Origin of the sequence: Bacillus sp. BS1807G30 (assembly GCF_040047675.1) — a bacterium.
In the GTDB taxonomy this organism is placed as follows: domain Bacteria; phylum Bacillota; class Bacilli; order Bacillales; family Bacillaceae; genus Bacillus; species Bacillus altitudinis.
On the sequence record NZ_CP157353.1, the window covers coordinates 807,401 to 863,455 of the forward strand.

Here is a 56,055-nt window from a genome sequence, read left to right on the forward strand (position 1 = left end):
GCATTTACGAACGAAACTGTCTCGCGGAGGAAAGGAGGAAGAGGCATGACTCAGTGTAAACATCAAGTCATTGATTACTTTAACGGGCATTTACAAGGAGAAGAAAAGGCGCAGTTTGAAGAGCACATCAAACATTGCTCGGATTGCAAAGAAGAGCTTGAAGAACTGACATCGCTCATGTCTGATATTCCGTTTCTAGCAGAGGACGAAACGCCTCCCGCAGGGATGAAAGACCGCATTTTATCCAGGGTATTTGAAGAAGAGATACGAGAGACAACAATCGCTGCAACATCGAACCCGCCTCAAGATCTCAAAATAGTTCGTGATGCAAATGAGATGAAACCGCCAATGAAGAAAAAAAATCAATGGCTTTTGCCTCTCGTTGCCGCACTGCTTCTCATTTCTGCAGCTGGGAACGTGTATTTCTTAACAAATGGAACAGATCAAGCAGAAGAATCTATCAAAGTTGTTGCGACAAAATCACTGGCATCTGCCGAATCAGCAAAAACAACGGGTGCTTTTTCAGTGATTGAGCATCACGGCAAAAAAGAGCTTGTCGTGAGTGCCGACGGATTAAAAGATCAGCTTGATTCATCAGCTGTTTATCAAGTATGGCTCATTAAAGGAGATCAGCCTGTTCCGGCCGGTGCCTTTAAAACAGATAGCAAAGGGGAGGGCACCGTCACCTATGCGTTATCTGAAAAAGAAGCAAACGAATCATGGGATACTGTGGCTGTCACCCTTGAACCAAAAAAGGATAACAAGCTTCCGCAAGGCCCTGTCGTACTGAGTGCTGCATTTTAAGTTTGATTCATGAAGGATGCCTTTTTCAGGGCATCCTTTTTTGATAGGCAGAAGGAACCTTATGACAAATGAGACGTACTACATATAGAGGTGAGACACATGCAGCGATACATAGAAAAACAACTATTTCTCTTATCAGCTAGACACGCATTTACCGCATTTTATTTTTTGGTGATCCCATTCATTATAAAAGACCTTTTTGAATCAACTCCTTTATTTATGGTCATGATCGCTCTTTTTATCATTCATCATCTAGTGACAAGTATCGTATGGTTTTATAAATCGAGAAATATTCGAAAGCGTCAATCAGGTGACCTAACCAAATGGGGACATCTCGTTGTCCAGATCGTGCAGAGGCTCGAACAGCTCATGATGCTCGGTTTTGTGATGTTATTGATCAGTGGATGGATGCAGGGAGACATTGTGACGCTATCATTCACAATTTTTCTGTTCATCGTCGTTTTCTTGCAGCACATTCAGTTTTATTATGTTCAGTACTTTTTTAAATCGAGCGGCTGGTTCACCTATGTCCTCTCTTTACAAAAGGCTCGTCCTTCTTACATCGTGAGGGAACGAAAGGCTTTGAAGAAATCCTAAATGTGCAATCGCTTGCTGACTGATCCATCAGTATCAGAAATGTATGATAAAATGTGGAAAAGAAGCATGGAGAAAGGGAGTGCGAGCGAGTGAAAGCAGTTGGATTATTTGAGTATTTGCCAATTGAGCATAAACAAAGCCTGATCGATCAGGAGGTGGCAAAGCCCAAAGCAGCTGGCAGGGATATTTTGGTGAAAGTAGAGGCTGTGTCGGTGAATCCAGTGGATACAAAGGTGAGGTCACCGAAGAATCAGAAGGAAGAAGAACTGAAAATTCTTGGCTACGATGCAAGCGGTACGGTGGTGGAAGTAGGCGAAGCGTGTACGTTGTTTCAGCCGGGTGACCACGTCTATTACGCAGGAGATATCACGCGACAAGGCTCAAATAGTGAATACCAGCTTGTGGATGAGAGAATTGTGGCGAAAAAGCCTGCAAATCTCTCTTTTGCCGAAGCAGCTGCCATGCCTCTTACAACAATTACGGCATATGAAGCGCTATTCGACCGAATGCATATGAAGCGGAATGCAGAAGGCTCGACCCTGCTGATCATCGGTGGTGCAGGCGGAGTGGGCTCCATTGCCATTCAACTCGCCAAATTAGCGAAAGCAACTGTGATCGCCACTGCTTCAAGACCTGAAACAAATGAATGGTGTCTCTCATTAGGGGCTGATCATATCATTGACCATCACGAGCCGCTCTTAGCGCAGCTTCAGGAAAAAGGGATTGGCGAAGTGGATTACATTTTATGCTTAAATGATACAGATGGTCATTTCAAAGGCATGGCAGAAGCGATTAAACCTCAAGGTACGATCTGTACCATTGTTGAAAATCAGCACCATATAGACATTCAATTACTCAAAAATAAAAGTGTTGCATTTGTATGGGAATTCATGTTCACACGGCCGATGTACAAAACCTCGGATATGATGAAGCAGCACGAGCTTTTAAAAGAAGCGAGTACATTATTTGAAGAGAAAAAGTTAAAACATACATTAACAAAGGTGCTCAGCCCCATCAATGCCACCAATTTGAAGCAGGCACATCAAACACTTGAGCAAGGGAAGATGATAGGTAAATTTGTTCTAGAAGGATTTTAAGGAGGGGCAGCAAATGACGACGTCATTACAATATCCGATTGGCTTATATGAACGGGTGGACCAACAAACGAAAAAGCAGCTGGAGGCATGGATTGATGAGCTGGCACTCATTCCTCAAAAGTATGAAGAGGCAGTTGTTCCATTGACAGATGATCAGCTGGATACCCCATACCGGCCAGGTGGATGGACTGTTCGTCAGCTCATTCACCACGTAGCGGACAGCCATCTGAACGCTTACTTGCGATTTAAGCTTGCGCTGACAGAAGAAACACCGCACATACGTCCATATGATCAGGAGGCATTTGCTTCACTTCCTGACAGTAAGGGGCCTATCAGCCTATCACTGCCGTTAATCAGCAGTCTGCATCGCCGATGGGTCACATTACTTCGCGAGATGACAGAGGAAGATTTCAACGCTGCATATTACCATCCAGCCGATCAACAAACGGTGTCCTTATATGATGCAACAGGAATGTACGTCTGGCATTCACAGCATCATCTTGCCCATATCACGGAATTAATCAAAAGAAATCAGTGGAAGTAAAGGAGTCAACACACATGTCTAGTAGAAGAATTGTTGGCGCTATGTTTATCTGCATGGCGGCATTGTTTTATATAGCGAAATACGTTTTGTTTGAGATTCGTTATGGTGGAAATGTAGGCGCAGAAAGAACGATCGAGGAACTGGAAGATATACTCCCAGGCGGTACGTGGATCAGCATCATTTTTCTCATTATCGGTTTAGGTTATCTCTTGTGGGATGACCGGGAAGTCATTCGTCAATATCTTTTCACCCCAGATAAACAAGGAAAAGAAGAATGAAAAAAGACGGACCTCAAGTGACCGTCTTTTTTCATTTTTTAGCCACGTTCGGGACGAAGTGCTTTTTCTAAAATCGCTAGACCTTCATTGACTTTTTCTTTTTCCTCGTCATTGAGCCGTTGCAGGGAATTTTTAATTTTTTCATGCCCTTTTTGATAAATACTTCTGAAAATATTTTTCGCTTCCTCTGTCAATTCTACGACAATTATTCGACGGTCACGCTCAGAATGCTTTCGTTCCACAAAGTTCGATTGTTCTAACCGATCAAGCAGCCCTGTCATATTGGACAAAGAAGCCCCCATTTTTTCAGCAATTTCGGACACCTTAAGAGAGCCATGGTTATTGAGCAGCATGAGTACTTTCATTTGAGGCATACTCATATCAAGCTTCATCCATTCAGAAACATCTCCAAGTCCTGCAGCAGTGAGCACTTTCATATACAGCACCCATGTCTTTTTTTCCTCAGGAGATAGGATTTCCTCTTTTAGTACGGTGGTGTCATGAATATTATATTCCACGCTTGTTCACTTCCTTTAAGCGGCTCTTTTCTTTATATTACTGATTTTTACTTCTAATTGAAAGTATCATGAAGCTTTTGAATGTTAAACTGCATGAATTAAGTGGTATTTGTTGTATAATAATGGTCAGTTGAAATTAATGAAGCAACTTAGAAAGTTGGGAAAAACATGTGGAACAAAAAAACGGGTATGACGATCTTAAAAATGCTGTTTCCGATCGTGATCATCCTTGTCTTAATTTTTGTCGCCAAGCAGGAGCTGAGCGGCCTTTCCATTAAAAAGACGTTTTATATTATTGACAGCTTGAATCGAATGGACTTGTTTATTCTTGTCTTTCTTGGACTTGTCGCTGTTTTATCCATGTCCTTATATGATTTTATTTTAAGAAAAAGCCTAGATATGCCCATCAGCGGCTGGAAAACGATCCGTATTTCTTGGATCGCCAACTCCTTTAATAGTGTACTTGGATTCGGTGGTTTATCAGGAGCAGGGCTTAGAACGCTTCTATACAAGGAATACATAACAGATACGAAAAAACTGCTGAAAGGTATAGCCCTTTTAACATCCTCTGTTCTGCTGGGCTTATCTATTTTCAGTGATTTGATTTTAGTTAGGGTCCTGCCAGTTGAAAGTATTATTAGTCAGGAGCCGTGGTTATGGGCATTTGTCATTATTTTTGCTTGTATTGTGCCCATTTACATCATCATGGCGTCCATTCGAAAAAGCTCGATTGAGAGCGGTGAAAACGGACTGAAGCACCCGATCTATGCTTATATTGGTGCATCGTTTTTAGAGTGGCTGGCAGCTGGTCTTGTCATGTACATGGCTGTTGTCTCTATGGGGATGAACGTTGATGTCCGTATTGTATTAGGCGTCTTTGCGATTGCGTCAATCGGCGGTTTAATCAGTATGGTTCCGGGCGGATTTGGTTCGTTTGATCTGATCTTTTTACTCAGTATGCAATACATTGGGTTTGATAAAGAGATGGTGCTGACAGCGCTTGTATTGTACCGCTTCGTTTACTCCATTTTCCCGTTTATTCTTGGACTTTGTCTAGCGGCATACGATTTAACTGGAACAACACTCAGGCGTCTTGAAGGCAATCCGAGAATGGCGCCTGCTATTGAAACAACGAACGTCTTAATTGTTTTGCACCGAGCTCTGCTCATCCGTCTATTGTACGGATCTTTGTCCATTTTAACGTTTGGAAGCGGTTTGCTCATTATGGCTTCCGTTGTGCTTCCTGTTGATCGTTTAGGTGTGATTACAACCATTCCACGCTTTTTGTTATCAGGATTTAATGGTCTTTCTTTAATGTTCGGGATCATTTTAATGATTTTGTCCATTGAAGTGTATAAAAGAACGAAACGGTCTTATCTATTGACAATGATTGCCTTAGCAGGCGGCTTTGTGTTTACTTTACTAAAAGGGTTTAACCTGAGTTTGATCTTTATATTGCCGGTCATCATGGTGGTATTTTTCTCGCTTCGAAATCAATTTGTGAAGCAGCAGGCGCCTTATTCTTTGAATCAGTTTGTGGCCGCCGCCGCCGGATATTTACTCGTGTTGTTTAACTATAATGTCATTGGGAACTTCATTTGGATGAAAATTGGCCATTTCCTAAGCAAGGACTATTTGGTTCATAATGAACGGCATATCACGATGACCAGTATGATTGCTTTAATTGGCGTCCCTCTTTTCTTTTTCATTAGTAAATTGATTTTTAATAAAAAAGCAGTTCCAATCGGTGAAGAAGCCGATGAAGAAAAGTTAAAAACATTTCTCGAAGAAAAGGGAGGAAATGCTCTAAGTCATTTAGGTTTTTTGGGAGACAAAAAGCTGTTTTTCTCAAGTGATGGAGAGGCGATGCTTCAGTTTGGCCGGATTGGCCGCTGCGTTATTGTGCTTGGAGATCCTTCTGGCCGTAAAGCCTCTTATCCGCTTGTACTGGAAGAATTTTTGGAGCAGACAGAAAAAGCAGGCTATCGTGTCGCTTTTTATCAAGTAGAGCGCGAAGGAATGGCGCTTTATCATGACCTAGGTTTTCACTTCTTTAAGCTTGGGGAAGAAGCCATGGTCGATTTAGAAACGTTCTCTTTGTCAGGAAAGAAAAAATCAAACTTACGGGCTGTCGCAAATAAATTTGAACGAGAAGGCTATACGTTTGAAATGCTGGAGCCGCCCTTTTCAGAGGAATTGATCTCAACCTTAAAACAAATCTCTGACAGCTGGCTGGGCAAGAAAAAAGAAAAAGGATTTTCATTAGGCTATTTCAATGAAGACTACATTCAAAAAGCACCGATTGCGATTTTAAAGGATGAACAAGGACAGATCATATCTTTTGTGTCCTTAATGCCGATGTACCAAAAAGGAGAGATATCCATCGACCTCATGCGTCATATGCATGATGCACCGAACGGGATGATGGATGCGCTGTTTATCCACCTCTTCCAATGGGCGAAAGAACAAGGCTACACATCCTTTAACATGGGAATGGCGCCATTATCGAATGTAGGCACGTTCCATCAGTCCTTTCTGACAGAACGTTTGGCGAGTGTCATCTTCAATAACGTCAGATATATGTATAGTTTCAGCGGCTTACGGTCGTTTAAACAGAAATATAAACCAGAATGGCGCGGAAAATATTTAGCGTATAAAAAGAATACATCACTGCCTGTCACAATGGTGCTCGTCACTAAGCTGATAGGAATGGACCCAAATCGAAAACGGCGTCCATAAGTCCAAAGAACCTTTACCTTTCACTAGGTGAAGGTTTTTTTAGACAAAAGAATAGCAAAAGTGGTAAAGTTGAAGGGTAAGGGGGATGTTCACATGACACTAAATGAATGGTTTACAAAGGGATTAGCTGAACGTACATATGTACACAACATGGAGAAAAATCGTGAAAACTTACTCACGGTGTACAACCAGTACGCAATTCATCAAAAGGAAAAAGAGCTGCTTCAAAAACTTCAAAAGAAAAAACTGAGAGCGCTTGTGATCACGGCAGATTGGTGCGGCGATGCGATGGTCAATGTACCTATTTTCATGCGTATTGCAAATGAAGCACTGATTGATGCGCGCTATTTCATTCGGGACGAGCATCTAGACCTGATGGATCAGTATTTAACGAACGGGACCGCAAGATCGATTCCGATTATCGTCATCATTGATCAGGACGGGAAAGAAGTGGGGAAATGGGGACCTCGCTCAGCAGAAGCTCAGCGCTTTGTCGACGAGAAAAAGCCGGATAAAGATGCACCCGATTTTGAGGAAGCATTTAAAGTGTTTGCGAAAGAAGCCGCACATCACTATACGACAGATCGTTACTTATGGAAAGATATTGAGAAAGAAATAGTAGAAGTTTTGGCAAAAATATAAACCAAAAGACTACTTCGCCGCAATGGGAAGTAGTCTTTTTTTATCTTGTTTTTGCGTTTCACCTACAAAACACCGCATAAAGATGTAGAAAAACCGCAGAATTCTATCAAATACCGCAGAAAACCGCAAAGCATCACGATTTTCCCAACCACTTTTAGTTGAAAAACCTCATATATGCCATGAAAACAGCTATTTTGCCCTTATCTAAAGGCTCATATAACGCACGTCGGATGGCTTTTTCCCAATACAAGAGGCCCAGCAACTATAGTAATCTAGTTGTAATCTCCTTTGAACGAACTAAAAAAAAATAAATGAAGGAAAAGGGCTGGCGATCAATTTATGAAAAAAATCATCTATCTCGATCAAGAAAAAAAGAAGCTCGCTGAATCAAAGAAAAGAGAACAGCGTTCCATCAAATCACTCAGACTGCTTGTGTTTTATGACGGACAAAGTCCTTCATGTGCAAAAGCGATTGACCTGTTGAAATCACTCGATTGGAAAAACCGAATTCACTTTGAATCATTTAGACACTCACAGCTGCTGAGACTGAATAAAATTAGTGAAGAGAAGGCAGAGAAACGAATCGTGTCTATTTCCTTAGCGAAAAATCAAAAAAACTCAGGGATTTATACTTGGCTGAGAATGGCTTGTCACATCCCTGCATTATGGGGAACGGTCCCATTCATTGTACTCAGCATTTGGCTTGGCTTTGGGCAGCATGCTTACGATTATTTTGCGAGAAAACGGTACATTCATTCTGTCGAACAAGTCACCCGTCCCGATACAGATCAACAAAAAACCATCTAATCATAGAAAAAGCATGACCTTCGATCGGCAGAAGGTCATGCTTTTTTATAATACGGGATATATGATGCTAAGTGATCAAGCAGCTTCGTTGTGTAAGACATATATGCACGCTTATCAAGCTCAGAAGCCGCATAGGAAAGCAAGGTTCTAAGAGCAAACAAGTACTCATTGTGGAGCTGATTGTGTTCAAAGTAAGGAATCGCTGCTTCTACTAAATAAGTTTTCAAATCATGAGGATTCTCTTCAATCATCAATTTATAGATTTTAATCATATATAAACAGTTTGGTTGAATACGAGGCTGTTTGAGCAGCTCGTGTATGTATGGAAGCGCCTTTTTGCGATCATATTCCGCATACAATGTCGCGATTTCATAGAGCGTTTCACAGTAACGATCTTCTATCTGTTCTTGATTAAAATAATTGAGTGAATCTAGTAAATAAGGCACAGCGGATGAGAAATCGCCTTGGCGTTTTAAGAGAACCCCGTAATAAAAATAAGCTGTCATCTTAATATAAGCATCAGGGTGAAGCGACGTGTGTAAAATCACTTCTTTTAAATATCTTTTAGCTGTTTGAAAGGCCTTTAATTCCAGTGAGATGACCCCATGAATGAGTGTACAATGAATGACCCGCTTGAAATTATTTTTTTGTCTATACAAATCCATTGCTTGATGTGTGGCCTCAAGCGCATCACCGAGATGCCCCATGGCTCCAAGTGCTTTTGCATAGTGATAATACAGGTCGCTCTGTTCAACAGAAGCGTAAGAAAAGCAGCTTTCAAGTCTTTTCAATCCTTCTTCGAGCTGACCGATTTTAATAAGATGGATGCCATCTAGATATTCAAACGTTTCTTTTTCTGTGTCAATAAAGGTTTTTTCAAACTTCTTAAGCACGCGGTGCGTTTTTAAGGCAAGCTGCTGTTTTTCTGTTAATAAATAAAATTGAAATAAGGACAAATGATACTGAATCCCTAAATCTAGCGAAAAGAACTGTTCCTCGTGATGAATGATCATTTCTGCATTTTGCTCTGCTTGATCGAGCGCATAGAAATACATGTTCATTTGAAACTCATCGAGCAATGACAGCAGATGACGCGCCTTTTGCGACAGCGTTTCTTGACTAATTCCAAGCCGTTCAAGCAAAAGATTGATCGTATCTTGATTGGCCTCTTTTGAGCCATTTTCAATTTTACTTAAATGAGAGACAGAACAAATTCCTTCTGCCAACTCCGATTGGGTCATATTTTGTTTATAACGATAGAGTTTGATGATTTGCCCAATATTGATTTTCATTCCATCCAGAAGCCTCCCTTCCAATCATGGGTTGAAAGCTTTTTGAAAAAATAGCCACATGAGACAAAGTGGAAATACCTGAAATCATTTCATCATCTTGGCTTTTTTCTCAAAATTTGTTTAAAACGTAATATGATTGTAACATTACTTGAAAAAGTCAAACAACTTTTTAGCAGAGAGGTGAGGTCCTATTTGCAAACAACACATGATCATGTTTATAATGTGAATGAGAATCAATTTCAATTAAGGTTGATTGAAAGGATGACATATATGCCAGAAACAAAACAACAAACAGAAGCGTTAACGGTTCGAGACGCTGTCAGATATAGACGATCGATTCGAAAATTTAAAGAAACGCCGGTGAGCATTGAGCAGCTTCAGCCATTATTAGAGGATGCAGTCTATGCACCCAATCATAAAATCACGGAACCTTGGCGTTTTTTATATGCAGTGACGGATGAAGCAAAAGAGGTATTTGTTGAGCGGTTCATTGCTTTCTTTAAACGCAACAACCCAGACGCAAAAGAAGAAAAGATCAATCAGTACAGAGATTATTTTTCTAAAGTACCAGCACTTTTACTTGTTGTTCTAAAAGAAGACGAAAACCCAGTTGTGAGAAATGATGATTTTGCCGCTGTGAGTGCGCTCATTCAAAACTTCCAGCTGCTGGCTTGGGATCAAGGAATCGGTATGGTATGGAAGAGCGGCCGTATTTTATACGACAAAGGGTTTCAACAGGATATGGGATTAAAGGAAAACGAGCGCTTTGCCGCAATTCTTCACATTGGTTATCCAGAAGAGGTGCCTGAGGAAAAGTCACGTCAGAAGGCATCAAGCCTGCTAACTGAAATCAAATAAAAACAGACCTTTTGATAAGGTCTGTTTCTTTTTACTTATTGTTTTTTGGCACGCTGATCGGCTGCTTTCATACGTGCCATCGCTTTTACGTCATTCGGATCTGCAAGTTCTTTGGAAAATTCAACATATTCGCCATCCGTCTCTTGTGCCGCAAGCTGGTGGTTGGATTTTTTGTGTTGGTCTTTTTTCAAAGCTTTTCCCTCCTTTACAAGATCACTTTAGTTATGTGCTTGTAAAAGAGGAATATCCGTTTTATTTGTTTCTTTTTTCTGCTGCTCTTTCCGCTTTTTTGAATTCCTGCTGATACAGAACTTCCTGGGTTTTCTTCAGTTTTGAAGTCGGCTGGTGTTCTTTTTTCTTCATCAAAATCGCCCCCTCATCTCATTTTTAATAGGATGGGTGTTTTTGACAACATTTATTCCTCTGAATGCAAAATCGCTTCTTTTAGCTCAGGGTGTAAAAATTCATAAGAAGACAGCAGTGCCTTTTTCGGCAGGGCGCGCTGGCCTTCTAGAACAAGCAATGACATGTCGCCAAGTGCGGTTTTGATGACAAAGGACGGCACCTTCAGCCAGTGAGGGCGATGAAGGACAGATGCAATGGTTTGCCCCAGCTGCTTCATTTGAACAGGATTTGGAGACGTGACATTGAGTGGACCTGATATGTGTTCATGGTGAATGGCATACGCAATGAGATGTGCTACATCTTCCACGTGAACCCAAGATACCCATTGCGAGCCAGAGCCAATCGTTCCACCGGCAAACAGCTTGTATGGCAAGGTCATAAGAGGAAGTGTGCCTTTTTCTCCTAGCACTACCCCAAAGCGTGTATAAACCGTGCGAATACCGAGCGCCTCAATTTTTTGACCTTCAGCTTCCCAAAGTTTTGACGTATAACTTAAGAAATCTGTATCGGCTGGTGGGGCCTCCTCCGTAAAATCCTCTGTCTTGGAAGTGCCATAGATACCGACAGCACTTGCTTGAATGAGCACAGACGGTTTCGTTTTTTGCGCTTCTATGATGCGTTTTACTTCTTGCGTTGATTGAAGACGGCTGGAGAGAATGCCTTTTTTTGCTTTGTCCGTCCATCGTGTGAAAATGGATTTTCCAGCAAGGTTAATCCATACATCGATGGCAGGCAATTCATGTTCAGGGGCCGCACCATCTGTCAGCCACTGGACGTAATGTAAATGATTTTGTTCGGATTCCTTTGGATTTCTTGTTAAAATATATAGATGATGTCCTTCAGCTGCGAGCACCTTTGTGACATGCTGGCCGATAAACCCGGTTCCTCCGGTAATGGCGATATTCAATTGACATCTTCTCCTCTCATATACATACCTATATCTTTCACGATTTTGAATCAGAAGAAACATCCTGACTGTTGGAAAAAAGGAGTGATCACAGGATGCCCTATATTACGAAAATCTCTGCTCAGAAAAACAATACAGAACGCGTGAACATCTTTCTTGATGAAAAGTACGCTTTTAGCGTTGATCTAGATGTGCTCGTCCAGCATGATTTGAAAAAGGGAAAAGAGCTGGACGAAGCCGATATCATAGAGATTCAATTCGGTGATTCAGTAAAAAAAGGATTTCAGCAGGCCGTCGATTATTTATCGTATCGGATGAGATCAGTGAAAGAAGTCACCGATTATTTGACGAAGAAAGACATACCAGCACCTGCTATTAGTGAAATTATACACAAATTAAAACATTATAAGTATGTAAATGATCTTGAATTTGCAGAAGCATATGTAAGCACCCACCGAAAAACGAATAGCAAAGGCCCGTCTGTGCTGAAAAAAGAATTACAATTGAAAGGCATAGACGATGACACCATCGAACAAGCACTATCGCAATATCCGAATGATTTGCAGCTAGAGGAAGCAGTGAAACAAGTGCTAAAGCTGGTTAAGAAAGAGAAAAACCGGTCCGCAAAAGAAATTGAACAGCGTATCAAATTGCAGCTTCAGCGAAAAGGATTTTCATTTGATATCATTGATAAAGCCCTTCAAGAAGCCTATGATGGACAAGAAGAGGAAAAGGAAGAAGAAGCCCTTCACTATATGCTTGAGAAGGCAAAACGCAAGGTAGGATATGACGGATCATTTGAGAAAAGAATGAAAGTGAAGCAATTCCTTTACCGAAAAGGATTTGATCTTGATACAATTGATCACGTTTTAGACAAAGGGGAATGACAGATGGAAAAACGCTATAGTGAAATGACAGAATACGAATTAAAGCAGGAGATTGCCGCTCTTTCTGAAAAAGCAAGAAAGGCTGAGCAGCTAGGCATTGTGAATGAATATGCCGTGTTGGAGCGGAAAATTGACATGGCGAAAGCCTATTTATTAGATCCAGCTGCTATTCAGACCAAAACCACCTATCACATCAAAGATACAGACGAGCAGTTTTATGTGGAGTATTTAAATGGGGTTTTTGCTTGGGGCTACAGAGTATCAGCGCCAAATAAAGAAGACGCCCTGCCGATTTCAATGCTTACGCAAAAGGACTGATCAATAGCCATTTGCTGAGGTAAGAAGAAAAAGGACTGATCGTTAGAGATCAGTCCTTTTCTTTACTTCGAACGTTGTTTACGGACGTTGTTCTGAAGTACGATGTCGTGCTGCGTTTGCTGGGTTTCTCCGTTGACCTGAGAGGCAGAATGTTTAGCATTCGCCCATGGTTGAGGGTAAGCGGTTGTTCTTAATTGAACAAAGTCTTCCATATACGATTTCCCATTTGAACTCATATCTCAAGCACTCCCTTTGGAAAAATTAGCGTTTCCCTGATGCCCTCATACGTTCTTGTGGACGTGTATTCGTCTCACCGTTCGGCCTTTTAGATGCATAAGCATCTGTGGCCCCTGGTTCGCCTTCAAACTTGTGATTCACTTGATTTGGAAAGCCCTTTGCTTTATTACGCATACTGATTCCCTCCAAACAATACAAATCATTTGCGTCTTTTGAAGACGTAAGGGTAGTATATGAAAAAAGAGATTTTTTTAAAAAGGCACTTTCTGCTAGATGAAGGAGGAACCAGTATGGAACAATATTTTGAGCGATTAACCGAACAACTAATGGAAAAAAACAATATGCTCACATATGAAGAAGCACGTACATGGGTAGAGCTCCTTTGGAGTGATTTTGAAACAACCTATGCAAAGGCTGGCCGCAAATATAAAGGACAGGAAACGACTGAACGGATTGTCCAAGAATGGATCGAAAGCTATGGTGCTCAGCTGCATTTATTTCAAAATAAACAATCGAAGGCAAATGAGCATTTGCAACAAAACAACAAAGGGCTGCTGCATTAAAAGGGTTGCCCTTTTCACTTCCACTCATCTTTTTCAACAAACAGGAAAATATATAAATGACCAAACAATTTTATGAAACAATACCCAGTCTGTGATCAAAATTACAGGCTTTTTACAATGGATAAACTTAAAATTACATTAAATTCATGTTGGTGAAAATCAATGGAAATAAAACTTTGATATAATGTAACGATTAAGGATACATGAAATTTATGGATAATAAAAAAGGGTTTCGTTTTCTGACAAAAAAGGAATAATGAACATAACAGACTATGTGAAAAAAGTGAAGAGAAGGTGCGATATGGAACGGGAACTGCTCTCTGTTATAATTCCTTCTTACAATGAAGGTGAAAACATCAGACGAATCTTTGAGGCACTCGAGGAAGAGTTTCGCGATTTTCATTATGACTTTGAAATCATCTTTGTGAATGATGGAAGCAAAGACAATACGCTTCAATACATGAGAGAGCTCTCTCACAAAAGTGCAAAAGTCAAATACATTTCCTTTTCTCGTAACTTTGGGAAAGAAGCTGCAATTTTAGCAGGTCTTGAGCATGCAAAAGGGGAAGCTGCGATCATTATGGACGCCGACTTACAGCACCCAACGTATTTGATTCAGGATTTTGTTAGAGGCTACGAAGAAGGTTATCATCAAGTCATTGCCAAACGAAACCGTAAAGGGGACAGCAAGCTTCGTTCTTACCTATCATCGATGTATTATAAAGTGATGAACAAGGTGGTCGAAGTGGACTTGCGTGATGGTGTAGGAGATTTCCGCTTAATTTCTCGTCAAGCGATCGACGCATTGCTTCAGCTGAAAGAGGGAAATCGTTTTTCAAAAGGGCTTTTTTGCTGGATTGGCTTTGAAGAAAAGGTCATCTATTATGAAAATGTGGAAAGACAGCACGGTGATACAAAATGGTCACTGAAGAAATTATTTAACTATGGCATAGATGGCGTTATTTCTTTTAACAACCGCCCGCTGCGTATTTGTTTTTATACGGGTATTTTGATCTTATTTCTCTCTTTGATTTACATCGTGGCGACCTTTATTCAAATCGTCAGAACGGGCATCATGGTACCGGGTTATTTCACTTTAATCTCAGCTGTGCTTTTCCTCGGTGGTGTCCAGCTCTTGAGTCTAGGCGTGATCGGAGAATACATTGGCCGGATTTACTATGAAACGAAAAAGAGGCCGCATTACTTAATTCAAGAATCAAATGTCATGGAACAAGAGACAAGCTCAAAAGAACAAGACCGAGTGTTAACGCAGTTATTTAAATAACGTGGAGTCAAATAACCGGCAAGCACGAAACGCTTGCTGGGTTGTTTTGTTTCAATGAACAGTGGATCTTTTGTAGAAAGGGTTTAGATAATGAAACGTAGATGGATACTCATTGGAATGTGCCTCATTCTCGCTTTATTAGGACACTCCTTTTTCTTATATGAATATACGCAAGGCCGATATATGACGGGAGATGGGGATGGCATTTCGCAAATGCTCCCGTTTAAAAAGCTGCTGTATGATGAATACGTCAAAGGAAACTTCTTTTATTCCTATCAATTTGGTCTAGGCGGCGGTACATATACGCAATTAGGTTATTATTTTACAACATCGACTGTTTTTATGGTCACAGTTGCTGTCGTCTGGCTGTTGAATGCGCTTCACCTTATACAGTCAACAGATATTCACTTTTGGGCAAATGCTGTTATTTGGCTTAGTGTGATCAAGCTGACGGTCATTCTGTTCATCGCATACCGTGTGCTTCTTTCGATTGTGCAACATAGGCTGGGGGCGCTGACAGGTGCCGGTATTTACGGACTGTCCATTGTGTACTTTCGGCATCAAACATTTTGGGAGTTTTTCACCGACAGCATGATGTGGCTTCCGCTGCTTGTGCTTGGGGTTGAACGTATCTTTAAAACAGGCAAGCCGGCTTGGTTTATTGCGGCTTGCAGTCTCATGCTGATCAATAATTTTTACTTTGCTTACATTCACTTTATCTTTTTAGCCATTTATCTTGTCTTTAGATATATGATCAAGCTTCAAAGCGAGGAGCGAGGCTGGAAGGTGTTCTGGACCCTTGCGATCTCTACGTTGTTATCGTTTGGGATCAGTGCTGCCTTTTTTATTCCGTCTGTTTACGGCTTTCTCAATAATGTAAGACCGCCGTATGAACAGGCAATTCCTTGGTTTGAGCTGCATGATCATCTGCTGTTTACAAGCAGGGTGTATTTATTGCCAGTCATCTTTCTGATTTGTCTGTTTCTCGTTCCGCTTTACCGGAACAGATGGTTTTTCATGTTCACATCGATCAGTGTTCTGCTGATCATTTTTCACTACAGTCCAAAGATGGCGAGCGTGTTTAATGGTTTTTCTGCACCGCAGTACAGATTTGAATACATTCTTGCTTTTACAGTTGGAGCAGTCGTAGCCATCACCATCAAGCATTTCTCGCAAATTGAGTGGAAGTGGAAAAAACGTGCGGTTTTAGGCGCTTGGATCGTGTTCCTTCTCGCAGTCGCCCTTTCAGAACGAGCAAAGGGAAACATGGATGTTGTTGTATTTACCGGAATAGGACTGCTTGTGATCAGCTTGTTCTTCCTCTCGATACATGCTGGGAAACGTCTGCACCTTCGTCTCTTTTCAGCTGTGCTCATCGTTGTGAGCTTACTGACAGCAGGCGTGTATCAGCAGGGCTACTTATTTGAAAGAAGTAATATTAAGAGCGTATCAGATACGTATCTGAATAGTGAGGCGTATGCTGGACATGAGCAAATGAAGCTCATTCAGCAGATTCAAAGCCGCTCTTCAAAAGATCCGCTTGCCCGGATTGATTGGATGAACGGCGTGCGCAACAACACCCCGTTATTTGAAGGCTTTCAAGGCATGAGTGCGTATTCAAGTATATTGAATCAGCATCTGCTCCATTTCTACTGGAATGACCTGCAAATTGATATGGGACGGGAAAGTGTCAGCCGTTATGCAACAATGGGGGACAGGGCGAATTTATACAGCCTGACCTACGGGAAGTATTATATGAGAGACAAAAGGATGTCTTACTCACCGCCGGTTTATTTCAAGCCAATCTTGGAAAGCGAGCATTATGAAGTGTATGAAAATACACGTCCGCTCCCATTTGCAAGAACAACGAGTACCGTCTATTCAGAAAAGTCACTAGAGCATGCGTCAGCACTTGATAAAGAACATGCGATGTTGCAAGGTGTGATCTTAAACAAAAAAGGAAATGCTGAAATCGACCAATCGCCTGATCGAATAAAGGATACAAACATTCATACTGAACAAGCTGTATACGAAAATGGCGTGCTTGATGTATACGGAGAAACGGGCGGGCTGAATATCACCCTTCCAGATGATATCGCTCGCGTGGGGGATGTGTATGTGAGCTTTTATGTGAAGCGGACCGACCGTAACGAAGGGTTTCAGTTATCTGTGGATGACTACGTCACATCACGCAAAAGCAATACGTCTATCTACAAAACAGGCGTTAATGACGTGACGATTCGAGTCCCAGCTGAAAAAATCCTTTCCATTCGAGTGCCAAAAGGGACGTATGAGCTGAGTCAATTAAAGCTGTATCATGAGCCATACCGCATCCTTGAGCGAGCATATGAAAAAGAAAAACAGGATGACGGTAGCCAGCAAGTAAAGCTTAAAAATAACCGCTTTACGATTTCATATGATAACAAGCGCAGCGATAATTACATGGTTCTACCTGTTCCATATGAAAAAGGCTGGGAGCTCACGGTGAACGGACAGCAAACCGATATTGAACAAGCCAATTACGCCTTTATCGGTTTTCCAATAGAAAAAGGCAAAAACGAGATTGTGCTAACCTACTATCCGCCTTATATCAGAATTCTCGCATTGATTTCACTCGTCAGTTTGATCGGTGCGATCCTCTATGCACGGAGACAACACAAGAAACACCACTTTTTAGCATAAGTGGTGTTTTTTATCTTTCATCTCATACGTAAGTTTCTTCATCCCATTCAATCGTGTATTCGTTCATTTTTTTATCAATATTGTTTTGAATACTCATGTGCTGAAATAGCGCATTCAATTCTTCTGTCCTCTTTCTTCGATCCTTTTCATAATAATAGAACGCATCTCGATAATCATGATCCCTTAGCATCTTTGCTATGAGCATGGCATCTTCTAGACTATACGATGCTCCTTGACCAACAAAAGGGTTCGCCGTATGTACCGCATCACCTACAAGAACAACACGTCCTTTTGACCACACAGGAAAATCCTTTATTTCATAGATACTTCTTGGAAAGAACATGTTTGTATGATCGATGATGTCAGAAAGATGTTTAGGAATGTTCCAATGTTCCATTTGTTTATATAATAACTGTCGGATGGTTTCTTTATTGGCTTTCTCAAAATGTTTTGTAGGTAACTTCTCAGGACACTGAGAGAAAGCTTGCCATAAAATATTCATTTTATTTGTTGGATGCGCTTTCCCAAAAATGAATTGAAAGTTTCCGTCATTGTAAAAATAACTTGTTGCCTCATCCAATACAAAATCCTTCACAAACGATACTCCTTGTAGTCCCCAAAAACCGCTATAGTCTAATTTAGCATTAAACGCAATAGCCTCTCTTGTTTTAGAAAAAGTTCCATCTGCTCCTATTACGATATCACCTGTTATCACAGTTTCATCTTCAAAAAGAACCTGAACGGAATGAGGATGCTGTGTGATTGAGATTAACTTTTTGTTGTATTTCACTTCTATTCCTTGGCGGTGAACTTCTTTTAAAAGTGATTTGATGATTTGGTCTCTCATGACGTTCAGTAAAGGAGCATCATAATATTTTTCACTATAATTGTGAAAGATCGCTTCTACTTCATTTTCACTGTTTATTTGCTGGATCTTCTTTATCACGGTTGCATTTGCTATCACTTCATTTTTACACCCGATTCCATCCAAGATCTTTACCCCATTCGGAGACAGTAAAAAACCTGCTCCTGTTTCTAATTCTTCATCTGACCTGCTTTCATAAATCGTACTTTCCATTCCAGCCTTTTTTAAGAATAAAGAAGTAGCCAATCCTGCTACACCACTGCCGATAATGATCACATTTTGAGATTTCATTATTTTCCCTCCTATTTTATAAACAGACCGGTCGGTTTATTTTGGTGCAAAAAAATAAGCTTTCTCATATAGGACAGCGTATCACAATTCCCCCTCTTCATTTGGTAATTAAAGTATATGATAATATGTTATAAATGATTTCGCAAGAATGAAACTAACCAATTTCTGATCAACTTCTTTTAAAAACATGAAGGGGATAACAAAACATGAACAAAGACACCGTGATAAAACACTATGAACACACCCTTGAATGGGTACAGTCACTAACGGAAGTAACAGAAGAAGAATGGCGTAGCGCCATCGCTGATGGAAAGTGGAGCATTGCTGAGATCATCGCACATCTCGTTCCATGGGATGAATTTATTTTACACGATCGCCTAAAGGAATTTTGGAACAATAAAGCGTTACCTCAGGCACCTGATGTGCATGAAATGAACCGGCAGTCAGCCGAAAGAGCAAGAAAGGAAGAGAGAAGCGAGACGATTGGGCGATTTATTGCTGTCAGAACAGAATTACTTCAAGAAATGAAGAAAATCGAACCATCTCGCTGGAATGCATCCTTTTTGATCGGTCAAACAGAGCTGACGTTATCAAGTTATTTTGAAGGCTTGATTAAGCATGATCTCCATCATATGGAGCAGATTAAAAAAGTACTCTCTACAGAAAGACGATAGAGCGTCACGAAGCTTCTTTCTCAAATGGAAACGTCGCATAATCAAACAAAAAATGAAATAGCCAAAGACTAAGCGCAAAGAGAATTTCTTCAGAAGTAGTCAGCAAAATGCCGTCAACCAATTCATCTGATAAGTAGACAGCGCCCCAAATAAACAAAAGGTGAAATAAGACGGCATAGAAAACGATGGATCTTTTTTTGGACCGACACTTACGAACAAAACACATGAGCACGTGTTCCAGATGTTCAAAAGAGATCCCGAGTACAACGTAGATGCCCATAAACAGAAGCAACGATAAAACCGATTGATAAAAAGCACCCGTCAAATGAAAGAACAGTACACAAAACAACAAAAATATGTAACAGACAGCTGATAGCGCTATCAGGCATTTCACCCCTTGCCATAAAGCGTGAACAGATTGCTGCATGGGTAAACAACACTCCTTTACATGAAGATACCTGCAAAAAGGACAGCCTTTTTGCAGGAAGGTGGAATTAATCCTCTTTTTTGGGTGCAGCAATGACAGGATGTTTTTCAGTATCAAGCAATTTCAAGAATTCTTCACCTTGATCTAAATGATCAAGAACAAGCTGTTTCGGTGTAACCGCAAGCCACTGATTGAGTGAAATGTCTGCATAATGATCGCTCTTAAAGATTTCTAAGAAATAGAGCGGTTCGTCGCCTGTATTTTCTACATAATGCCCCATCGCAAATGGCACATAGCCAACATCTCCCGCCTGATAGTTAAAGGTTCTTGCATGTCCATCAGAAGCAAATACCGTCATTCGAGCTTTTCCAGAAATGAAATATTGCCATTCATCCGTATTTGGATGCCAGTGCAGCTCACGGATGGCACCTGGATCAACTTTCACAAGAGCGGATGCAATCGTTTTAGACGCTTTAAAATTGGTAGAGTCCGCAATCCACACTTGTCCGCCGCTTGACGTAATTGGCTCTTGTTTTAACAGCTCATATTTAAAGGAATTCGGGACTTCCCCTTGCTCTGTTTGCACCTTGTCACATTCAAGGGAACCAGGAATTCCTTTTTGGAAAATATACTTCTCTTTTTCTGGCAGCTTCTCAAATTGCTCCTTTGTCATTCCAAAGTTTTGGAGAACGACTTCCTCTGGCGTATGGGCAAGCCAATCAGTCACTTGGAACGTACTATTTTCAGAGAAAGACCCATCATCAAACACAAGCAAGAATTCCGCTCCCGGTTCAAGTGCTTGGATAGAGTGCGGCAAGCCAGAAGGGAAGTACCATAAATCTCCCTCAGTCACATCTTCTGTAAAATTGCGCCCCTCTGCATCAACCGATGTAATCCGGGCTTCCCCATAAATCATGTACGCCCACTCCGCTTCCTTATGCCAGTGCAGCTCGCGAATCGCACCAGGCTTTAGCCGCATGTTCACAGAGGCAAGACTTTTAGAGATTGGCAGTTCACGTACCGTGACTTCTCTTGCGTAACCGCCTTTTTCTAAACGGTTGTGCGTATCAGAAAAAGAATATTTCATGTTGGGAACCGTTCCATGATCGGTTTCTGGTGGCGTGAGCATATCTGGGTTTTGTCTGTCTCGCTCGAGATTACGTGGAATTTTGACCGTTGCTCCTTTTTCTCCTCGAATCGGCTGCGGTACACCATTTTGCTTTTCACTCATGATAAAATCCCCTTTCAACATCGTATTGTGTGAGGTGACAAAAGGCCTTTCATTTCGCCCTCGTTTTCATAAGGTGAAACGAATCAAGAAGATGTCAATCTGATTCATCATTTTTTTGAACAGCGACCAATCGTTGGATGAGTTTGCTTAATTCATCAAACTTTCGTTCAAAACGTGTCAGCAAGTAAACTGTCAAAATGGCAGGAAAGCCAGCCTGACCGAGCTGCTTCAGCCATTCCTCCGAAAAAAAGGTCTCCATTTGTCTCACCTCCCAGCGGATGCTCGTCTTCTCTATAAGTGGTATGAAAGAAGAAATAGGAAATCAAAGAGGGAGAAAATGAACCATTAGACCCGTTTCACAAAGTTTACTTTTTTTAACTTTTGTCCACTTAATGCAAGTAGAGAGAACAAAGGGGAGGATGCACATGGATTATCGGCTGTTATTGAAAGCAAAATGGAAAGAAATCATTGATCACCCGCTCATTCAGCAGTTTTTAAGCAACCCGAAAAACGAGCAGCTGCTTCGGCAAGTCATGGAAGAGCCAAACGAAGAAAATGCGAAAAAACTAGATTCCGAGTTCAAACAGTTCTATCAGAAAATCCGCATCATCAAGTATATCTCCACAATGATCCGCATCTTTTCAGTCGACTTTGACAAACGAGTAAAAAAGAAGCAGCAGCGTTTTCCACTCATACTCGATCATCCTGATACACAAGAAGTGAAAGACCCTGTTCAAACAGATACGTATGAAGCCGTGCTCTTCAACCAGCAAGACTTAGGGGAGCACCTGCAAGACCAAAGATTGTACAAGGCCTACCAGCAGCTCACAGACAAACAAAAAATGGTCTTAACCCATATTTATGTTGAAGGTCAAACAATGAAAGAAATAGCCGACCGGCTAGGCGAAACGAGACAAAACATCTCAAACATCCACAAAAAAGCGCTCAACAAACTAAAAGAAGAAACAGGGGGAGATGTCCGTGCACGAAGACAAAATGACCAATGGAGAAATGGAAGAACTCATTGAAACCTTCACACCCATGATCAAAAAGAAACTACAAAACACGGCATATCAAGAAAGAGAAGACCTCGAACAAGAACTCTACATCAAACTCATCGAAAAAGTAGACTGGCTGATTTACCAAGAGGGACCTGGCTTTTGGGAGTTTATTGTGGAATATATGACGAAGTTGTAAGAGTTGTAAGCACAAAAAAAGACTCGCTCACACAGAGCCGAGTCTTAATTTTTTTTGCAGTTTTTCTTCACTGAAAATCCAGCCGGTATAGGAATTTTTGATTTGGTGGTCCATGTCGATATGGCAGATCGCGACAAAAGGATAGTGACCTTTGCTGCGGTAGCGCAAATCAATGAACCGTACCTCATAATGATCTTTGTATTTATCCACTTCCCACCGGTAGACAGGGGAGAAGGAGAGAAAGGCTGAAATGTTTTCGTCTTGTTTGGCAATTTTCATAATCTCTGTATCAGGGACCGGCACACGGTTAAAGGTGTCTAAAATGATGATCTCACCATTCATACTGCGTCCAACATGGAAAGAGGATTTACATTTCACGGCAATGCGCCATTGTCTGAACTTCATCGTAGGCGAAATAATAATGTCCTCAATTTCATTGAATCGTGCACGCAGCTGGCGTTTAATCTGAAGCTGCATGATGACCCTGACGATATAATAACAGAAAATCACGGCATACAGCGTAATAAACGTATAGCCGGGATGCCCGCCAATCGCCCAACCGACAATGGCGACAAGATGTGTAAAAAAGATAAACGGATCAAACGTATTAATGATCCCAAGCGCTACCCATTTTTTTGAAAATGGACGAATGGCCTGCGTGCCGTAAGCATTGAAAATATCGACAAACACATGAAGCACGACGGCTAATAGTGTCCATAACCAAAGATGGAGTAAATCCGCCCCCGGCACAAATGGGAAAATCACAGCCGGAATCAGCAATGACCAGAACAGTACAGCCGGAATGGAATGAGTAAATCCTCGGTGATTTCTTATATAAACTGCATTATTTTTTAGTTTTAGCACAGTATCAATGTCTGGTGCTTGGGAGCCGGCAATAGTCGCGATCATCACGGCATGAGCCATGTGTGGATCTGCGCTGACGGCTGGATCTAAAAGCGCAAGTCCCCCAAGAGAAATGCCCATTACTACATGAGTACCAGTGTCCAATTGATTACCTCCTAGTTGTCATGCTTAGGAACAATCATACAAAGTATACGTCTCTCATCAAGACTATGTGCAAAATCACTTTTGCTTTATCCCGATTTAATGTAACATGTTAACGTATCTACAAACAGTATACAACAAATAAGGTTCTTTTCAGAACGTTAGCCCTCGGTTCGATAAGAAGGAGTATAGATATGAAAGACATTCAAGAAAAGCTGGACCGCAAAGATATTGCGGGCTTTCAGCATGATTTAATCGATTGGTATGAAAAAGAACAACGTACACTTCCATGGCGTGAAAATCAAGATCCATACCGCGTCTGGGTATCAGAAGTGATGCTCCAGCAAACGAGAGTGGATACGGTCATTCCGTACTTCAATCGGTTTATGGAGCAATTCCCGACGGTGAAGGATCTTGCTTTAGCTGATGAAGAAAAGGTCATGAAAGCATGGGAAGGTCTTGGCTACTACTCACGAGTGCGTAATTTACAGGCAGCTGTGAAAGAAGTCTATGAATCCTACGGGGGCGTTGTCCCTGATACGAAAGAACAATTTTCAAAGCTAAAAGGTGTAGGCCCGTATACGAGCGGCGCAGTGCTGAGTATCGCCTATAACAAGCCATACCCTGCGGTAGACGGCAACGTGATGAGGGTCATTTCCCGTATCTTGTCCATATGGGATGATATTGCAAAACCAAAAACGAGAAACATTTTCGAATTTGCGGTTGATCAGCTCATTTCCCGGGAAAAGCCGTCAGAATTTAATCAAGGGCTAATGGAGCTAGGTGCGCTTATTTGCACCCCAACCTCTCCTGCATGCCTCATTTGTCCTGTAAACATGCATTGCTCGGCACTTGAGGAAGGCGTTCAGCATGAGCTGCCGGTGAAAAGTAAAAAGAAAAAGCCGACTGCGAAATCAATGGCAGCGGTGGTGTTATTTGATGATGAAGGCCACCTCTATATTCATAAGCGTCCAAGTACAGGTCTGCTTGCGAATTTATGGGAGTTCCCAAACATGGAAACAATGAAGGGAAGAAAAACGGAAAAAGAGCAGCTGATTGATTTCTTAAAAGAGGAAGCGGGTGTACAAGCAGAACTTGGTGATTTAGAAGGCACCATTCAACATGTATTTACCCACCTCATCTGGAATATTTCTGTTTTCTTTGGACGTGTGACCTCTGTATCAGATGACACGATGCTGAAAAAAGTCACAACAGAAGAATTTGAGGCATATGCTTTGCCAGTCTCACATCAAAAAATATGGAAGATGGCACTTGAACAGCCTAGTCATATTTAACCGTTGTACCATGGGTATAATCGGCTTCATTTCGGTGCAGACCCCCGCGGTTTTCAATTTCAGAAATGATTTCTCGATACTTAGATTGCCCTTCTTCGTTTAAATAAGGTAAAATTTGTTGGAAAGCATGATGAAAAAAAGCAAGCTCAGTATCTTTCCATTGATCCTTTGACATCATGCCAAGCTGGCTTAAATCGCGTCCGACATACATGAATGTAACCTCCTAATAGGAACTTTCCTATTAGTGTGAAGCGAATGGACGAAAACTATTCAAATCAGGAGATGAACCATAATGAACAAGCGTAAATGTGCACTAATTACAGGCAGCAGTAGAGGTGTCGGGAAAGAAGTAGCCCTTCGCCTGGCTGAAAAAGGATATGACATTGTCATTAACTATGCAAGAAGCAAAAAAGCAGCACTTGAAACAGCTGAAGAAATTGAAGCGATGGGTGTTAAAACATTAGTTGTCAAAGCCAACGTTGGTCAGCCAGAGAAAATCAAAGACATGTTCCAGCAAATTGACGAAACGTTTGGCCGTTTAGACGTATTTGTGAACAATGCGGCATCTGGCGTTCAGCGCCCAATCATGGATCTTGAAGAAAATCATTGGGACTGGACCATGAATATCAATGCGAAGGCCTTGTTATTCTGCGGACAAGAAGCAGCCAAATTAATGGAGAAAAACGGCGGCGGACATATCGTCAGCATTAGCTCACTAGGCTCCATCCGCTACCTTGAAAACTACACGGTGGTCGGTGTATCTAAAGCAGCACTAGAAGCGTTGACACGCTACCTATCCGTTGAGCTGTCACAAAAAAATATCGTCGTAAATGCCGTATCAGGCGGTGCCATTGATACAGATGCACTCAAGCACTTCCCGAATCGTGAAGAGCTATTAGAAGACGCTAAGAAAAATACACCAGCAGGCCGTATGGTGGAAATTAAAGACATGGTCGACAGTGTAGAATTCCTTGTATCAGGCAAAGCAGATATGATTAGAGGACAGACGATTATCGTCGATGGCGGACGTTCTTTGCTTGTTTAAAAAAATGATGAATAAGATGTACACCTTCTGCACAAATTAATGTGCGTGGAGGTGATAATGATGGATAAACAACAAAACAAAACAAACGCACAACAAGTGAAAAAACAAAACCAAGCTGCTGCACAAGGCGGTCAATATGGCACTGAATTTGCTAGCGAGACTGACGCACAGCACGTAAAAAAATACAACCAAAAAGCTGAGCAAAACAAACAACAAAACAGCTAATCACTGAAACAAAGGGAAGCACTTCATCTACGAATGAAGTGCTTTTCTTTTTGCCTCTCCCCACCATCCGACAAAACCTGTAAAACCTCTACATAAACAGTCAAAGGACTTCTTCCTTCTTTCAAGAAATGGTATAGATACAAAAAGTCGATACGAATGAAAGGGAGGAGTTAGATGTCTGATTTCGATCAGCTTGTCAGAGAACAAATGCAGCTTATGGATCAGCTGCTCGATGTACAAGGAGAACTCGATCTGTACTTAGAGACAGAAAAACGATTGCTGCAAGGTGAAAAAAAGGAAGAGCGGCATAAGCTTCATGATCAAATCAAACAGAAACGAGAGGAACTGCAAAAAGTCCAGACACTATTTACAAAACAGACTGAACAAGTCATCAATTCGTATAAACAAATGGAGAAGAGCTCAACCGTGATGTAAAAGAGTGTGCCGTTCAATTGGGTTGAATGGCTTTTTCATTTCATTTTTTAATGATGTAACGGTATAATATAATAGAGACATGTTTAGTTGGGAAATTAGGTCTTTGGACTGTTAGGTTTGTTTGTTATAGAAAGTAGGGGAGAAAATATGGGCTATCCCAAGGAAGGAGAAACCATCCAAATTCAAAGCTATAAACATAATGGCTTGATCCACAGGATTTGGAATGAAACCACCATTCTGAAAGCAACGGAATTGTGTATCATTGGTGCAAACGATCGAACAATGGTGACTGAATCCGATGGCCGAACATGGATGACAAGAGAACCGGCTATTTGCTATTTTCATGCAAAACAATGGTTTAATGTCATTGGGATGCTTCGAGATGATGGGGTGTATTATTACTGCAACATCAGCTCTCCTTTTGCGACAGATGAAGAGGCGATTAAGTATATTGATTACGACTTAGATGTCAAAGTCTTTCCGGACATGACGTATAATATTTTGGATGAGGATGAATATGCAGATCATAAGAGGCAGATGAATTATCCAAAAGAAATCGATAGTATCTTACGAGAGCATCTAAATACATTACTGCATTGGATTCACCAGCGGAAGGGACCGTTTGCTCCAGAATTTGTGGATATGTGGTATGAACGTTTTTTGCGTTATACAAAATAAGTAACAGCAGCTAAAACCTGTTTGGCTTTTCAAAGCCAACAGGTTTTTGATTGCGTACGGATAAGAGGCACTGATAGATTGGGAAGGAGATTTACATGGGGGTCATAAAACGTTACATGGCTTTTGTAACACCGTATAAAAAACAAATTGCATTGACAATGGTGATCGGAATGATTAAGTTCTCGATTCCCTTAACATTGCCTCTGCTTTTAAAGTATGTCATTGATGATGTCATTCAAGGCTCTGGATCGGCTGAAGAAAAAACATCCACTCTCTTTATTATTATGGGAATCATGCTTGTATTATTTTTAGTGATGAGACCGCCTGTTGAGTACTACAGACAATACTATGCGCAGTGGACAGGCAGTAAAGTATTATTTGATATTCGGGAAAAACTGTTCTCGCACATTCAAAAGCTAAGCCTTCGTTATTACGCCAACACGAGAACAGGGGAAATTATTTCAAGGGTCATCAACGATGTGGAGCAAACAAAGGAATTTGTCATCACAGGGCTTATGAACATTTGGCTTGATTTGATGACCGTCCTGATTGTGATAGCCATTATGTGTACACTGGATCTTAAACTCACCATTGTGTCTGTCATTATTTTTCCGCTGTATGCGTTAGCAGTGAAGTATTTTTACGGACGGCTTCGCAAGCTGACAAAAGAGCGGTCGCAGGCACTCGCTGAGGTGCAAGGGCACCTGCATGAGCGAGTACAAGGAATGCCTGTCATTCGCAGCTTTGCGATTGAAGAATACGAACAAGAGAATTTTCACGATGAAAATAAAAATTTCTTAAACAAAGCGATCAATCATACGAATTGGAATGCCAAAACATTCGCCGTCGTCAATACGATCACAGACATTGCGCCGCTGCTCATCATTGCTTTTGCTGGCTATACCGTCATTAACGGGTCGCTTTCAATTGGGACAATGATTGCCTTTGTCGGCTACATTGACCGGATGTACAACCCGATTCGTCGTCTCATTAACTCATCGACGACTTTAACTCAGTCAGTAGCATCAATGGATCGTATTTTTGAGTTTATTGATGAACCGTATGAAGTAACAGACAAGCCGAATGCAAAAGAAGCCAATCACTTAAAAGGAGAGGTAGAATTTAAAGATGTGTCGTTCCGTTACGAACATACACAGGAAGAGATTTTACACAATATCTCCTTGAAAGTAGAAAAAGGTCAAACCGTTGCGCTTGTAGGAATGAGCGGCGGAGGGAAGTCGACACTCGTCAGCTTAATTCCAAGATTTTATGATGTCACAAGCGGATCACTCGAAATTGACGGCATTGATATTAAAGAATACAAGGCAAGAAGCCTCCGGAATCAAGTCGGAATGGTGCTCCAAGATACATTCTTATTCAGTGACACCATTAAAGAAAATATCGCTGTGGGAGACCCGGAAGCAACCTTTGAGAAAATTGTGTCGGCGGCCAAAGCGGCTAATGCCCATGAGTTCATCATGTCTCTTCCTGAAGGATATGACACAAAGGTAGGAGAACGTGGCGTAAAGCTGTCAGGCGGTCAAAAACAACGAATTTCAATTGCGAGGGTATTTCTTAAAAATCCACCGCTGCTTATTTTAGACGAAGCAACGTCTGCACTTGATTTAGAAAGTGAACATTACATTCAAGAAGCGATGCAAAAGCTGGCAAAAGATCGCACAACTTTTATAGTTGCACACCGTTTATCAACGATTACACATGCGGACCTCATTGTGGTCATGGAACAAGGCGAGATTGTGGAAAAAGGAACACATGAAGAATTAATGAACCGAGACAGCCACTATCGCCATCTATTTACCATTCAAACATTAAATTAGTAGAAGCCTATCCGATTCTAGCGGATAGGCTTTTTTATGCTTGTCAAAAACATGACATATTTCCCAGCTTGTCTCAATACAATTTTAAAAAGTATGACGGGGTGGTGAATATGTGAAAGAACAAGAAGTATTGCTAGATGTCAAACAGCTGTCTATTGCTTTTCAGCAAAAAAAGCAGAGAGTGCCGATCGTCCATGACATCTCATTCTCTATTCAAAAAGGAGAAACCTTAGGTATTGTGGGCGAATCTGGCTGCGGGAAAAGCATCACATCGATGTCTTTAATGGGGCTGAATCACCAAACAGAAACAACAGGTCACATACAATTTGAAGGTCAAAACCTGCTGTCACTTTCGGAGAAACAATGGCGAGAGGTCAGAGGGAATGACATCTCAATGATTTTCCAGGAACCCATGACTTCTCTCAATCCACTCATGACCATCGGCAAGCAAATGACAGAAGCCCTTTTCACACACCAGGCTATCAGCCAAAAAGAAGCAAAAGTGAAGGCAGTAGATTTGCTTCAAACGGTAGGCCTGAAACAAGCAGCGTCATTACTCAAAAAATATCCACATGAACTATCGGGTGGCATGCGTCAGCGTGTGATGATTGCTATGGCAATGCTGTGTCACCCAAAGCTCATGATTGCAGATGAACCAACGACTGCACTTGATGTCACCATCCAAGCACAAATTCTTCGTTTGCTCAAAAGGTTAAATGAAGAGATGGACACCGCTATTTTATTTATTACTCATGATTTAGGCGTCGTGCGGCAAATATGCCAGCGTGTCATGATTATGTATGCCGGTCGAATCGTAGAAGAAGGAACCGTTGACCGTATTTTTCAAAAACCTCTGCATCCCTACACGAAAGGTCTTTTCGCCTCTGTTCCATCATTTAAAGAGAAAAAAGAAAAACTCATGTCTATTGCGGGTCATGTACCTAAGCCAGGAGCTATTCGGTCCGGCTGTCAATTTGCACCACGCTGTCCATATCAAATGACGCAATGTCTTAAAAAAGACCCATCTTTACAATCCATTTCACACAATCACCGCGTCGCATGTTTTCTAATGGAAGGAGGAGAAGACACTGAATCACCCACTGTTGCAAGTGAATCTACTGACGAAGCGTTATGACACATCGGCATTTTTTTCTAAACACAAACAGACGACTTTGGCTTTAAATCAAGTGTCCTTTCACGTGAAAGAAGGAGAGACGCTCGGCATTGTGGGCGAATCTGGCTGCGGGAAATCAACCCTTGGCAAAAGCTTAATGAGATTAATCGAACCGACTTCTGGCTCAATCCAAATGAAAGGACAAGAAGTGACGCTTCTGAAAGAACGAGACATGCGTTCCTTCAGAAAAGACATTCAAATGATTTTCCAAGATCCATACGCTTCCTTAAATCCACGAATGAAAATCAAAGACATTTTAGAAGAACCGCTCATTGTTCATAAACATGGAACAAAAGCAGAAAGACAAAAGCGGGTAAAAGAGATGCTGCACATTGTTGGGTTTGACCCATCCTATGGAGACCGTTATGCCCACCAATTCAGCGGCGGTCAGAGGCAGCGTATTGGAATTGCTAGGGCGCTAATTACTCATCCAAGTCTTGTGATTGCCGATGAGCCAGTTTCCGCTTTAGATGTATCGGTTCAAGCGCAAATTTTGAATTTAATGCTCGAATTGCAAAAGACGCTTTCTCTGACGTACTTGTTTATTTCTCACGATCTAGGCGTTGTCAAGTATATGAGCGACCGAATTGCAGTGATGTACGCTGGCCGTATTGTAGAAATGGGTCCTGCGGAGGCCGTATTTCACAAGCCGCTTCATCCTTATACATCGCTTCTTCTGAAATCCATTCCACATATGGATCACGTGCTGGAAACGCAGGATGTGTCAGCGGAAGAATCCACCTTGGTGTCAGAAGATGGCTGTCCTTTCTATAAAAGATGTCCAAAAAGGTGGGCGCAATGCTTGCAAGCTGTTCCGCCTTTGTATGAGGAGGAAACAGGTCATGCAGCTGCGTGCTATTTATATCAAAAGGAGGAACACAATGAAGAAGACATGGTTATTCAGTAGTTTCATTTTTGTGCTGGCATTTGCGTTATTTTTAGGGGGCTGTTCATCTTCATCAACATCAGAAGAAAAAGCCACAAAAGATACTCTCGTATTCGGTAGAGGAGGAGACTCTACGTCACTTGATCCGATTACAACAACAGAAGGCGAAACCTTCAAGGTCACAGAGAATATGTTTGAAAAGCTTTTGAATTACGGTGAAAAAGACACGACCATCCATCCGGGCCTCGCAACAGAATGGGATGTTGCGAAGGACGGAAAATCGTACACGTTCTACTTAAGAGAAGGTGTGAAATTTCACGATGGTACAGACTTTAATGCAGAAGCAGTAAAATTCAACTTTGACCGCTGGATGAATGGAGATGCTGAAAAATTTCCTTACTACGGCATGTTTGGCGGCTATAAAAAAGATAAAGGGCATGTCATTAAAGACATCATCGTCAAAGGAGAGCATGAAATTGAATTTCAACTCAAACGCCCGCAAGCAACATTTCTGAAAAACATCGCCATGTCACCATTTGGTATCGCTAGTCCTGCAGCAGTTGAAAAAAGCGGTGATTCATTTAGAGAAAACCCAGTTGGCACAGGACCATTTAAGTTTAAAGAATGGAAGCAGAACGACCGTATTGTCTTAGAAAAGAACGAAGATTACTGGCAAAAAGATAAACCAAAACTGAAACAAATCATCTTCCGCTCTATTCCTGAAAACTCTGCTCGTTTAAATGCGCTTAAAACAGGCGAAATCGACTTAATGGATGGCGTCAATCCGTCCGATTTAGATGGCATTAAAACAGACAAAGCGCTCCAGCTGATTGAAAGACCATCCATGAACGTAGGTTATATCGGGCTGACAGTGACGAGAAAGCCGCTTGATAACAAGTTGGTTCGTCAGGCACTCAATTATGCAGTTGATAAAGAATCAATCATCGAGTCGTTTTATGGAGGGCTTGCTGAACCAGCAAAAAATCCACTTCCTCCGTCATTAGAAGGCTACAATGACGAGATTGAGCCATATCCATATGATCCGGAAAAAGCAAAAGAACTATTGAAAGAGGCAGGCTTCCCTGACGGTTTTCGCATCAAGCTTTGGGCAATGCCTGTGCCGCGTCCATATATGCCAGACGGGATGAAGGTAGCTGAAGTCATTCAGTCAAACTTTGAAAAAGTTGGTGTCAAAGCCGAAATCGTCACATATGATTGGGCCACTTATTTAGATAAAGCAAGTAAAGGCGAAGCAGATGTGTTCTTATTAGGATGGACAGGGGACAATGGCGATCCTGATAATTTCATCTATACATTATTAGATAAAGACAGTATTGGCGGTAACAACTATACATTCTTCCAAAACGATAAAATGCATGACATCCTCATTGAAGCGCAGACCGATACGGATCAAAAGAAGCGAAATGAATTATATCAAGAAGCTCAAGAAATCATTCATGATGAAGCACCTTGGATTCCATTAGTCCATTCAATTCCAATGCTTGCCGCATCTAAAGATTTAAAAGGCTACCAGCCGCATCCGACTGGTTCCGAAGCATTGACTGACGTATATTTCGAATAAGCAAATAAGGGAGATCGTTCGATCTCCCTTATCCAAACAATGAAAAGGCGGTGAAAGCTGTTTGTTTGCTTATTGTATGAAGCGAGCAGGAATGCTCATTCCAGTACTGATCGGAATGACCTTAGTTGTATTTTCTATTATTCGGTTTATCCCTGGAAATCCGGCGCAGGTCATCTTAGGACAGCGGGCAACGAAAGAAGCAGTAGAGCAATTGACGATTCAGCTTGGTTTAGACCAGCCGTGGTACGTACAATATGGTCACTACATGCTGGGGCTTTTAAAAGGTGATCTAGGGACTTCCATACGAACAGGAGCGGCTATTGCCCAGGAAATGAAGCCTTACTTATTCGCTACATTAGAATTGACTTTCTTCGCTATGTTGCTGGCGATTATTGTCGGTGTGAATGCCGGAATCATTAGTGCGTGGTTTAAACATTCTTTCTTTGATTATGTGGCCATGTTTATTGCTCTCATTGGGGTGTCCATGCCGATTTTCTGGTTAGGCTTAATGGGACAGTGGCTATTCTCGATTGAATTAGGTATTTTGCCGACTACAGGACGAGAAAACGTAAGAAATCCGGTAGAGTCGATCACCTATATTCATACGCTAGACACGCTTTTGCAAGGACGGTTTGATCAATTCTTTGACAGCATCAAGCATTTAATTTTACCAAGTACCGCTCTCGCAACGATTCCTGCTGCGATTATTGCAAGGATTACGAGGGCAAGTATGCTGGAAGTTCTTCATTCAGATTTTATTCGAACAGCAAAAGCAAAAGGGGTACGTTCATTTTTCATCATTTATCAGCATGGGCTGAAAAATGCGCTCATTCCGATTTTAACGATTATTGGTCTTCAAACAGGTCTCTTGCTAGGCGGAGCCATTTTAACAGAAACGATCTTTGCTTGGCCGGGAATTGGGCGGTATATTTACGATGCAATTAGCTATCGTGATTATCCTGTCATTCAAACTGGCATTCTTGTTGTTGCGCTCATATTTGTGCTGATCAATTTCATTGTGGATATCTTGTATGCAGTCATTGATCCGAGGATTAAATACTAGAGAAGGGAGAGTGACGACATGGAAGCGCAAAAAGAGCTTCAAGCACCTAAACAAAAGGAAGAACGCTCTCAATCACTGATTCTTGAATCGATGAAACTGTTCTTTCAGCACAAGCTGGCGGTCATTGGCACTGTGATTGTCTTTTTATTTCTTATCCTAGCAATCTTTGCACCGCTCATTGCTCCTTATGGAATCAACGAGCAGTCACTAGGCGAACGATTTAGTGCCCCTTCGGCTGCACATTGGTTTGGTACGGATGATTTCGGGAGAGACATATTTTCTAGAGTCGTGCATGGAGCTCGGATTTCATTATGGGTGGGTTTCTTCTCCGTTCTCGGGTCGGTTATTTTAGGGACATTGCTTGGATTGATGGCAGGTTACGGCGGCAGATTGCTGGATGCTGTCATCTCAAGACTATTTGATATTTCACTCGCTTTTCCTAGCATTCTATTAGCGATTGCGATCGTTTCCATCTTAGGCCCTTCCTTACAAAATGCCCTTATTGCCATAGCGATTATTAACGTCCCGACTTTTGGGCGGCTGGTTCGTTCAAAGGTGCTGAGCATTAAGCAAGAAGAATATGTTTTAGCAGCAAAGGCAGTTGGGATGTCACACCGCCGCATTGTTCTTCGTCACATTCTACCAAATAGTATGGTGCCGGTGATCGTTCAGGCGACGCTTGCGATTGGTACAGCCATTATCGAAGCGGCCGCCTTGGGGTTTTTAGGATTAGGTGCACAAGCGCCAAGCCCAGAGTGGGGGAAAATGCTTGCAGATGCGAGACCTTATCTCGTACAAGCGCCATGGACTTTATTTTTCCCGGGGATTGCGATCATGCTGACGGTTCTTGGTTTTAACTTGATGGGAGATGGATTAAGGGACACCCTTGATCCTAAAATGAAGAAAATAAAATAAGACCGATTCTAAGAATCGGTCTCAGCGTGTAGGCAAACCCTCGCATTCGTTGTTAGTCCTGCGTGCCGGTGCTCACGAATGTCAGATTCGCTCCGCTCCGGTACTCGTCCTTCCTTGATTTCAAGGGTTTTCAACTACGCTGAAAAGAAGACAAAGGGCTAAATAAAGATCATTTTAGCCCTTTGTCAAAAATGTAAGCCCGATTCTAAGAATCGGGCTTTTGTATTTAAGCTTCTTTTTCTTCTGTCTCAATCTCACTATCTTTTGGGTGATACGTTTGGAAGCTTGTAATCAAAGTATCTAGATGCTCCAATTCATCACGGTATTCAATAATACTCGACATCACATTCAGCATATTGTAATCCAGCAAGTCGTTTTCTTGATTTTGCTGGTGCTGAATAAATGATTTCGTTAATGCTTCAAGACGAAGAGAGCATTCATTTTGAAATTCATCGTCCTGCGGTTTCATTTTTCCAACAAACTTCATCAAGGTACGTTCATGCCAATAAAGTAAATAATCAATCTCATCTGTTAAGCTCTCTCTGAAATGCTCTGGCATCAAATGAATTTCATTTTCTAACTTATGAAGCTTTTTCAGCAAGTACAGCGCTCGATTAGACGTCATGATTGCCTGTCTGAATAAAACAAGCTTTCTAGATTTGACATAAGTTGTTTTCTTTAAATAGCTTCGTTCTTCTTTGTATAACAAGTAAATGTGATCTAATTTGATCATGCGTTCTTTTATTTGATCGATGTCATCCTTTAAAGTGGAATGATCAGTAGACTGTCTGGAGCTCAGACGGATCCATTTTAAAATCTCCTCCGTATTTTCCATAATGTGATGAACAAGCTTTGTTTCATACTTTGGCGGCAGGAAAATCAAATTCACTAAAAATGAAGAAAGTACGCCTAACACCACAGTTGCTGTTCGAATTAAGGCAAAGGAAAGGAAATGATCCCCTGCACTTTCTAAAATCGCGATGACGGTTACGAGTGCAATCGGAATCGTGTGTTCAATCTTCAGCTTTAAATTAATCGCAATGACCATGACGGCAGTTAAGCCGATGATGACTGGTCCTGTGCCAAAAAGCAGACCGAACGTAATGGCAAGTGCTGCTCCAATAATATTGGCTTGCACTTGATCAACAATCGTTAAAAATGATCGATAAATAGATGGCTGGATAGCAAATACAGCTGCAATTCCCGCGAAGACGGGTGTCGGCAACCCAAGCCATGTTGCCAGGTAAAGCGCGAGTACAATGGCAATACCAGTTTTTAAAATACGGGCTCCAAGTTTCATTGGTTTTGTCCCTGCATTCCTTTCTTTTCGATAATAGATGACCACTTGTCATATATCATAAATATTTTGATGAAACAACTAAGTAATATACAGCGGTCTTCCGAAATATTCAAGTGATTTTTGAAAGTTCATGAAAACATCAAAAGAAGGTATTGAGAAAAAATGTAACAGATTCACTCGCTTTTGACAATCAAGAGCTGGTAAATAAAAAAACAGACGCATGAATTTACGTCTGTTTTTCTCTTCATTATGATTGTTTCAGCTGTTCAAACGCATGATCTACTGCTTTGAGCGTTTCAGAAATATCATTTTCAGTATGTGCAATGGTTAAGAACCACGCTTCATATTTAGAAGGAGCGAGGTTAATACCTTGTGCGAGCATGAATTTAAAGAAACGGGCGAACATTTCACCATCCGTATTTTCAGCCTGCTCGTAGTTCACAATCGTTTCCTTTGTAAAATAAATGGTGAGAGCACCTTTTAAGCGATTCACTGTAATATCTATTTGGTGTTTTTTTGCGTGGGCTAAAATTCCCTCTTCTAACATTGCCCCGAGCTGATCCAGACGTTCGTAGACCCCGTCTTCTTTTAACACTTCCAAGCATGCAATACCAGAAAGGATGGAGGCGGGATTTCCTGCCATCGTACCAGCTTGGTAGGCTGGTCCAAGCGGGGCGACTTGCTCCATAATTTCTTTTTTGCCGCCGTAAGCGCCGATTGGAAGACCGCCGCCGATAATTTTACCTAATGCAGTGAGGTCAGGTTTTACTTGAAGCAAGTCCTGTGCACCACCATACATAAAGCGGAAAGCTGTAATGACTTCATCATAGATGACTAGAGCCCCTTTTTCATGAGTCAGGTCATTAACCTGCTGCAGGAAACCGTCTTTAGGCTCTACGATGCCAAAGTTCCCGACAATTGGCTCAACAAGAACAGCTGCTACTTCATCACCCCAGCGGTCTAATGCTTCTTTGTAGCTGTCTATATCGTTGAATGGAACGGTAATGACTTCATTGGCAATACTTTTAGGCACGCCCGCTGAATCTGGTGTTCCTAAAGTGGAAGGTCCAGAGCCGGCCGCAACTAGCACAAGATCAGAATGACCGTGGTAACATCCGGCAAACTTAATGATCTTTGTTCTGCCTGTATAAGCGCGAGCGACACGGATTGTCGTCATCACAGCTTCTGTACCTGAATTGACAAAACGAACTTTATCCAAAGCAGGCATCGCTTCCTTCAGCATCTTAGCAAAAGTGACTTCATGCTTCGTTGGTGTTCCGTAAAGGACACCTGTCTCGGCTGCTTTCGTGATGGCTTTTGTAATATGAGGATGAGCATGTCCCGTAATAATTGGACCGTATGCTGCCAAATAGTCGATATAACGGTTTCCGTCAACATCCCAAAAATAAGCGCCTTCGCCTTTTTCCATTGCAACAGGTGACCCGCCGCCCACTGCTTTATATGAACGAGATGGGCTGTTAACCCCTCCAACAATATGCTCCAGCGCCTCTTGATGTAATTTTTCTGATTCGGTGAATTTCATAAATAGCCTCCTATCTCAACGTATCACGTCGTCTATCATTATTTTAACATGCCGATGCAAGCGTCCTTAGTTGAATATCTTCTCGAAATTGGATAGGCTAATGAAAAAATAGGTTGGAGGGATTGTATCATGACAATCGAAGTGGGGCAGCAAGTACCTGATATTGAATTACTTGGTGATAATGGAGAGAAAGTAAAGCTCTCTGATTTTAAAGGGAAACACATTGTCCTTTATTTTTATCCAAAAGATATGACGCCGGGGTGCACAACGGAAGCCTGTGATTTCCGTGACCGCCATCAAAGCTTTGCCGAATTAGATGCTGTCATCATCGGCGTAAGCCCAGACGGTCAAGACAAGCACCAAAAGTTTAAAGAAAAACATGACTTACCTTTCCTGCTTCTTGTAGATGACGAACAAAAATTGTCTGAAGCTTTCGGTGTATGGAAGCTGAAAAAGAACTTTGGTAAGGAATACATGGGAATTGAACGCTCAACGTTTCTTATTAATAAAGAAGGAAAGCTTGTGAAAGAGTGGCGTAAAGTAAAGGTGAAAGATCATGTGGAAGAAGCGCTTGAGGAACTGAAAGCTCACGCTTAATATGTTGACGAGATGAGATCGGCAGTCGTGCCGGTCTTTTTTGTATAGAAGAATAGGTAAAAAAGAGGATTGTAATTGACAAAGTTTCGGCTCTGGGGGTACACTATTTATAAAGATTATAATATAAGAATATTTTTGAAAAGAGAGGTGCATGATGAAATGGCTGCTCACGAACTAAAAGATGCTTTAGACGCTCTAAAAGAAACCGGTGTTCGAATTACTCCGCAGCGCCATGCCATCTTGGAGTTTCTCGTAAATTCTATGACACACCCAACCGCGGACGATATATATAAGGCACTTGAAGGAAAATTTCCTAATATGAGTGTAGCAACGGTTTACAACAATTTACGAGTCTTCCGGGAATCTGGATTAGTAAAAGAATTAACGTATGGGGATTCCTCAAGCCGATTTGATTTTGCGACATCTGACCATTACCATGCGATTTGTGAAAATTGCGGAAAGATCGTTGACTTTCACTATCCTGGCCTTGATGAAGTAGAACAGCTTGCATCCCATGTGACAGGTTTTACAGTAAGTCATCATCGCTTGGAGATCTATGGCACTTGTCAAGAATGTGCAAAAAAAGAAAATCATTAATGAAAAAGCTGACCAGTTGAATGGTCAGCTTCAGATTGTTGACAAAGGGCTAAAATGAACTTGATTTTAGCCCTTTGTCTTCTTTTCAGCGTGATAGAAAACCTTTGCATTCTAGGAAGGACGAGTACCGGCGCGGAGCGAATTTGACATTCGTGAGCACCGGCACGCAGAACTGACAAAGAATGCGAGGGTTTGTCTACACGCTGAAGCTGACCAGTTGAATGGTCAGCTTATTTTTATGACTTTTTTCGATTGTAGGATTCATCAAACTCTTTACCCTCTAATGCTGGATCAAGTGTAAGCGGTTCTCGGCAATGCATGCACATATCCACTCGTCCGAGCACCTTTGTTTCCTTCTCACAGCCTGGACAAATTACTCGTACAGCCTTTGTAGAAAGCATACCGATCCAAAAGTAAACGGCTGTACTCAATCCAATCGATAACACGCCGAGTAGCATAAAGAAGGTCGACAGCCAGACCGATTCCTTGAAGAACACACCGATATACATGATCAAAAAACCAACAAAAACCAAACTAAGTGCAAATGTTCTGATTTTATTAATCTTACTGGAGTATTTCGCCATCCCTAGTCCCCCTTATCTCCAATATAGCACATTTTACCTTTCTGTTTGAATTAGTTATAGAGTTTTGTGAATAAATTGCTTATAATGATTCAATGATCTTTTTTCATGTATTGAAGGAATTTTGATTCTATGAGGAGAAATACATAGCATTAGAGAAGAACCTTACACCCGAGTATTGGAGGAATCACTATGGAAAATCTTCTCCGTCCTATTTATCAAGAGAGAGCAAGTCATCCAGATACATTAGCTGTGATTATAGTAGAAAGAAGACATAAAGTATCTTCTGAGACGGATAACTTTGATGCAGCGCTTCTAGTCATCGTAAAGGATGCGGAAGAACCGTTATTTATTAAGCACTATGAATCCGGTCACCAAACAGCTTCTTTAAATGTTGTCACAGATGATCAGTTGAAGGAATGGATTACCTTAGGTACCAACAGACGGATTATTGATTGGATTTTAAACGGAAAAGTCCTGTTTGATCGAAATGAATATATTTTCAACTTGATTGATGAACTGAGTACGTTCCCGTTTTCTAACCGCAAGCTCAAAATTGGTTTAGAATATGGCAAGCTCATTCGCAGATATATAGAAGGAAAAGCATTTTTTGAATCAAATCAATTCCTCGATGCATATAATTCCATTGTGCATGCCCTGCATCATCTGGCGCGTATTGAAGTGATTGATAAAGGCTTCCACCCAGAAGTGACCGTTTGGAACCAAGTACGTCATATGGAGCCGGAAGTATATAAACTTTATTCAGAGCTGATTGAAAGCCACGAAAGTCTTCATAAGCGGTTAGAACTTTTATTCCTAGCGAATGATTTCTTGATCCATTCAAAAGCAGAAATTGGTGCGGCTCATTTGCGTCAAGTCATGGAACAGCAGGAAATTTGGCTGTTTGGCGAGCTTCTTGCACATCCTGATCTCAAGCATTTCACACCTGATCTTAGTGTGATGATTGATTTCTTTGTGGAAAAAGGAATTGTGCTAGTAGAGCCAATTGAGACGAAGGGGCAAAAAATCTATCACCGAGGATATTTTGTTAAAAAAGATATTGACGCATGAATATTATGATGGTATATTATTAAACGTCGCTAATGAGCAACCGAGTTGCTTTGAAAGAAAAGCGGACAAAAAGAAATTCAAAAAAACACTTGACGCACACGGTGCTCAAATGTTATATTAAGAAAGTCGCCTCTGAGCGACAATGAAGATGATCTTTGAAAACTAAACAAGACAAAACGTACCTGTTAATTCGAGTTTTTATAAAAAAATCCTATGATACATCATAGGTAGTCAGTCAAACTGGCGAAAAGCAAAACTTCGGTTTTGTACTTTTTCGGAGAGTTTGATCCTGGCTCAGGACGAACGCTGGCGGCGTGCCTAATACATGCAAGTCGAGCGGACAGAAGGGAGCTTGCTCCCGGATGTTAGCGGCGGACGGGTGAGTAACACGTGGGTAACCTGCCTGTAAGACTGGGATAACTCCGGGAAACCGGAGCTAATACCGGATAGTTCCTTGAACCGCATGGTTCAAGGATGAAAGACGGTTTCGGCTGTCACTTACAGATGGACCCGCGGCGCATTAGCTAGTTGGTGAGGTAACGGCTCACCAAGGCGACGATGCGTAGCCGACCTGAGAGGGTGATCGGCCACACTGGGACTGAGACACGGCCCAGACTCCTACGGGAGGCAGCAGTAGGGAATCTTCCGCAATGGACGAAAGTCTGACGGAGCAACGCCGCGTGAGTGATGAAGGTTTTCGGATCGTAAAGCTCTGTTGTTAGGGAAGAACAAGTGCAAGAGTAACTGCTTGCACCTTGACGGTACCTAACCAGAAAGCCACGGCTAACTACGTGCCAGCAGCCGCGGTAATACGTAGGTGGCAAGCGTTGTCCGGAATTATTGGGCGTAAAGGGCTCGCAGGCGGTTTCTTAAGTCTGATGTGAAAGCCCCCGGCTCAACCGGGGAGGGTCATTGGAAACTGGGAAACTTGAGTGCAGAAGAGGAGAGTGGAATTCCACGTGTAGCGGTGAAATGCGTAGAGATGTGGAGGAACACCAGTGGCGAAGGCGACTCTCTGGTCTGTAACTGACGCTGAGGAGCGAAAGCGTGGGGAGCGAACAGGATTAGATACCCTGGTAGTCCACGCCGTAAACGATGAGTGCTAAGTGTTAGGGGGTTTCCGCCCCTTAGTGCTGCAGCTAACGCATTAAGCACTCCGCCTGGGGAGTACGGTCGCAAGACTGAAACTCAAAGGAATTGACGGGGGCCCGCACAAGCGGTGGAGCATGTGGTTTAATTCGAAGCAACGCGAAGAACCTTACCAGGTCTTGACATCCTCTGACAACCCTAGAGATAGGGCTTTCCCTTCGGGGACAGAGTGACAGGTGGTGCATGGTTGTCGTCAGCTCGTGTCGTGAGATGTTGGGTTAAGTCCCGCAACGAGCGCAACCCTTGATCTTAGTTGCCAGCATTCAGTTGGGCACTCTAAGGTGACTGCCGGTGACAAACCGGAGGAAGGTGGGGATGACGTCAAATCATCATGCCCCTTATGACCTGGGCTACACACGTGCTACAATGGACAGAACAAAGGGCTGCGAGACCGCAAGGTTTAGCCAATCCCACAAATCTGTTCTCAGTTCGGATCGCAGTCTGCAACTCGACTGCGTGAAGCTGGAATCGCTAGTAATCGCGGATCAGCATGCCGCGGTGAATACGTTCCCGGGCCTTGTACACACCGCCCGTCACACCACGAGAGTTTGCAACACCCGAAGTCGGTGAGGTAACCTTTATGGAGCCAGCCGCCGAAGGTGGGGCAGATGATTGGGGTGAAGTCGTAACAAGGTAGCCGTATCGGAAGGTGCGGCTGGATCACCTCCTTTCTAAGGATATATGGAGCAGCGTGCGTTTTCGTCTTGTTTAGTTTTGAAGGATCATTCCTTCAAACATGTCTCTAGCGAGACAGGATTGTTCTTTGAAAACTAGATAACAATAAGTAATACATTCACATTGAATGCAATGCAAAGTTCATCACACATAGTGATTCTTTCTAAAGTAAGAAATGGTTAAGTTAGAAAGGGCGCACGGTGGATGCCTTGGCACTAGGAGCCGATGAAGGACGGGACGAACACCGATATGCTTCGGGGAGCTGTAAGCAAGCTTTGATCCGGAGATTTCCGAATGGGGAAACCCACTGCTCGTAATGGAGTAGTATCCATACTTGAATACATAGAGTATGAGAAGGCATACCCGGGGAACTGAAACATCTAAGTACCCGGAGGAAGAGAAAGCAAATGCGATTCCCTGAGTAGCGGCGAGCGAAACGGGAACAGCCCAAACCAAGAGGCTTGCCTCTTGGGGTTGTAGGACACTCTATACGGAGTTACAAAGGAACGATATAAGCGAAGAGGTCTGGAAAGGCCCGCCAAAGAAGGTAACAGCCCTGTAACTGAAATGTTGTTCTCTCCAGAGTGGATCCTGAGTACGGCGGAACACGTGAAATTCCGTCGGAATCCGGGAGGACCATCTCCCAAGGCTAAATACTCCCTAGTGACCGATAGTGAACCAGTACCGTGAGGGAAAGGTGAAAAGCACCCCGGAAGGGGAGTGAAATAGATCCTGAAACCGTGTGCCTACAAGTAGTCAGAGCCCGTTAACGGGTGATGGCGTGCCTTTTGTAGAATGAACCGGCGAGTTACGATCCCGTGCAAGGTTAAGCAGAAGATGCGGAGCCGCAGCGAAAGCGAGTCTGAATAGGGCGCATGAGTACGTGGTCGTAGACCCGAAACCAGGTGATCTACCCATGTCCAGGGTGAAGTTCAGGTAACACTGAATGGAGGCCCGAACCCACGCACGTTGAAAAGTGCGGGGATGAGGTGTGGGTAGGGGTGAAATGCCAATCGAACCTGGAGATAGCTGGTTCTCTCCGAAATAGCTTTAGGGCTAGCCTCAAGGTAAGAGTCTCGGAGGTAGAGCACTGATTGGACTAGGGGCCCCTACCGGGTTACCGAATTCAGTCAAACTCCGAATGCCGATGACTTATCCTTGGGAGTCAGACTGCGAGTGATAAGATCCGTAGTCGAAAGGGAAACAGCCCAGACCGCCAGCTAAGGTCCCAAAGTATACGTTAAGTGGAAAAGGATGTGGAGTTGCTTAGACAACCAGGATGTTGGCTTAGAAGCAGCCACCATTTAAAGAGTGCGTAATAGCTCACTGGTCGAGTGACTCTGCGCCGAAAATGTACCGGGGCTAAACGTATCACCGAAGCTGCGGACTGTTCTTACGAACAGTGGTAGGAGAGCGTTCTAAGTGCAGTGAAGTCAGACCGGAAGGACTGGTGGAGCGCTTAGAAGTGAGAATGCCGGTATGAGTAGCGAAAGACGGGTGAGAATCCCGTCCACCGAATGCCTAAGGTTTCCTGAGGAAGGCTCGTCCGCTCAGGGTTAGTCGGGACCTAAGCCGAGGCCGAAAGGCGTAGGCGATGGACAACAGGTTGATATTCCTGTACCACCTCCTCACCATTTGAGCAATGGGGGGACGCAGGAGGATAGGGTAAGCGCGGTATTGGATATCCGCGTCCAAGCAGTTAGGCTGGGAAATAGGCAAATCCGTTTCCCGTGAAGGCTGAGCTGTGATGGCGAGCGAAATTTAGTAGCGAAGTTCCTGATTCCACACTGCCAAGAAAAGCCTCTAGCGAGGTGAGAGGTGCCCGTACCGCAAACCGACACAGGTAGGCGAGGAGAGAATCCTAAGGTGATCGAGAGAACTCTCGTTAAGGAACTCGGCAAAATGACCCCGTAACTTCGGGAGAAGGGGTGCTTCTTAGGGTGTTAAAGCCCCGAGAAGCCGCAGTGAATAGGCCCAGGCGACTGTTTAGCAAAAACACAGGTCTCTGCGAAGCCGTAAGGCGAAGTATAGGGGCTGACGCCTGCCCGGTGCTGGAAGGTTAAGAGGAGCGCTTAGCGTAAGCGAAGGTGCGAATTGAAGCCCCAGTAAACGGCGGCCGTAACTATAACGGTCCTAAGGTAGCGAAATTCCTTGTCGGGTAAGTTCCGACCCGCACGAAAGGCGCAACGATCTGGGCACTGTCTCAACGAGAGACTCGGTGAAATTATAGTACCTGTGAAGATGCAGGTTACCCGCGACAGGACGGAAAGACCCCGTGGAGCTTTACTGCAGCCTGATATTGAATGTTGGTACAGCTTGTACAGGATAGGTAGGAGCCTTGGAAACCGGAGCGCTAGCTTCGGTGGAGGCATCGGTGGGATACTACCCTGGCTGTATTGACCTTCTAACCCGCTGCCCTTATCGGGCAGGGAGACAGTGTCAGGTGGGCAGTTTGACTGGGGCGGTCGCCTCCTAAAATGTAACGGAGGCGCCCAAAGGTTCCCTCAGAATGGTTGGAAATCATTCGCAGAGTGTAAAGGCACAAGGGAGCTTGACTGCGAGACCTACAAGTCGAGCAGGGACGAAAGTCGGGCTTAGTGATCCGGTGGTTCCGCATGGAAGGGCCATCGCTCAACGGATAAAAGCTACCCCGGGGATAACAGGCTTATCTCCCCCAAGAGTCCACATCGACGGGGAGGTTTGGCACCTCGATGTCGGCTCATCGCATCCTGGGGCTGTAGTCGGTCCCAAGGGTTGGGCTGTTCGCCCATTAAAGCGGTACGCGAGCTGGGTTCAGAACGTCGTGAGACAGTTCGGTCCCTATCCGTCGCGGGCGCAGGAAATTTGAGAGGAGCTGTCCTTAGTACGAGAGGACCGGGATGGACGCACCGCTGGTGTACCAGTTGTTCTGCCAAGGGCATCGCTGGGTAGCTATGTGCGGACGGGATAAGTGCTGAAAGCATCTAAGCATGAAGCCCCCCTCAAGATGAGATTTCCCATTCCGCAAGGAAGTAAGATCCCTGAAAGATGATCAGGTTGATAGGTCTGAGGTGGAAGCGTGGTGACACGTGGAGCTGACAGATACTAATAGATCGAGGACTTAACCTATATTCTAATGTGAAAAATGAACATTGTTATCTAGTTTTGAGAGAACATTTTTTGAAATATCTCTTGATTTATTTGCAATACATAGTATAATATCTTTTGTCACTAAATTGTCTGGTGATGATGGCGAAGAGGTCACACCCGTTCCCATACCGAACACGGAAGTTAAGCTCTTCAGCGCCGATGGTAGTTGGGGGTTTCCCCCTGTGAGAGTAGGACATCGCCAGGCTTTCTTCATTCCGCAGTAGCTCAGTGGTAGAGCTATCGGCTGTTAACCGATCGGTCGTAGGTTCGAATCCTACCTGCGGAGCCAATTTGGAGAGCTGTCCGAGTGGCCGAAGGAGCACGATTGGAAATCGTGTAGGCGGTAACCCCGTCTCAAGGGTTCGAATCCCTTGCTCTCCGCCACAAGATACATATAATAGAGGGCCCGTTGGTCAAGCGGTTAAGACACCGCCCTTTCACGGCGGTAACACGGGTTCGAATCCCGTACGGGTCACCATTTTTATAGAAATACATACCAGCATTTTATTCGGAGGATTAGCTCAGCTGGGAGAGCATCTGCCTTACAAGCAGAGGGTCGGCGGTTCGAGCCCGTCATCCTCCACCATATTTTTTATATCGTCGCGGGGTGGAGCAGTTCGGTAGCTCGTCGGGCTCATAACCCGAAGGTCGCAGGTTCAAATCCTGCCCCCGCAACCAAATTATTTTATACACCAATAGGGAGTGCTCATTGAGTGCAACCAAAATGGTCCGGTAGTTCAGTTGGTTAGAATGCCTGCCTGTCACGCAGGAGGTCGCGGGTTCGAGTCCCGTCCGGACCGCCATTTTTTAAAAAGAATATTTGGCTCGGTAGCTCAGTTGGTAGAGCAACGGACTGAAAATCCGTGTGTCGGCGGTTCGATTCCGTCCCGAGCCACCACTATTTGCCGGTGTAGCTCAATTGGTAGAGCAACTGACTTGTAATCAGTAGGTTGGGGGTTCAAGTCCTCTTGCCGGCACTGTTTTTCAAATGTGGAGGGGTAGCGAAGTGGCTAAACGCGGCGGACTGTAAATCCGCTCCCTCCGGGTTCGGCGGTTCGAATCCGCCCCCCTCCACCATTTTTATTTTCATAGGGGCATAGTTTAACGGTAGAACAGAGGTCTCCAAAACCTCCGGTGTGGGTTCGATTCCTACTGCCCCTGCCAATTATATGATTCATAACATCTATGGCGGTTGTGGCGAAGTGGTTAACGCACCAGATTGTGGCTCTGGCACTCGTGGGTTCGATTCCCATCAATCGCCCCATTTTATTATTGGGCTATAGCCAAGCGGTAAGGCAACGGACTTTGACTCCGTCATGCGTTGGTTCGAATCCAGCTAGCCCAGTTGATATGCGGAAGTAGTTCAGTGGTAGAACACCACCTTGCCAAGGTGGGGGTCGCGGGTTCGAATCCCGTCTTCCGCTCCAATTATGGCGGCATAGCCAAGTGGTAAGGCAGAGGTCTGCAAAACCTTTATCCCCGGTTCAAATCCGGGTGTCGCCTTTTTTGAAAAGACTGCCGGGGTGGTGGAATTGGCAGACACACAGGACTTAAAATCCTGCGGTAGGTGACTACCGTGCCGGTTCAAGTCCGGCCCTCGGCACCATTTTTTATTTATTATAAGTTGCGCTCTTTAATGATCATGCCGGTGTGGCGGAATTGGCAGACGCGCACGACTCAAAATCGTGTTCCTCACGGAGTGCCGGTTCGACCCCGGCCACCGGTATCTATTAAAAGTTTCATGATTGGTTTTTACCGTAAACCTAACGTTTCACCCTCGTGGTGAAACGTTTTTTTGTGGTTTAAATGAGTTATTTAGATAAAAATAGAAACCTATTAGAAAATAAATAGCATGTACTTCTTTTAGCAGAATAATCTTTAGATGATTTGCAACATTTGATAAGATACATTTAACCATGTAAGGAAACAAAATGGGGCAGCACATTCACATAAAACAGTGTGCTACCTTTGTGTAACTAAATGAATATTCGTGGGTACATACACATCTTTAGTTGACATCATCATTGTGACCCAGTTTGAGGGGAGAATTTATGAAAAAACAAAATGATCATGAGGAGTTATTGACAGGTGGAAATGTCTCGAACGTATATCGTTCGGGAGATACGGTTCGCAGAGAGGTAAAGTCAGACAATATGAATATACAAAAGCTGCTAAAGCATTTAGAAAAAAAGAATTTCTCCTATGCTCCAACATTTTTAGGGGTTGATGAAAAAGGTAGAGAGATCTTGTCCTTCATTGAAGGTGTAGCCGGTCATGATCCCTTAAAAGAATACATGTGCTCTCACAATGCTTTAAAAGAAATAGCGAGAATGCTTAGACTGTATCATGATGCTGTTAATGATTTTCCCATTTCAGACGATTGGGAACGAATGGACAATACGCCTAATAACATAGAGGTTGTGTGCCATAATGATTTTGCGATGTACAACATCATTTTCAACAATAAAAAGCCAGTGGGGATCATTGATTTTGATGTAGCTGCTCCTGGCCCAAGGCTTTGGGATATTGCATATACCCTTTATACATGTGTGCCCCTCAGTAGACTTTTTCGTACTGAAACAGGGGAGGTCGTAAATTATCATTCATTAGAACATGCAGGCCATATAAAGTATAGAGTCAAACTGTTTTTTGAAGCTTATGGTGAGGACATAGCAGAAGATTATGTGGATATGGTGCTGCTGCGTTTAGAAGGTTTATGTCAATACATGAAGCGAAAAGCGAGTGAAGGGGATAGAGCCTTTCAAAAAATGATTCATGAGGGGCACCTTGAACATTATCAAAAAGACATACAATTCATTCATGAACACAGAAAAGAATGGATTTGAGGATGCCAAGGGTTTTATAAAAGAAAAAGGACAACTCATCTTTTTACTAGTTTCATGTGGATGTTACAATTGGTTATAATAGTTCAATAGAATGAATGTAAAGAGGCGGAGTTGTTATCTTGCAAACGAAGACGATACTACAGACTATTATTGAAGATGAGCGATCACATGATTATCCGCTTTTTAGACAGTACTGTGTCAGGAAAGAACAGGGTCTGCGTAAAGATGCGTTAAAGGTTCTTCAGTCTTTTGTTGAAGAGATGAATAAGAACGAATTTACAGCACGGCGTTCATTTGTTGCTTGGCTGTTTGATTACATTGAACGTTTTGAGGATGGTCATCATTTGCTTGTGTATCCATTGGTAAATGGGGTGATCCGCCCTGTTCTTCAAGAGTGGGAAAATATTGATCCAATGGATGTGAGACCGTATCGCTGGCAAGGCTTGTTTGTGCATCAGGGGGAAGGGCTGCCCTATTTATTGAAGGCACTAGAGCTGGGAGGCAGCAAAGAGCAGCGAGTGATTGTTCAAATTTGCGAAACCTATTTCTCGGCTTTGTGGTATTCGTTTCATCATATACATGAAGATCTTTATTTAAGCACCTATGAGAAAGATCATGAGCGAATTCAAGGGATTCAAGATGTCATGAAACTGATCGAAGATAAAAAGGTTCAAACCAATGTTGAAAAACTAGCAGTCTACTATAACCAGCTTTTATCGGACTGGAAGGAATTTCAGCAGACGGAGACAAGAGGCTTTGTGAAATGGTGTGCGGATCGTAAGAAGCCCTATGAGTGGGTACAGACATTTTACTATCACCAATAGTTGTTTTTCATAAGAAAAAGGCAGGGGTCAACCCTGCCTTTTTTATTTATGCCATATTCTTTCTATTTCTACATGGTCTGGTTTAAAATATTTCAGGATGTAGACATCTGGATTGCTTAGTTGTTCCCACTCCTTGAATCCAATTGCGGGATCGGCGTGTTTTAGAAGCAGGCTCATAATATTGCCATGAGTGGCGAATAAAGTATGATTTCTTCCTAATTTTATTTGTTCATAGAGTGCCTCTACAATACGATTCATCGCTTCTTGGCTCGATTCTCCGCCTTCACAGGTCATATACAAGTCCGAAAAACTGAGCTTTAGTTTTTCATACCAATCTTCCATTGGTTTTCTGCTTAACTTACGTTCAGAGAGACGCTTATCAATTTGTACCTTGATCTGTTTGGCATGAGCAAGGGGCTCAGCGGTTTGGATCGCTCGTTTATAAGGACTTGAGATGATCTGATTGAGCTGAATGCCGGAAAAAAGCTGTGCGAGTTCATGCGATTGTGTGATGCCTTGAGTCGTTAAAGACGCATCCTCGGATTGTCCATCTGCTTGACAGTGTCTGACGAAATAATATGTCTTCATAGGGTGTACACCTTCCTCTAAGTATAAAAAAATCATCCAATATTGGATGAGGGTTCACGAAAGTTTAGGTTCTATTTGTTCGTGTCTGCTTCTTTGTATGGATCTATGAGTTTGGAGGTTAGGTCTAAGTTGAACAAAAAATCATCTATGGTGTCTGTGCCAAAGGGAAGGGTGGAAAAATTAATTGGGATGCTGTCTTCTTGCGTTTCTGAAGTAATCGGCTGTTTGTGCTGCTTTTTTCTCCAGTTCTTAAACAAGCGCATGTGAGGCCCCCTTTTCTATAAAAAGATGGATTTATACATAATATACGGGGAGAGTTGTCCGAGCGTCAATTGTTTTCTTCAAAAGGATTTATTACATTTGTACGGAAAGAGCCACAGCTAAGTGCGGATCTTTCCGTGTTTTGACGTGGCACGGTGTATGGCTTGTTGTACCTTTCGTTCGCATCTGATGTTGTATGGCTTCTTATGGAGTTTACTCGTCTTAAATTGACCAATTACACGGCGGACTCCTTGATCATTTAATAACGCTTGAAACCAGCTGTATTTTTTTAGCTGTGCTGCATTTCGTGATATCTCATCTTCATCTACCTGTAGAAAAGGGATATACAGAGCAAGATTGAAGATGTCTAAAATGAATCCCATATCACTAGCCCCCTTCATATCGTTTATTACGTTTAGAAAGGGGAATGGTTCCTTTCAATTGGTTTTAAAAACAATCCCAGTGCATGAACCATTCTTTATTGTCTTTGTCGTAATAGAAATACATCGTGCCGTTATCACCAATCATGAACCGAGGTTTTTCTTCTGAGGCGATTTGTAGCATGAATTCTCCTGACATCTGGTGGGGAGGAGATTGGATGTAAGCTCCGTATCCACCGATTTTTGTGAACGAGTAATTTGAGTAATGCTCGAAGAAATGATCTGTCGCTTCTTCACTTTCATTAACCTCTGATAAGTCAACGTATGACCAAGCTTCCTCCCAGCATGGATAATCCGGTTGTTCCCCTTCGAGCCACTCTATCTGGAAAGGTTTCATTCCTTTCACTTCTTCAGGGGTCTCAGCGATTTCTAATCCTTCCATTGATGAATATTCAATGAGTTTCCAGCCCTCACCGTTTTTGGCGATATCGATCGGAAGGGTTTTCTTGTTGATGAAAATTTGAATCATCTTACATTCATCAAAGCCGTTCATTCCCCCTGGTACCTCGGGTAAATACATTTGTAAAATGGGAATCATAGCTCCATCTTGATCTGCCGGCCACCCTTTATCACGTTGGATGAAAAAATGACCAGCAAACCAACTGTACTTAGATGGATCAGGGCGAAACCCGCCTATTTTGGCTACAATAGGTGTTTTTCCTAGTTGATTTAATTCGTCAAAAGCTTTGATCTTCATTTATCCATCCCCCATTCTTTAGCCAGCAATGTGTGCATCTTGAAACGTTCCATTCATATTGCCAGAGACAATGATGACATGTCCCCAAAATAAATCTCCGTCATGATAGTAGGCTTCGAATTCTCCATTTGGATAAGCATGGAGGCTTTCAAGAGAGATGCGGCTGATAAATTGATCCGGTGTGATCTCTTCTGAATTTTCAGCGGAGTCGTCTTGTTCCTGCCAATCTTTTGCTAGTTCAATCAGCTGATTTGCTGCATATGACTTCATGGAGGCATCCCATGTTGTCTGCTCTTCTACGAGTTGTCTAGCCGTTTTCAGAGAGTCATTCATTTCTTCCTCTTCTTCAAGATTGAAGTAAAGAAGGCACTCCTCATTGCCCCAATGGATGGTTGTTTCAAATAAGTCTAGTCCTTTCACTAATTCAAAGGTACCCAGCTTGTCATCGTGGTAAAAGATAGGTTGTTGAGCTTCTTCTAATATTTGTTGAAGTTCCTTATCTTCAGTATCTGTATCAACAAGTGAAACGAGCATGAATTCATCTTCACCTTTACGTACTTGAAGTGTGACGATAGATTCTTTATGTAATTGCGCTTGTTTTTCTCGTAATCCCTTGTCATCTGTTAACCAGCACAGTCTCACTTTTTCGGTTATGATGCGGTCTTTTTCCTTCCATGCAATGAGTGGGATTGAAGCAGTCCAAAGAGTTTCTTTTCCTGCTTTTCCTGCGCCGACTCCAGAAGGTCCTGTAACAGCCATGATGTCTATCACTTCTTCTGAGAATCTTTGTTCAAATATGTTGATTTGTTTGTTTGATTTCATAGGATGTCCCCCAGCTTGATTTATTTGATGGAGCTATACCTTTATCACACCGTACATTGGCAGGGGAAATCAAGCTTTTTTTGCTTAAAACTGTTTTTTAGGTTTGTGGTAGCAGAGAGGATACATGGATTGCTGGAGGTTGAGTCACAATAAAAAAGCAAATTGGTTCGGATTTTGTATAAATTTGGCTAAGTGAGTCAAAAAGCCTAGGTGATTCTTCCTTTTCTTTATAATTACTTTGACACGATTAGATGAAAAAAGTAAAGTAGTACTGAGTGATTTACAAAACCTTCATCATTCTCTGAAACATGAAGCGGCAGTAAATTTAATGTAAATGGATATTTTTCCTTTTATTTACTCGTATTTTTTTTGAAACTTATGATGCTTCTTATTCGTTATATTAAAGGAGCACATGTAACCTGCGGAGAAAAGAGCATCGGAATGCTTGGTGCAGAAGATTTACATTTGCAAAATCAATGTAAATTTTTTATGATTTCATTTATATCAGATCGAAAATAAGAAAGAAGAGGTTTTATGAAAAAAATATTTGCGAACAAATATAGCTTTTTTGTTTTGGCTGTTCTTCTATTTTGGGCAAAATCGTACACAGCTTACAAAATGGATTTTAATTTAGGAGTGAAGGGATCTTTTCAAGAGGGTCTTCTCTTATTAAATCCATTTAGTTCAGCCATCGTGTTTTTAGGACTTGCTCTCTTTTTGAAGGGGCGTAAATCGGCCATTGTTTTAATTGTCATTGATTTTATTATGACCGCACTTTTATATGCGAATGTAGCGTACTATCGTTTCTTTGATGATTTTTTAACATTCCCGACAATGAAACAAGCCGGTAATCTTGGGGGAGGTATGACTGGCGGTGTGTTAGCAAGTATTAAGCCGCATGACCTTTTGTACTTCCTTGATATCATCATTTTAATTGCCATTGTCATTTGGAGACCAGAAGTGAAGAAGTTCCAAATGAAAAAAACTTTCGCACTGCTGATTGTCGCTGCAGGTGTTGGACTGTTCTTCGTTAACCTACACTTAGCTGAAAAAGATCGTCCAGAATTATTGACGAGAACATTTGATCATAAGTATATTGTGAAATATTTAGGTGTTTATAACTATGCGATTTATGACGGCGTGCAAACCGCACAAAATGCAACGCAGGTAGCAAATGCGAGCAGTGATGATTTAACGGATGTTGTGAACTATACAACCTCTCACTATGCGAAACCAAATGCAGAATATTTTGGTCAAGCAAAAGGGAAAAACATCATCAAAATCCATTTAGAAAGCTTCCAGTCATTTTTAATTGACTACAAGTTAAATGGAGAAGAAGTGACGCCGTTTTTAAACAAACTAGCTCATGGAAAAGAAGATTTTACGTATTTTGATAACTTCTTCCACCAGACTGGTCAAGGGAAGACTTCTGATGCTGAGCTCATGATGGATAATAGTATGTTTGGCTTGCCAGAGGGTGCAGCGTTTGTGACAAAAGGTGAAAATACTTTCCAATCACTTCCTGCCATCTTAGATCAAAAAGCAGGCTATACGAGTGCAGTGCTTCACGGGGATTATAAATCTTTCTGGAACCGTGATACGATTTATAAACATATGGGAATTGATCAATTCTTCGATGCATCTTATTACAACATGGATGAAGAAAACCTTGTAAACATGGGTCTGAAGGATAAACCGTTCTTTAAAGAATCAATCCCAATGTTAGAATCAATGAAAAAGCCATTTTATGCACACTTAATGACATTGACCAACCATTATCCATTTAATTTAGATGAGAAAGATGCGACAATCGCTAAGGCAACAACTGGCGATAAAACAGTGGATAATTATTTCCAAACAGCGAGATACTTGGATGAGTCATTAGAACAATTCTTTAAGGACTTGAAAAAATCAGGTCTGTATAAAGACTCAGTGATTCTATTATATGGTGACCATAACGGTATTTCTGAAAACCATAACCGTGCAATGAGTGAGATTCAAGGGAAAGAAATTACGCCATATCAAAATGCACAAAATCAGCGTGTACCGCTCATGATTCGGATCCCTGGTAAACAAGGCGGCGTGAATCATACGTATGGCGGTGAAGTAGACGTGATGCCGACGCTTCTTCATTTGCAGGGTATTGATTCAAACGAGTTTGTGAATTTTGGGACAGATCTATTTTCTAAAAAGCATGATCAAACTGTTGCATTCCGTAACGGAAACTATGTGACACCAAAATATACCCTTGTAGATAATACCGTCTACGATACAAAAACGGGTAAAGTTGTGAAACAAAACAAAAAGACAGAAGCGATTAAAGCCCGTGTTGATAATCAGTTAAGCCTTTCAGATAAAGTGCTGTACAGGGATCTTCTTCGATTCCATAAGCTATCTGATTTTAAACCAGTGAATCCATCTGATTATTTCTATGGTAAAACAAACAAAGAGACAGAAGCGGATTCTTCTGCTAACTAACTGAGTTTTGGGCAAGCACAGAAAGGTGCTTGCCTTTTTCTCTCTTACAGCTTGATTTGTTGGCAAAATATGTTTATATTTAGGGAGAAACAAGCGTGGCGCTAGCGGTCAGCTGGCGATAACTCATTTTGTCCTAGGGGATTTCAGGAGGAGCTTATGACAACAAATACAAAAACACAAAAAAAGAAATCAGAATTATGGGGCTGGATCAAAGCCATCTTAATCGCATTTATTGCTGTTTTTATCATTCGTAACTTTTTATTCGCACCGTATATTGTAAAGGGGACTTCTATGGAACCGACACTGCATAATACAGAGCGGGTGTTTGTGAATAAAACAGTGGATTACTTCGGCGATTATAAACGCGGACAGATCATTGTTCTTGATGGGGAAGACCGCAGTACTCACTATGTGAAACGATTGATTGGTTTACCTGGTGATAAAATCGAAATGAAAAATGACCAGCTATATGTGAACGGTCAAAAAGTGGCGGAGCCTTATTTAGCATCAAACAAAAAGAAAGCTGCCGCAGATGGCACCTTGCTGACACCTGATTTTGGTCCTCTTACAGTCCCTAAAGGAAAGTACTTTGTCATGGGTGACAACCGCCAAAACTCAATGGACAGTCGCAACGGTTTAGGTCTTTTTACAAAGAGTGATATTCAAGGGACAACATCATTCGTGTTTTATCCCTTCCAAGATATTCGATTAATCAATCACTAATCAATAAGAAAAAGCACACAGGCGTGTGCTTTTTTTGTTTGGTTAAGACTGGCTTTTTGAAATCGCCTGTTCTAGATCTGCCAGAATATCTTCAATCGCTTCTGTTCCAACAGATAAACGAATAAGTTCTGGTGTCACCCCTGTGGCTTTTTGCTCTGCTTCACTTAATTGCTGATGCGTTGTGCTGGCAGGGTGGATGATGAGTGACTTAGAGTCGCCTACGTTTGCAAGATGTGAGAAAAGCTGAACCGAATCAATGAGTTTTTTTCCTGCGTCTTTGCCACCTTTAATGCCGAATGTGAGGATGGCGCCTTGTCCTTTTGGTAAATAAGTTTGAGCCAGCTCAAAGGATTCATGGCCTTCAAGACCTGGATAGCTGACCCATTCTACAAGAGGATGATCTTGTAAAAATTGTGCTGTCTTCAATGCATTTTCACTGTGGCGTTCAAGGCGAAGATGCAATGTTTCTAAGCCTTGCAAGAGTAAAAATGAGTTGAATGGTGATAAAGCCGCCCCTAGATCACGTAAGAGCTGTACACGTGCTTTTGTGATATAAGCTGCTTCGCCAATCGCTTCCGTATACGTCAGACCATGATAGCTAGGGTCTGGTTCCGTCAGGCCTTTGAACTTATCACTATCACTCCAAGGAAACTTGCCGCTGTCGACGATGACTCCGCCAATGGATGTGCCATGGCCGCCGATGAATTTCGTCGCTGAATGGACAACAATGTCTGCGCCAAATTCAATCGGTCTTAACAAATAAGGGCTGGCAAGTGTGTTATCCACAATTAGAGGGATATGGTGCTTGTGTGCAATGGCTGATACGGCTTCAATATGTAAAATGTCGCCTTTTGGATTCCCGATGCTTTCTGCATACACTGCTTTTGTTTTATCTGTAATGGCTGCTTCAAGTTCTTCAAGGTTTGAGGAATCCACAAATTTCACTGTAATTCCGAGCTTTTTTAATGTATGAGCAAATAAATTATATGTGCCGCCATACAGACTGCTGGAGGATACGATTTCGTCACCAGCTCCTGCAATGTTTAAAATGGAGTAAGTGGTCGCTGCTTGTCCTGAGGAGACAGCAAGTGCACCAATTCCACCTTCAAGCTCAGCGATCCGTTTTTCAAACACATCATTTGTCGGGTTCATAATACGTGAATAAATATTACCGGGTTCCTGAAGGCCAAATAAATTCGCCGCATGCTCACTATCTCTAAAACCGAAAGAGCTTGTTTGGTAAATAGGTACAGCTCTTGAATAGGTGGCTGAATCCAGTTCTTGACCTGCGTGTATTGCTTTTGTTTCTAAACGAAATTGAAGTTCTTCTGACATGTGTGTATCCTCCTTTTGTTAGATAAAACCAACTACTTTAATAAGAAATATTTAATAAGACTATAAATCTTGTTTAGTGCCCGGTCAATCATTTTTTAGATAAATCTGAAAAA

At 42.3% G+C, this 56,055-nt stretch carries 57 protein-coding genes, 16 tRNA genes, 3 rRNA genes and 1 pseudogene (1 of these 77 running past the window's edge); 55 read left to right on the plus strand and 22 right to left on the minus strand.

The features are described 5' to 3' along the window. The 6 genes from ABG082_RS04020 to ABG082_RS04045 form a co-directional block, all read left to right on the plus strand. Window positions 1-49 carry the final stretch of a sigma-70 family RNA polymerase sigma factor gene (locus ABG082_RS04020; RefSeq protein ID WP_017358828.1) on the plus strand. 518 nt of this gene lie to the left of the window's left edge, so the window shows 49 of its 567 coding nt (coding positions 519-567); its start codon lies beyond the left edge, outside the window; its stop codon occupies window positions 47-49. Beyond that, a complete protein-coding gene (locus tag ABG082_RS04025) occupies window positions 46-804 on the plus strand; it encodes an anti-sigma factor (protein WP_008341680.1) in 759 nt (252 codons plus the stop codon). Before ABG082_RS04020 ends, ABG082_RS04025 begins: the two co-directional genes overlap by 4 nt. 99 nt (window positions 805-903) lie before the next feature. Next, window positions 904-1,401: a hypothetical protein gene (locus ABG082_RS04030; protein ID WP_282900552.1), complete on the plus strand. Its 498-nt coding sequence runs from the start codon at window positions 904-906 to the stop codon at window positions 1,399-1,401. A gap of 89 nt (window positions 1,402-1,490) precedes the next feature. Further along, window positions 1,491-2,498, plus strand: coding sequence for a zinc-binding alcohol dehydrogenase family protein (locus tag ABG082_RS04035; protein WP_272511849.1), 1,008 nt, complete (start codon window positions 1,491-1,493; stop codon window positions 2,496-2,498). Between the two features lie 13 nt (window positions 2,499-2,511). Then, entirely contained in the window at window positions 2,512-3,042 is a 531-nt protein-coding gene (locus ABG082_RS04040; protein WP_138825401.1) for a YfiT family bacillithiol transferase, read from the plus strand. 14 nt (window positions 3,043-3,056) lie between these two features. Beyond that, window positions 3,057-3,320, plus strand: a complete 264-nt coding sequence (locus ABG082_RS04045) for a hypothetical protein (RefSeq protein ID WP_138825403.1) — start codon at window positions 3,057-3,059, stop codon at window positions 3,318-3,320. A 38-nt stretch (window positions 3,321-3,358) separates the two neighbouring features. On the opposite strand, the gene ABG082_RS04050 is transcribed toward ABG082_RS04045, so the two are convergent. Beyond that, entirely contained in the window at window positions 3,359-3,838 is a 480-nt protein-coding gene (locus ABG082_RS04050) for a MarR family transcriptional regulator (protein WP_008341672.1), read from the minus strand. 168 nt (window positions 3,839-4,006) lie between these two features. On the opposite strand from ABG082_RS04050, the gene mprF reads away from it, so the two are divergent. The 3 genes from mprF (at window position 4,007) to ABG082_RS04065 (ending at window position 8,026) form a co-directional block, all read left to right on the plus strand. After that, window positions 4,007-6,577, plus strand: coding sequence for a bifunctional lysylphosphatidylglycerol flippase/synthetase MprF (gene mprF / locus ABG082_RS04055; protein ID WP_008341671.1), 2,571 nt, complete (start codon window positions 4,007-4,009; stop codon window positions 6,575-6,577). 93 nt (window positions 6,578-6,670) lie between these two features. Continuing rightward, window positions 6,671-7,219 carry a thioredoxin family protein gene (locus ABG082_RS04060; RefSeq protein ID WP_008341670.1) on the plus strand — a complete coding sequence of 183 codons (549 nt, stop codon included), beginning with the start codon at window positions 6,671-6,673 and terminating at the stop codon, window positions 7,217-7,219. Between the two features lie 339 nt (window positions 7,220-7,558). After that, window positions 7,559-8,026 (plus strand): DUF393 domain-containing protein, encoded by a 468-nt coding sequence (locus ABG082_RS04065; protein WP_007496690.1) that lies wholly within the window; start codon window positions 7,559-7,561, stop codon window positions 8,024-8,026. Window positions 8,027-8,061: 35 nt separating this feature from the next. Here ABG082_RS04065 and ABG082_RS04070 read toward each other — a convergent pair whose 3' ends face one another. Then, window positions 8,062-9,318, minus strand: a complete 1,257-nt coding sequence (locus ABG082_RS04070; protein WP_052320913.1) for a transcriptional regulator — start codon at window positions 9,316-9,318, stop codon at window positions 8,062-8,064. A gap of 270 nt (window positions 9,319-9,588) precedes the next feature. Between ABG082_RS04070 and ABG082_RS04075 the strand changes: the two genes are divergently transcribed. Next, window positions 9,589-10,176, plus strand: a complete 588-nt coding sequence (locus tag ABG082_RS04075; RefSeq protein WP_024720283.1) for a nitroreductase — start codon at window positions 9,589-9,591, stop codon at window positions 10,174-10,176. A gap of 35 nt (window positions 10,177-10,211) precedes the next feature. Here ABG082_RS04075 and ABG082_RS04080 read toward each other — a convergent pair whose 3' ends face one another. From ABG082_RS04080 to ABG082_RS04090, 3 genes are all read right to left on the minus strand, one after another. Further along, window positions 10,212-10,367, minus strand: a complete 156-nt coding sequence (locus ABG082_RS04080; protein WP_008341997.1) for a YfhD family protein — start codon at window positions 10,365-10,367, stop codon at window positions 10,212-10,214. A gap of 61 nt (window positions 10,368-10,428) precedes the next feature. Further along, window positions 10,429-10,539 carry a YfhE family protein gene (locus ABG082_RS04085; RefSeq protein WP_017358836.1) on the minus strand — a complete coding sequence of 37 codons (111 nt, stop codon included), beginning with the start codon at window positions 10,537-10,539 and terminating at the stop codon, window positions 10,429-10,431. A gap of 52 nt (window positions 10,540-10,591) precedes the next feature. Continuing rightward, a complete protein-coding gene (locus tag ABG082_RS04090; RefSeq protein ID WP_348936583.1) occupies window positions 10,592-11,488 on the minus strand; it encodes a TIGR01777 family oxidoreductase in 897 nt (298 codons plus the stop codon). A gap of 95 nt (window positions 11,489-11,583) precedes the next feature. Here ABG082_RS04090 and recX point away from each other — a divergent pair, with 95 nt between their 5' ends. Continuing rightward, entirely contained in the window at window positions 11,584-12,375 is a 792-nt protein-coding gene (gene recX / locus ABG082_RS04095; RefSeq protein ID WP_348936585.1) for a recombination regulator RecX, read from the plus strand. Window positions 12,376-12,378: 3 nt separating this feature from the next. Continuing rightward, window positions 12,379-12,693, plus strand: a complete 315-nt coding sequence (locus ABG082_RS04100; protein ID WP_008341991.1) for a YfhH family protein — start codon at window positions 12,379-12,381, stop codon at window positions 12,691-12,693. 62 nt (window positions 12,694-12,755) lie between these two features. Here the strand turns inward: ABG082_RS04100 and ABG082_RS04105 are convergent, their stop codons facing one another. Both ABG082_RS04105 and ABG082_RS04110 read right to left on the minus strand, forming a co-directional pair. Then, window positions 12,756-12,929 (minus strand): YpzG family protein, encoded by a 174-nt coding sequence (locus ABG082_RS04105; RefSeq protein WP_003217811.1) that lies wholly within the window; start codon window positions 12,927-12,929, stop codon window positions 12,756-12,758. A 25-nt stretch (window positions 12,930-12,954) separates the two neighbouring features. After that, window positions 12,955-13,104 (minus strand): small, acid-soluble spore protein K, encoded by a 150-nt coding sequence (locus ABG082_RS04110; protein ID WP_003217849.1) that lies wholly within the window; start codon window positions 13,102-13,104, stop codon window positions 12,955-12,957. A 116-nt stretch (window positions 13,105-13,220) separates the two neighbouring features. On the opposite strand from ABG082_RS04110, the gene ABG082_RS04115 reads away from it, so the two are divergent. From ABG082_RS04115 to ABG082_RS04125, 3 genes are all read left to right on the plus strand, one after another. Further along, window positions 13,221-13,493: a YfhJ family protein gene (locus ABG082_RS04115; RefSeq protein WP_017358840.1), complete on the plus strand. Its 273-nt coding sequence runs from the start codon at window positions 13,221-13,223 to the stop codon at window positions 13,491-13,493. Window positions 13,494-13,794: 301 nt separating this feature from the next. Next, window positions 13,795-14,778: a glycosyltransferase family 2 protein gene (locus ABG082_RS04120; protein ID WP_008341983.1), complete on the plus strand. Its 984-nt coding sequence runs from the start codon at window positions 13,795-13,797 to the stop codon at window positions 14,776-14,778. 87 nt (window positions 14,779-14,865) lie between these two features. Continuing rightward, complete coding sequence (locus ABG082_RS04125) at window positions 14,866-17,460, plus strand: YfhO family protein (RefSeq protein WP_348936817.1); 2,595 nt, start codon at window positions 14,866-14,868, stop codon at window positions 17,458-17,460. A 22-nt stretch (window positions 17,461-17,482) separates the two neighbouring features. On the opposite strand, the gene ABG082_RS04130 is transcribed toward ABG082_RS04125, so the two are convergent. Continuing rightward, window positions 17,483-18,616 (minus strand): NAD(P)/FAD-dependent oxidoreductase, encoded by a 1,134-nt coding sequence (locus tag ABG082_RS04130; RefSeq protein ID WP_348936586.1) that lies wholly within the window; start codon window positions 18,614-18,616, stop codon window positions 17,483-17,485. Window positions 18,617-18,822: 206 nt separating this feature from the next. On the opposite strand from ABG082_RS04130, the gene ABG082_RS04135 reads away from it, so the two are divergent. Beyond that, on the plus strand, window positions 18,823-19,290 hold the full coding sequence (locus ABG082_RS04135; protein ID WP_348936587.1) for a DinB family protein: 468 nt from the start codon (window positions 18,823-18,825) through the stop codon (window positions 19,288-19,290). Window positions 19,291-19,294: 4 nt separating this feature from the next. Here ABG082_RS04135 and ABG082_RS04140 read toward each other — a convergent pair whose 3' ends face one another. The 3 genes from ABG082_RS04140 to ABG082_RS04150 form a co-directional block, all read right to left on the minus strand. Continuing rightward, window positions 19,295-19,717 (minus strand): regulatory YrvL family protein, encoded by a 423-nt coding sequence (locus ABG082_RS04140; RefSeq protein WP_272511842.1) that lies wholly within the window; start codon window positions 19,715-19,717, stop codon window positions 19,295-19,297. A 67-nt stretch (window positions 19,718-19,784) separates the two neighbouring features. Further along, the gene (locus ABG082_RS04145) at window positions 19,785-20,948 is read right to left on the minus strand and encodes an oxalate decarboxylase family bicupin (protein ID WP_048002115.1); all 1,164 of its coding nucleotides are present in this window, start codon (window positions 20,946-20,948) and stop codon (window positions 19,785-19,787) included. Between the two features lie 94 nt (window positions 20,949-21,042). Further along, window positions 21,043-21,207 carry a YvrJ family protein gene (locus tag ABG082_RS04150; RefSeq protein WP_003217819.1) on the minus strand — a complete coding sequence of 55 codons (165 nt, stop codon included), beginning with the start codon at window positions 21,205-21,207 and terminating at the stop codon, window positions 21,043-21,045. A gap of 166 nt (window positions 21,208-21,373) precedes the next feature. Between ABG082_RS04150 and ABG082_RS04155 the strand changes: the two genes are divergently transcribed. Both ABG082_RS04155 and rsoA read left to right on the plus strand, forming a co-directional pair. Beyond that, complete coding sequence (locus tag ABG082_RS04155) at window positions 21,374-21,976, plus strand: sigma-70 family RNA polymerase sigma factor (protein ID WP_348936588.1); 603 nt, start codon at window positions 21,374-21,376, stop codon at window positions 21,974-21,976. After that, entirely contained in the window at window positions 21,924-22,145 is a 222-nt protein-coding gene (gene rsoA / locus ABG082_RS04160; protein WP_041116267.1) for a sigma-O factor regulator RsoA, read from the plus strand. Before ABG082_RS04155 ends, rsoA begins: the two co-directional genes overlap by 53 nt. Window positions 22,146-22,172: 27 nt before the next feature. On the opposite strand, the gene ABG082_RS04165 is transcribed toward rsoA, so the two are convergent. After that, the gene (locus ABG082_RS04165; RefSeq protein ID WP_035703764.1) at window positions 22,173-23,153 is read right to left on the minus strand and encodes a metal-dependent hydrolase; all 981 of its coding nucleotides are present in this window, start codon (window positions 23,151-23,153) and stop codon (window positions 22,173-22,175) included. A gap of 191 nt (window positions 23,154-23,344) precedes the next feature. Here ABG082_RS04165 and mutY point away from each other — a divergent pair, with 191 nt between their 5' ends. Continuing rightward, window positions 23,345-24,445, plus strand: a complete 1,101-nt coding sequence (gene mutY / locus ABG082_RS04170; RefSeq protein ID WP_348936589.1) for an A/G-specific adenine glycosylase — start codon at window positions 23,345-23,347, stop codon at window positions 24,443-24,445. On the opposite strand, the gene ABG082_RS04175 is transcribed toward mutY, so the two are convergent. Next, window positions 24,432-24,656, minus strand: a complete 225-nt coding sequence (locus ABG082_RS04175) for a hypothetical protein (RefSeq protein ID WP_008341962.1) — start codon at window positions 24,654-24,656, stop codon at window positions 24,432-24,434. The genes mutY and ABG082_RS04175 overlap by 14 nt on opposite strands. An 81-nt stretch (window positions 24,657-24,737) precedes the next feature. On the opposite strand from ABG082_RS04175, the gene fabL reads away from it, so the two are divergent. The 10 genes and pseudogenes from fabL (at window position 24,738) to ABG082_RS04225 (ending at window position 34,286) form a co-directional block, all read left to right on the plus strand. Next, complete coding sequence (fabL, locus tag ABG082_RS04180; RefSeq protein WP_007496726.1) at window positions 24,738-25,490, plus strand: enoyl-[acyl-carrier-protein] reductase FabL; 753 nt, start codon at window positions 24,738-24,740, stop codon at window positions 25,488-25,490. A 75-nt stretch (window positions 25,491-25,565) separates the two neighbouring features. Then, window positions 25,566-25,715, plus strand: a pseudogene (locus ABG082_RS04185) (gamma-type small acid-soluble spore protein); the annotation flags it as partial. 174 nt (window positions 25,716-25,889) lie between these two features. After that, window positions 25,890-26,150 (plus strand): YgaB family protein, encoded by a 261-nt coding sequence (locus tag ABG082_RS04190; RefSeq protein WP_017366881.1) that lies wholly within the window; start codon window positions 25,890-25,892, stop codon window positions 26,148-26,150. Between the two features lie 147 nt (window positions 26,151-26,297). Then, window positions 26,298-26,828: a DUF402 domain-containing protein gene (locus tag ABG082_RS04195; RefSeq protein ID WP_008341956.1), complete on the plus strand. Its 531-nt coding sequence runs from the start codon at window positions 26,298-26,300 to the stop codon at window positions 26,826-26,828. Window positions 26,829-26,923: 95 nt separating this feature from the next. Further along, complete coding sequence (locus tag ABG082_RS04200) at window positions 26,924-28,666, plus strand: ABC transporter ATP-binding protein (RefSeq protein ID WP_017366882.1); 1,743 nt, start codon at window positions 26,924-26,926, stop codon at window positions 28,664-28,666. Between the two features lie 112 nt (window positions 28,667-28,778). Then, complete coding sequence (locus tag ABG082_RS04205; protein ID WP_348936590.1) at window positions 28,779-29,801, plus strand: ABC transporter ATP-binding protein; 1,023 nt, start codon at window positions 28,779-28,781, stop codon at window positions 29,799-29,801. After that, on the plus strand, window positions 29,770-30,747 hold the full coding sequence (locus ABG082_RS04210) for an ABC transporter ATP-binding protein (protein WP_348936591.1): 978 nt from the start codon (window positions 29,770-29,772) through the stop codon (window positions 30,745-30,747). Before ABG082_RS04205 ends, ABG082_RS04210 begins: the two co-directional genes overlap by 32 nt. Beyond that, complete coding sequence (locus tag ABG082_RS04215; protein WP_046343019.1) at window positions 30,722-32,308, plus strand: ABC transporter substrate-binding protein; 1,587 nt, start codon at window positions 30,722-30,724, stop codon at window positions 32,306-32,308. Before ABG082_RS04210 ends, ABG082_RS04215 begins: the two co-directional genes overlap by 26 nt. Before the next feature lie 61 nt (window positions 32,309-32,369). Next, window positions 32,370-33,371: an ABC transporter permease gene (locus ABG082_RS04220; RefSeq protein WP_007496737.1), complete on the plus strand. Its 1,002-nt coding sequence runs from the start codon at window positions 32,370-32,372 to the stop codon at window positions 33,369-33,371. 18 nt (window positions 33,372-33,389) lie between these two features. Then, window positions 33,390-34,286: an ABC transporter permease gene (locus tag ABG082_RS04225; protein ID WP_348936592.1), complete on the plus strand. Its 897-nt coding sequence runs from the start codon at window positions 33,390-33,392 to the stop codon at window positions 34,284-34,286. 226 nt (window positions 34,287-34,512) lie between these two features. Here the strand turns inward: ABG082_RS04225 and ABG082_RS04230 are convergent, their stop codons facing one another. Continuing rightward, window positions 34,513-35,586 (minus strand): aromatic acid exporter family protein, encoded by a 1,074-nt coding sequence (locus tag ABG082_RS04230; RefSeq protein ID WP_007496742.1) that lies wholly within the window; start codon window positions 35,584-35,586, stop codon window positions 34,513-34,515. A gap of 247 nt (window positions 35,587-35,833) precedes the next feature. Further along, complete coding sequence (locus tag ABG082_RS04235; protein WP_282834025.1) at window positions 35,834-37,129, minus strand: glutamate-1-semialdehyde 2,1-aminomutase; 1,296 nt, start codon at window positions 37,127-37,129, stop codon at window positions 35,834-35,836. A gap of 129 nt (window positions 37,130-37,258) precedes the next feature. On the opposite strand from ABG082_RS04235, the gene bcp reads away from it, so the two are divergent. Both bcp and perR read left to right on the plus strand, forming a co-directional pair. Continuing rightward, window positions 37,259-37,726: a thioredoxin-dependent thiol peroxidase gene (gene bcp, locus ABG082_RS04240; RefSeq protein ID WP_007496746.1), complete on the plus strand. Its 468-nt coding sequence runs from the start codon at window positions 37,259-37,261 to the stop codon at window positions 37,724-37,726. Between the two features lie 159 nt (window positions 37,727-37,885). Further along, on the plus strand, window positions 37,886-38,323 hold the full coding sequence (perR, locus tag ABG082_RS04245; RefSeq protein WP_003217782.1) for a peroxide-responsive transcriptional repressor PerR: 438 nt from the start codon (window positions 37,886-37,888) through the stop codon (window positions 38,321-38,323). A 236-nt stretch (window positions 38,324-38,559) separates the two neighbouring features. Here the strand turns inward: perR and ABG082_RS04250 are convergent, their stop codons facing one another. Beyond that, complete coding sequence (locus ABG082_RS04250; RefSeq protein ID WP_017366887.1) at window positions 38,560-38,907, minus strand: YgzB family protein; 348 nt, start codon at window positions 38,905-38,907, stop codon at window positions 38,560-38,562. Window positions 38,908-39,096: 189 nt separating this feature from the next. Here ABG082_RS04250 and ABG082_RS04255 point away from each other — a divergent pair, with 189 nt between their 5' ends. The 22 genes from ABG082_RS04255 to ABG082_RS04360 all read left to right on the plus strand — a co-directional run bounded on the left by ABG082_RS04255 (window position 39,097) and on the right by ABG082_RS04360 (window position 48,598). Beyond that, window positions 39,097-39,975 (plus strand): nucleotidyltransferase-like protein, encoded by an 879-nt coding sequence (locus ABG082_RS04255; protein ID WP_073416003.1) that lies wholly within the window; start codon window positions 39,097-39,099, stop codon window positions 39,973-39,975. A 271-nt stretch (window positions 39,976-40,246) separates the two neighbouring features. Then, window positions 40,247-41,795 (plus strand): 16S ribosomal RNA (locus ABG082_RS04260). Window positions 41,796-41,976: 181 nt separating this feature from the next. Beyond that, window positions 41,977-44,907, plus strand: a 23S ribosomal RNA gene (locus ABG082_RS04265). A gap of 110 nt (window positions 44,908-45,017) precedes the next feature. Beyond that, window positions 45,018-45,133, plus strand: a 5S ribosomal RNA gene (gene rrf / locus ABG082_RS04270). The 16S, 23S and 5S rRNA genes sit together here with 16 tRNA genes alongside, the layout of an rRNA operon. Window positions 45,134-45,142: 9 nt before the next feature. Then, a tRNA-Asn gene (locus tag ABG082_RS04275) sits at window positions 45,143-45,217 on the plus strand. A 4-nt stretch (window positions 45,218-45,221) separates the two neighbouring features. Beyond that, window positions 45,222-45,312, plus strand: a tRNA-Ser gene (locus ABG082_RS04280). A 19-nt stretch (window positions 45,313-45,331) separates the two neighbouring features. Further along, a tRNA-Glu gene (locus ABG082_RS04285) sits at window positions 45,332-45,406 on the plus strand. Window positions 45,407-45,438: 32 nt separating this feature from the next. Beyond that, window positions 45,439-45,514 (plus strand) — tRNA-Val (locus tag ABG082_RS04290). 15 nt (window positions 45,515-45,529) lie between these two features. Then, a tRNA-Met gene (locus ABG082_RS04295) sits at window positions 45,530-45,606 on the plus strand. A 48-nt stretch (window positions 45,607-45,654) separates the two neighbouring features. After that, window positions 45,655-45,731: transfer RNA gene (locus ABG082_RS04300), tRNA-Asp, on the plus strand. Between the two features lie 19 nt (window positions 45,732-45,750). After that, window positions 45,751-45,826: transfer RNA gene (locus ABG082_RS04305), tRNA-Phe, on the plus strand. A 6-nt stretch (window positions 45,827-45,832) separates the two neighbouring features. Continuing rightward, window positions 45,833-45,905 (plus strand) — tRNA-Thr (locus tag ABG082_RS04310). A 15-nt stretch (window positions 45,906-45,920) separates the two neighbouring features. Further along, window positions 45,921-46,005 (plus strand) — tRNA-Tyr (locus ABG082_RS04315). Window positions 46,006-46,018: 13 nt separating this feature from the next. Further along, window positions 46,019-46,092: transfer RNA gene (locus tag ABG082_RS04320), tRNA-Trp, on the plus strand. A gap of 24 nt (window positions 46,093-46,116) precedes the next feature. Further along, window positions 46,117-46,192 (plus strand) — tRNA-His (locus tag ABG082_RS04325). Window positions 46,193-46,201: 9 nt separating this feature from the next. Next, window positions 46,202-46,273, plus strand: a tRNA-Gln gene (locus tag ABG082_RS04330). Window positions 46,274-46,280: 7 nt separating this feature from the next. Then, window positions 46,281-46,355 (plus strand) — tRNA-Gly (locus ABG082_RS04335). 5 nt (window positions 46,356-46,360) lie between these two features. Beyond that, window positions 46,361-46,431 (plus strand) — tRNA-Cys (locus tag ABG082_RS04340). Window positions 46,432-46,445: 14 nt separating this feature from the next. Further along, window positions 46,446-46,534 (plus strand) — tRNA-Leu (locus tag ABG082_RS04345). Window positions 46,535-46,572: 38 nt separating this feature from the next. After that, window positions 46,573-46,654: transfer RNA gene (locus ABG082_RS04350), tRNA-Leu, on the plus strand. A gap of 325 nt (window positions 46,655-46,979) precedes the next feature. Continuing rightward, window positions 46,980-47,774 carry a phosphotransferase gene (locus tag ABG082_RS04355; protein ID WP_272511331.1) on the plus strand — a complete coding sequence of 265 codons (795 nt, stop codon included), beginning with the start codon at window positions 46,980-46,982 and terminating at the stop codon, window positions 47,772-47,774. Window positions 47,775-47,893: 119 nt separating this feature from the next. Then, window positions 47,894-48,598, plus strand: a complete 705-nt coding sequence (locus tag ABG082_RS04360) for a hypothetical protein (protein ID WP_272511332.1) — start codon at window positions 47,894-47,896, stop codon at window positions 48,596-48,598. Between the two features lie 42 nt (window positions 48,599-48,640). Here the strand turns inward: ABG082_RS04360 and ABG082_RS04365 are convergent, their stop codons facing one another. From ABG082_RS04365 to ABG082_RS04385, 5 genes are all read right to left on the minus strand, one after another. Next, window positions 48,641-49,186 carry a histidine phosphatase family protein gene (locus ABG082_RS04365; RefSeq protein WP_348936593.1) on the minus strand — a complete coding sequence of 182 codons (546 nt, stop codon included), beginning with the start codon at window positions 49,184-49,186 and terminating at the stop codon, window positions 48,641-48,643. Window positions 49,187-49,257: 71 nt separating this feature from the next. Beyond that, complete coding sequence (locus ABG082_RS04370) at window positions 49,258-49,449, minus strand: hypothetical protein (RefSeq protein ID WP_017360392.1); 192 nt, start codon at window positions 49,447-49,449, stop codon at window positions 49,258-49,260. Window positions 49,450-49,566: 117 nt separating this feature from the next. Continuing rightward, complete coding sequence (locus ABG082_RS04375) at window positions 49,567-49,830, minus strand: hypothetical protein (RefSeq protein ID WP_348936594.1); 264 nt, start codon at window positions 49,828-49,830, stop codon at window positions 49,567-49,569. Window positions 49,831-49,894: 64 nt separating this feature from the next. Further along, a complete protein-coding gene (locus ABG082_RS04380) occupies window positions 49,895-50,584 on the minus strand; it encodes a DUF1963 domain-containing protein (RefSeq protein ID WP_008349124.1) in 690 nt (229 codons plus the stop codon). Window positions 50,585-50,602: 18 nt separating this feature from the next. Further along, window positions 50,603-51,406 (minus strand): DUF2262 domain-containing protein, encoded by an 804-nt coding sequence (locus tag ABG082_RS04385; RefSeq protein ID WP_272511334.1) that lies wholly within the window; start codon window positions 51,404-51,406, stop codon window positions 50,603-50,605. A 534-nt stretch (window positions 51,407-51,940) separates the two neighbouring features. Between ABG082_RS04385 and ABG082_RS04390 the strand changes: the two genes are divergently transcribed. Next, entirely contained in the window at window positions 51,941-53,884 is a 1,944-nt protein-coding gene (locus ABG082_RS04390; protein ID WP_017360388.1) for an LTA synthase family protein, read from the plus strand. A 156-nt stretch (window positions 53,885-54,040) separates the two neighbouring features. Then, a complete protein-coding gene (lepB, locus tag ABG082_RS04395) occupies window positions 54,041-54,607 on the plus strand; it encodes a signal peptidase I (RefSeq protein ID WP_017360387.1) in 567 nt (188 codons plus the stop codon). A 42-nt stretch (window positions 54,608-54,649) separates the two neighbouring features. Here lepB and ABG082_RS04400 read toward each other — a convergent pair whose 3' ends face one another. After that, on the minus strand, window positions 54,650-55,942 hold the full coding sequence (locus tag ABG082_RS04400) for a homocysteine synthase (protein WP_008349114.1): 1,293 nt from the start codon (window positions 55,940-55,942) through the stop codon (window positions 54,650-54,652). Window positions 55,943-56,055: the final 113 nt, after the last annotated feature.

Coding starts and splice junctions, on each gene's coding strand:
- ABG082_RS04025 (WP_008341680.1), top strand. CDS start 46: ATGACTCAGTGTAAACATCAAGTCATTGATTACTTTAACGGGCATTTA.
- ABG082_RS04030 (WP_282900552.1), top strand. CDS start 904: ATGCAGCGATACATAGAAAAACAACTATTTCTCTTATCAGCTAGACAC.
- ABG082_RS04040 (WP_138825401.1), top strand. CDS start 2,512: ATGACGACGTCATTACAATATCCGATTGGCTTATATGAACGGGTGGAC.
- ABG082_RS04045 (WP_138825403.1), top strand. CDS start 3,057: ATGTCTAGTAGAAGAATTGTTGGCGCTATGTTTATCTGCATGGCGGCA.
- mprF (WP_008341671.1), top strand. CDS start 4,007: ATGTGGAACAAAAAAACGGGTATGACGATCTTAAAAATGCTGTTTCCG.
- ABG082_RS04060 (WP_008341670.1), top strand. CDS start 6,671: ATGACACTAAATGAATGGTTTACAAAGGGATTAGCTGAACGTACATAT.
- ABG082_RS04065 (WP_007496690.1), top strand. CDS start 7,559: ATGAAAAAAATCATCTATCTCGATCAAGAAAAAAAGAAGCTCGCTGAA.
- ABG082_RS04070 (WP_052320913.1), bottom strand. CDS start 9,318: ATGAAAATCAATATTGGGCAAATCATCAAACTCTATCGTTATAAACAA.
- ABG082_RS04075 (WP_024720283.1), top strand. CDS start 9,589: ATGCCAGAAACAAAACAACAAACAGAAGCGTTAACGGTTCGAGACGCT.
- ABG082_RS04085 (WP_017358836.1), bottom strand. CDS start 10,539: ATGAAGAAAAAAGAACACCAGCCGACTTCAAAACTGAAGAAAACCCAG.
- recX (WP_348936585.1), top strand. CDS start 11,584: ATGCCCTATATTACGAAAATCTCTGCTCAGAAAAACAATACAGAACGC.
- ABG082_RS04100 (WP_008341991.1), top strand. CDS start 12,379: ATGGAAAAACGCTATAGTGAAATGACAGAATACGAATTAAAGCAGGAG.
- ABG082_RS04105 (WP_003217811.1), bottom strand. CDS start 12,929: ATGAGTTCAAATGGGAAATCGTATATGGAAGACTTTGTTCAATTAAGA.
- ABG082_RS04110 (WP_003217849.1), bottom strand. CDS start 13,104: ATGCGTAATAAAGCAAAGGGCTTTCCAAATCAAGTGAATCACAAGTTT.
- ABG082_RS04115 (WP_017358840.1), top strand. CDS start 13,221: ATGGAACAATATTTTGAGCGATTAACCGAACAACTAATGGAAAAAAAC.
- ABG082_RS04120 (WP_008341983.1), top strand. CDS start 13,795: ATGGAACGGGAACTGCTCTCTGTTATAATTCCTTCTTACAATGAAGGT.
- ABG082_RS04130 (WP_348936586.1), bottom strand. CDS start 18,616: ATGAAATCTCAAAATGTGATCATTATCGGCAGTGGTGTAGCAGGATTG.
- ABG082_RS04135 (WP_348936587.1), top strand. CDS start 18,823: ATGAACAAAGACACCGTGATAAAACACTATGAACACACCCTTGAATGG.
- ABG082_RS04140 (WP_272511842.1), bottom strand. CDS start 19,717: ATGCAGCAATCTGTTCACGCTTTATGGCAAGGGGTGAAATGCCTGATA.
- ABG082_RS04145 (WP_048002115.1), bottom strand. CDS start 20,948: ATGAGTGAAAAGCAAAATGGTGTACCGCAGCCGATTCGAGGAGAAAAA.
- ABG082_RS04150 (WP_003217819.1), bottom strand. CDS start 21,207: ATGGAGACCTTTTTTTCGGAGGAATGGCTGAAGCAGCTCGGTCAGGCT.
- ABG082_RS04155 (WP_348936588.1), top strand. CDS start 21,374: ATGGATTATCGGCTGTTATTGAAAGCAAAATGGAAAGAAATCATTGAT.
- rsoA (WP_041116267.1), top strand. CDS start 21,924: ATGTCCGTGCACGAAGACAAAATGACCAATGGAGAAATGGAAGAACTC.
- mutY (WP_348936589.1), top strand. CDS start 23,345: ATGAAAGACATTCAAGAAAAGCTGGACCGCAAAGATATTGCGGGCTTT.
- ABG082_RS04175 (WP_008341962.1), bottom strand. CDS start 24,656: ATGTATGTCGGACGCGATTTAAGCCAGCTTGGCATGATGTCAAAGGAT.
- fabL (WP_007496726.1), top strand. CDS start 24,738: ATGAACAAGCGTAAATGTGCACTAATTACAGGCAGCAGTAGAGGTGTC.
- ABG082_RS04190 (WP_017366881.1), top strand. CDS start 25,890: ATGTCTGATTTCGATCAGCTTGTCAGAGAACAAATGCAGCTTATGGAT.
- ABG082_RS04195 (WP_008341956.1), top strand. CDS start 26,298: ATGGGCTATCCCAAGGAAGGAGAAACCATCCAAATTCAAAGCTATAAA.
- ABG082_RS04200 (WP_017366882.1), top strand. CDS start 26,924: ATGGGGGTCATAAAACGTTACATGGCTTTTGTAACACCGTATAAAAAA.
- ABG082_RS04215 (WP_046343019.1), top strand. CDS start 30,722: ATGAAGAAGACATGGTTATTCAGTAGTTTCATTTTTGTGCTGGCATTT.
- ABG082_RS04225 (WP_348936592.1), top strand. CDS start 33,390: ATGGAAGCGCAAAAAGAGCTTCAAGCACCTAAACAAAAGGAAGAACGC.
- ABG082_RS04230 (WP_007496742.1), bottom strand. CDS start 35,586: ATGAAACTTGGAGCCCGTATTTTAAAAACTGGTATTGCCATTGTACTC.
- ABG082_RS04235 (WP_282834025.1), bottom strand. CDS start 37,129: ATGAAATTCACCGAATCAGAAAAATTACATCAAGAGGCGCTGGAGCAT.
- bcp (WP_007496746.1), top strand. CDS start 37,259: ATGACAATCGAAGTGGGGCAGCAAGTACCTGATATTGAATTACTTGGT.
- perR (WP_003217782.1), top strand. CDS start 37,886: ATGGCTGCTCACGAACTAAAAGATGCTTTAGACGCTCTAAAAGAAACC.
- ABG082_RS04250 (WP_017366887.1), bottom strand. CDS start 38,907: ATGGCGAAATACTCCAGTAAGATTAATAAAATCAGAACATTTGCACTT.
- ABG082_RS04255 (WP_073416003.1), top strand. CDS start 39,097: ATGGAAAATCTTCTCCGTCCTATTTATCAAGAGAGAGCAAGTCATCCA.
- ABG082_RS04355 (WP_272511331.1), top strand. CDS start 46,980: ATGAAAAAACAAAATGATCATGAGGAGTTATTGACAGGTGGAAATGTC.
- ABG082_RS04365 (WP_348936593.1), bottom strand. CDS start 49,186: ATGAAGACATATTATTTCGTCAGACACTGTCAAGCAGATGGACAATCC.
- ABG082_RS04370 (WP_017360392.1), bottom strand. CDS start 49,449: ATGCGCTTGTTTAAGAACTGGAGAAAAAAGCAGCACAAACAGCCGATT.
- ABG082_RS04375 (WP_348936594.1), bottom strand. CDS start 49,830: ATGGGATTCATTTTAGACATCTTCAATCTTGCTCTGTATATCCCTTTT.
- ABG082_RS04380 (WP_008349124.1), bottom strand. CDS start 50,584: ATGAAGATCAAAGCTTTTGACGAATTAAATCAACTAGGAAAAACACCT.
- ABG082_RS04385 (WP_272511334.1), bottom strand. CDS start 51,406: ATGAAATCAAACAAACAAATCAACATATTTGAACAAAGATTCTCAGAA.
- ABG082_RS04390 (WP_017360388.1), top strand. CDS start 51,941: ATGAAAAAAATATTTGCGAACAAATATAGCTTTTTTGTTTTGGCTGTT.
- lepB (WP_017360387.1), top strand. CDS start 54,041: ATGACAACAAATACAAAAACACAAAAAAAGAAATCAGAATTATGGGGC.
- ABG082_RS04400 (WP_008349114.1), bottom strand. CDS start 55,942: ATGTCAGAAGAACTTCAATTTCGTTTAGAAACAAAAGCAATACACGCA.